Below are 47,655 nucleotides of genomic sequence, written 5' to 3'. Positions count from 1 at the left end.
ACCGCCTTGGGCTTTAGAAATTTAACCAATTACATAGCCAGGTGCTTGCTGAAGTCAGGAGGGTTTAGAAATCAGCTACACCCTTAAATGCGAAGAGCCTCTTTACGGTCAGCTCCGGCAATTCGGGCGCTCTTTCAGGCTATCTGTGCGAAGCCCAGGCGAGGCCATAAAGGCACTGTGTGTGCAGATCCCAGGTTTTGAGCGCTTCCTGTCCAACGCAAAGTCGCGCGGGATCGAGTTTGCAGTTTTCCGAGGGTCGAAAAATCTTGAGGAAAAAGAGCTCGGGTATTCCGGCGACGGTGACATCCGGATTGCCCCGGTAATCACAGGCAGTAAGCGAGGTGGCGCCCTCCAAACAATCATTGGGGCTGTGCTGATTGTTGTCGGCCTGGTGATCACCGGGGGTAGCTTCGGCACCATGGCGCCCTTCGGCTCTGCCTTGATCATGATGGGTGGATCTATGATTCTGGGTGGCGTCATCCAAATGCTTAGCCCTCAAGCGGGCGGCCTAAAGACCAGCGCCGCGCCAGAGAACACCCCCGGTTACGCTTTCGGTAGCGCCAAGAACACCACTGCATCCGGCAACCCGGTACCGCTGTGCTACGGCGAACGCCGATGGGGTGGGGCGATTATCAGCGCGGCGATTTATGCTGAAGATAGAGCTTGAGGCTCTACTTGGTTTAATCATGCCGCCCGACATTCGATTCACCATCAGTGTATACCTTTGCTAATTTCTCAAGACTTGAACTTCCTGCATAGTATTTCATTCGCTCAGCTCTGAGGTTTCTCCAAGCAAGCACATAAGAGTTTGATTTTTGTTGAGCCTTCAAGAAAGTTAGGATTGCAGTTGCTACTGCAACGTAAACGCTTATGTAGTCTTTGTGCTGAATTTCAATGCTAGAAGCAACGAGTACAGCGCCTATGCTTGAGGTTATTCCAAGCGTGTAATGAACTATCGCCCAGGAAAAGAAGCAGAGGTACCAATCCTTCAATGCTTTTTCAACGTCATTGAGTGTTTCTTTTTCGCATTGCTCAATGCTTCTATTCATGCGTCCACTCCTGTTGTTCTGTTTCTTACTGTATGTCGCGGAGATTGATTACTTAAATAAAGCTCATGAAGTTAAAAAATCAATTTTAATGGAGTAAATAGTATGGCTACGACGATGAGGGTGGAGGTGGCGGGTTCAAAAGGCGGCTCGGACAAGCCCAAGACACCAACTGAGGCGCCTGACAGCCTGCGCTCTGTCGCAATTGCCAAGATGCTGATCGCTGTGGGCGAGGGTGAGTTTGAAGGCACGCCAACGGCGCGAGACATCTTCCTCGACAACACACCACTGCAAGACCCGCAGGGGAACATGAACTTCCCGAACGTGAAGTGGGAGTGGCGCACCGGTGCAGTGGATCAGACCTATATCCAGGGCATTCCATCTGTTGAGAACGAAACCACCATCAGCACCGAGCTGCGTAGCGGTACGCCGTGGGTTCGGGCAATCAGCAACACTCAGCTTTCAGCGGTGCGCGTTCGCTTTGCTTGGCCGATGCTTCAGTCCATTGACGCTGGTGGCAACATTAACGGCTATCGGATCGCCTACAAGGTCGAGGTGGCCACCGACGGCGGCGCATACCAAGAAGTCCTGAATGAGGCCGTCGATGGCAAGACCACCAGCACCTACGAGCGTACCCGGCGAATCAATCTGCCGAGGGCGACTACGGGCTGGTTGCTCCGAATCACTCGGCTGACTGCCAATCAGAACAACAACAAAATCGCCGACACCATGCAGATTGCTGGTTTCACGGAAGTGATCGACGCAAAGATTCGGTACCCGAACACTGCGCTGCTCTACATCGAATTTTCGGCCGAGCAGTTCCGCAATATTCCCGCCGTAACAGTCCGCTGTAATGGCCGCAAGATGCAGGTCCCGAGCAACTACGACCCTGTGTCGCGCTCGTACACGGGGATTTGGGACGGCACATTCAAGCAAGCTTGGACCGATAACGCGGTTTGGATGACCTACGACATCACCACCGCTGACCGCTTCGGCCTTGGCCGCCGCATCAAGCCGTGGATGGTGGACAAGTGGGAGCTATACCGCATCTCCCAGTACTGCGACCAATTGGTGCCGGATGGCAAGGGCGGGCAGGAGCCTCGTTTCATCTGCAGCTTGAACCTACAAAGCAAGGCTGATGCCTGGTCGCTGCTGCGCGATATCTCCGCGATTTACCGAGGCATGACCTACTGGGCCCAGGGCCAGGTCTTTACCCTGTCGGACATGCCGCGCGCTACCGACTTCGACTTTGCCTACACCCGTGCGAACGTCATCGATGGCAAGTTCACCTATTTCAGCGCATCGGAGCGCACCCGCTACACCAGGGCGCTGATCAGCTACGACAACCCGGCGAACAACTACGACACCGACGTCACCGCGGTTACGGATCAAAAGCTGCAGCGCCGCTACGGCGACAACCCGCTGGAGATCAGCGCGATTGGCTGTACCCGCGAATCCGAGGCGCAGCGCCGGGGCAAGTGGGCTTTGCTCACCAACGTCAAGGATCGGGGTGTGACGTTCAAGGTTGGCCTCGACGGGCGTATCCCGCTGCCTGGCTACGTCATTCCGATTGCTGATGAGCTGCTGGCTGGTCGGCCTGTGGGCGGGCGCATCTCAGCTGTGAATGGCAAGGTCATCACTCTGGACCGCGACACCCAGGCCAAGCCGGGCGACCGGCTGATCCTGAACCTGCCCGATGGCAAGTGCGAGGGGCGAACCGTGCAACTGGTCAGCGGCCGGCAGGTCACGGTTACCACGTCGTACTCCGTCGCACCGGAGCGCGAACTGGTGTGGGCGCTCGACGCCGACGACCTGGCGATCCCGCTTTATCGCGTAACCAGCGTTTCCCGACCAGAGCCTGGCGTGTTCGAAATCTCGGCCATCCAGTACGACCCGAGCAAGTTCGCGCACATCGATACTGGCGCCCGGCTTGAAGAGCGGCCAATCAGCGTTGTTCCGATCACAGTGGTTCCGGCGCCGGCGAGCGTGACCATCACCTCGGCTCATGCAGTGAATCAAGGCATTGCCATCAGCACCATGAACATCTCCTGGCCCGCTGTGAATGGCGCTGTCGCCTATGACATTGAGTGGCGCAAGGACAGCGGAAATTGGATCAAGCTGCCGCGCACCGGATCGACCAGTGTGGACGTCACTGGCATTTACTCGGGTGCCTACTTGGCCCGGGTCCGTTCGGTGAGTGCTTTCGAGATCTCGTCGATCTGGAAAAGCTCCAACCTGACCAACCTTGAAGGCAAAGTCGGCCTTCCGCCGGCGGTGGCGTTCTTGAACACCGCCAGCCTGGTTTATGGCATCGGCATTCAATGGGGTTTCCCACCAGGTGCTGAAGACACCCAGCGCACGGAACTTTGGTACAGCCAATCTCCTGACCTGACGACTGCGATCAAACTGAGCGACTTCAGCTACCCGCAAGCCAAGCACGAGATGCAGAACATCCTGGCGGGGGCGAGCTTCTACTTCTGGGCTCGCCTGGTGGATCGTACCGGCAACGTCGGGCCGTTCTATCCAATCCCTGGCGCGATCAATGGCCGGGCCAGTTCGGACCAGACCGAGTACGACAAGTACTTTGCGGACAAAATCGGGAAGGGTGCGCTGTACCAGAGCCTGCGCGAAGAGATCGACCTGATCACTGGCGACGGTCCTGGCTCGGTTAACGATCGTCTGGAGCAGGCCAAGCAGGAGCTGGAAGACCTGATCTCGGAAGTAGTCGACGCTCTGGAGTATGTGCCCACAAAGACCTACGCCAAAGGCGACATGGTGCGAGTAGGGCAGCAACTGTTCCAGGCCACCACCGCGGTACCGATCAACACCACACCGCCGAATGCCAACTATTGGTTCAACCTGGGAACCATTGCCGAAACAAACGCGGCCATGGCTCTGGAGATCAGCAAGAACAAGGCCTCTATCGAGGAAGTGGATGGCAAGGTCACGGCTACAGCTGAGAAGCTGGACGGGGTTTATGCGCTGGTGAAATCTGACTCTGCGGGTTCGGAGGAGGGCAGCGCGGGCGACAGTACTTCATCTGCAGGAGCCTGGTCTTTGATGTCTGCTATTGCAGAGCGCGACTTTGCACAGTCCGTCAGGTCCGACGGGCTGGAAGCCAAGGTAGGGCAGAACGCAGCAAGTATTCTCGATGTGTCCACGGCCTCTGCAACAGCCACCTCGGCCTTGGCTGAAAGAGTTACGACGATGGGGGCCAAGGTTGCCAGCAATGAAGCGGCCTTCAAGTCTGAAACCACTGCGCTGGCCAATGCGGATAAAGCTTTGGCTGAAAAGGTTGAAACTGTTCAGGCAACCTCAGGCCAAAACACGGCAGCGATCCAGGAGACCAACCGAGTCCTGACCGAGACCGACGGCAAGGTCTCGGCCATGAAGACGCTCAAAGTCGAAACCACTTCCGGCGGCAAGAAGGTGATGGCCGGGCTTTCTCTGGGCTCCGACGGCGACACATCGGAGATCATCGCGTTCGCTCAGCGCTTCGCGATCGTGGATGAGGTGAGCGGGCAACTGATAACGCCATTCGTGGTTAGTGGTGGCCAGGTGTTCATCAATCAGGCGGTGATCAATAAAGCGTTTATTCAGGAAGTAATCCTGGGAATGACGCTGCGGTCTGAGGCTATGGATTCAAAAGGCCGACCTCTGCTTGAGATCAACGTGAAGGCAGGCACATTCACGCTTCGCAGTGCTGGTACCGGCGGGTCGTCGCTGCTCAACAACGACGGTCTTGCCGTGTATGACGTCAATGAACTTCTACGTGTATTGGTGGGGAGGCTTTCGCCATGAGCTTTGGAGTAAGGACGTGGAGTGCCAAAGGGGCGCTCGAAATGGATACGGATAGTTTTACTTATCAGGTGATTCACAACGTGCTGTATCAGCTTGCTATGGGGTCGGTAATCACTGTTCCAATAGCCGGCTTCGATCCGTCAAAATGCAGTGCGGTGGTACTTCCTACTCAGCCGGCGGCGAATAATTATTCGATGAGTGCCATGCCCTATCAGTCTGTCGCGATGGGGTCAGTTACGATTAGATCCAAACATCCCGCACAGCCGGCGTCAGATAACTACGGCTCGACTATTCAGTTTCGACTGCTAGTTGTGAGGTATAAAAATTGACATTTGGATTAATCGTTAAGAACGATAGTTTCTATGTGCAGATTGATTCGGATACTCCACGGCTATGCTCAATTTACAATGGGAACTACCTACCCTCGGGCAGGTTTTCTTATGTGACTTTTCCGGCTCCGATTACTACGGCTGAACCACCCTGCATATTTATTCAGAACTCGCCTTCCAGGCCTGGCGATATATATGACGGCATGACAGTAAATGGCGGTCCGGGAGCTTGGACAGGCTTCACCCTGAGTTCCAATAATACGAGCTACCTTCCTACAGGGAAGTGGTTTGCGGCAGTCTTTGCCTCGAAGTCCACAGCGGATTATGGCGTGCGTATGTGGGGGGCAGACAAAAAAGTTATCTACGACTCAGGCGCCACCCCTATCATATTCACCAGGGCCAGCCACTCCTGGTCTTATCAAGGCGTGATTACGGAAGGTAGTCAAGGCCGGGGATATGCCTGGAGAAATGCTCTGACGGGGCCGCTGTTGTCAGATGAATATTTTATGATAAATCCATTGTCGCGCGGAATTCTGCAATATCATTTTAATGCGGCAACATTAGGTGTTCGGTTCAATTATTCCGGAAACTATTTGCAGGTTTATTCCTTTTCTGCCATTTCCCCCTGGACTGATTTGGGTTCTCCAGCAGCTATCTTTGCAAGACTCCCCGGCACTTAATTGATACTTGCTGATTGATCTACACAGCCGCCTTGAGCGGTTTTTTTTCGTCTGGAGAACAGTATGGCAAGACAAGAAATTATTCTGGGCACTCCACCGCAGGGCCTTGGTGGTGATCCGCCGCGTACGGCCAGCATGAAGATCAATGCGATGACGGCCGAGCTTTATGCCGCGACAGGGGAGCTGGTTAAAGTTGCCTCACCCACTGACATCACGGCTGGTAGGCTTGTGACACCGGGTCATGGGGGAATGGGGGGATCTAGAGCAATAGACAAACAGCCTACCGATAGCGCGGACACGCTGCCTGCAATAAACGCTCGGTTTATTTTTGGTAATGGTGGCTCAGCCCTCCCGTATCCATACGTCTACATTGACCAATTGGCTAGTGGAGATGGGGCGTGGACTCGCCAAATTGCTTACGCAGTAAACTCTGCCGGGGTGTGGGAACGCTATTTTATCGCAGGTGCTGCTGCTGGCACCCCTTGGTCCCCCGTATACAACGGAGTTAACGCACTGGAAGACCCAGCAAGCGGCGGGCTAATGTCGTCCGCTTTAGTTGGCGGGTATCTTGTAAACAAGTACGCAAATGGTGAGGTTAATATCAGAGGCGCTGCCCCGACAACTGCTGTGCTTGCAGCTAACAGTGTCAGTACGGCAGTTACCGTTAACCTGCCTATAGCCCTAGTTAACGGCGCTGTAGGATATAAGTTCTCATCCGCCACCCTTGTCCAGGCACTTGTATCTTACGATCAATATGGGGTTGTCTCTGAGACCCTTCCATCCCCGTCGGTCCTTAGCGTGCTAATTAGAAACGGGGCAACCGCACAGGCGTTTGTAATGACAATTAACGTATGGGGGCGCTGGAAATGAAAATTAAACTATTCCCATTCTTGACCGACTGGCCGCTTGAAGCTTCCGTTAACGGTGACAGCCTCACCATCAACGGCGAGGTAATCGACCTGTCCCAATTACCAGAAGGCCACCGCCTGCCGGGTTCAGCTGTAGGCAATCCGTTCTTTGTCGAGACCGAGTACGTGGAACGTAAGGACGGAGTTCTGCACCTCACCCTGCGCCTGCCCGTTGATTGGGATAGTCCAGAGGAATACCGCAATCCGCCTGAGCCAATCATCCTTGATGTGAGTTCCGGTCCAGTAGACTTCCCGGACACCACCCCGCCAGCACCACCAGCGGTTGAGTTACCTGTAATTGAAGAATCCAACCAGGAGGAACCAGAAAATGGTGGACTGGAGCAAGCTTGAACTGATCAAAACGGACCAAGATCTGGCTGGCCAAATTAGCCTAGACCAAGCCCGCGCATACCTAAAGGAAACCGACTGGCACGCCTTTGCTCTATTGGAAGACGAGACGCCCATCCCTCCGGACGTCAAGGTAGCGCGCACCGCCGCACGGGTAACTATCAACCAGTTGGCCCCGCCGCCCGCATCCTGAGTTCTTCCCGAACACCGCTACCCGCCACTGAGCGGGTTTATTTTTGCCTGGAGAAAAGCATGACTGCATTCGAAAAAGACCGGGACATTCTGGCGCGCACGCTGTGGGGCGAGGCAAGGGGTGAGGGTTTTGAAGGCCAGATCGCCGTCGCCTGGACCATCCGCAACCGTGTGTTCGACGGCAAGGCCAAGTCCTGGTGGGGCGAAGGCTATGCCGGTGTGTGCCTGAAGCCCTGGCAGTTCAGCTGCTGGAACCAGAACGATCCGAACTACGCCTACCTGAGTGGCGCCAAGCCGATCCCGGCCGCTCAGTTCGCCCAGGCCCAGCGAGCAGCTGACCAGGTGATGTCGGGCGCGGTGCCTGATCCAACTGGCGGGGCCACGCACTACTACGCGACCACGATGCCCAAGGCTCCGGCCTGGGCGGCGAAGGCCGGGCAGACACTGCGGCTGGGGCATCACGTCTTTTTCAAGGATGTGCCGTGATGACGCCCGTACAGAAGCTGGCCGGGCTGGTGGTGCTGATCCTGGTGCTGATGGCCAGTGCCGCCGGCTTCATCTGGCAGGTACAGGAATGGCGCATGGGCAAGAAACTGGCGGAGCAGGCCGGCCAGCACCAGGGAGAACTGGCCGAGGTCAGCGCGGCGGCCGCCGAGCAGATGAGCGCCGAGCAGGACAAGCGCCTGGCTCTGGAGAAGACGCTGGCCACCTCAGATCAACTACACACCCGAGAACTTTCCGATGCTCAACGCAACCAGGCTCTGCTGCGCGACCGCCTTGCTACTGCTGATGTGCGGCTGTCAGTCCTTCTCGACGCCACGGATTCAGCCAGTGGCTGCGACGTGCCTGCCACCCCCGGCGCCGTCGGCGTGGTTCATGCAGCCCGTAGAGCCCGACTTGACCCGGCGCATGCTCAAAGAATTGTCTCTATCACCGATGAGGGAGACAACGGACTGATCGCGTTGCGGGCGTGCCAGGCGTACGTCAGGGTTATTTCGCGTAGGTAGCACGCCATACGGGAGGGTGATAAAAGTAGGAAAAATCTCCGGAAGGCTCAGAAAAGTCCTATATGCATAAATTCTTTTGCTGGTTAAAAGGAACTTCCTGAAAACCACAATGGTATTTGTCGGTGCGTTTTTTTATTTGGTGTGGCGTGATCGTGTCACCGCTATTCATGGGTTTGGCTGCCGAAGCTGGTAGCCAGTACTTTGATATCCCGGTTTGGCCCGGTGACGAAGAGTCATGCCCGTCCCCTAGAAGCATACAAAACACCCGGGGGGTATTTAGCTCGCCAGCCAAATCGGAAGGTGTTGATTGGGTCGGTGTGCTACCCGGTGACGGGATCGCTAGTGTCGTGGCATTTGATAAAGCGGTTTTTGTGTTGACTGAAGAAAACTCAGAAACTCGCGGATTTTTAATCAGCTGCATCTACACCACATCGGAGGGAAGATATCTGAGAATGAGGCCAAATACTGGAAATAAGCATGATGAGATCATGTGGATTGACAGGTCTTCTTCATGGAAGAGATCTGGTGATTTTTCATCAAAAACAATTTTGGAGTGTTCGGACAAGGGCGAGCGCGCATGTGGATTTTTTTTAAAGTGACGACATCGGAGTGATCAGCTCGGGCCCCTTGTTCCGCACATTGCCCACGGCAGTGTCGATCTTGAACCATTCGAAGACCTCGGCCGGCTCATCCTGGTGCAACACCATCTGCTCGGCACGCTCCTTGGGCAAGCAGCCCAGGCAGAGAGCTGCTTAACCTGGTAGTAGGGGCGTCAGGGGCGAGATAGCAGAATCACTCGGGCGCCATGAGGACAGCCAGGGTCAGCTTGATGAACTCTTCGTTCCGGTCGATGCCTTCCAATGCGCCACGCACGTTCTCGGCCACCTCGGCGCCGCCGTGCTGCTCCACCCAATTGGTCAGCTCCATGATGGAGGCTTCAAGGGATAGCTGGTTTTCGTAGAGCTTGGACAGCAGGGAAGGGAGCAGATCTGAGTTCGGCATCGGTGTTCCTCCGTGGAGTGAACAGCGTAGCAGTTTAATTGCGTGAGCCAAGCCAGCGCTTGAGTGTCTGCTTTCGACCCTAAGCAGTCATTCGGTTTATGGACTTTTGAACAAAATGCGCCAAAGTTGATCCGGCCCGCCACAACTACTCCCACTGTCTATTTCACCGTGAGCCCATTCTCCGGATTTCCTCCATGCGACTGAATTCCATCTAGGGTACCTACCGCTAAACCTTGCGCATACTCGGGCGAAACACCAAACATCTCTACGATTAAGGGGCTGGCTTTAGCCGGTCTCGAATGAGCGAAGCGAGCGACTTGAACTAGTTGTTAGCCCTCACCTACGGCGGTCAATACGTGGCCGTGAGGTACATCAACGGCGTACCAAGCAGAGCAATCTACAGGCTCTGGGTAAGAATTGGATGCCACTATGAAGTGCAACGACGTTATCCGACACGCAGGAACCAGTGGCAACAAAATGTCAAAACCATCGTTGCAGTAGTTAACCGGGTAAGGCGCGTTTAAGAGGCCATGCTCTGTTAAACGAATGCTAAGACTATCGAGGTCCTCTGTGCCAATGAGAACAAGTTTTTCACCAAGCACCCAAGATTGTGCATCCAAGCATTCTCCAGATGGTCGATCATCCCAAGGACCTGGAATCTTAACCCACTTGCAAGAAATCGTAACGGTGTTGATTGGTAGTTGGGGTTTAAGTACGACTAGTACTGCTTCAAGTAAATCGACGCTCATCCCAGGAGGAAGACGAGGTTCTAGTTGCGTATGTTTAAAGATAGCTTCGTCGGTAGCCAGTGCCCGGCCTTTCGCGTAAGCAGAGAAGAACAGTGCGCCGATAGTTGTTTGGATAACCATTATTCTGCCGTGAGTGCTAACGTTTAGGTTAAGGGGCTGCGGCGCGCAGTCCCAGAAAGCGAGGCCAGGAGGAAAAGCGACATGACGTGGGCACACATTACTGGCGTATGAGCAGTGTGTCCATGGTCTGCTTTTGGCCGAAAGCCGCCCCCTCAATAAAGGCGGCCCTTCACCCCATCCCTCAGATCCGTGCCAGTGCCTGAGTCAAGTCCGCCTGCAAATCCTCAACCGCTTCCACGCCCACCGACAACCGCACCAACCCATCGCCGATGCCCAACTGCGCCCTGGTTTCGGCCGGGATGCTGGCATGGGTCATGATCGCCGGATGTTCGATCAAGCTTTCCACGCCGCCCAGGCTCTCGGCCAAGGCGAAGATTTTGACGTTTTCGAGGAAGCGCCGGACCCCGGCCAGGTCGCTGTTCAGGTCCACCGAAATCATCCCGCCGAAGCCGCGCATCTGCCGGCGAGCCAGTTCGTGCTGCGGGTGCGAAGGCAGGCCCGGATAGTAGACGCGTGCCACCTGCGGCTGCTGCTCCAGCCATTGCGCCAGTTCCAGGGCGTTGCTGCAGTGGCGCTCCATGCGCAGCGCCAGGGTCTTGACCCCGCGCAGGGTGAGGAACGCGTCGAAGGGGCCGGCGATGGCGCCCACCGAGTTTTGCAGGAAGCCCAGGCGCTCGGCCAGTTCCGGGTTTTGCCCGACTATCGCGATGCCGCCGATGACGTCGGAGTGGCCGTTAAGGTACTTGGTGGTCGAGTGCACCACGATGTCGAAGCCTAGCTCCAGCGGGCGCTGAATCCACGGGCTGGCGAAAGTGTTATCGGCGACACAGAGGATACCCCGGTCGCGGCAGATGCGTGAGATGGCGCCAAGGTCGGTGAGGCTCAGCAGGGGATTGCTCGGTGTTTCGACCCAGACCATGCGCGTGTCGGCCTGCAATGACGCTTCGAAAACCGCCAGGTTCGTCAGGTCGACGAAGCTGAAGCGATGCCCGGCGCTGCGCTGGCGCACCTTGTCGAACAGGCGGAAGGTGCCGCCGTACAGGTCATTGCCGGAGACGATATGCGCGCCTGCATCAAGCAGCTCAAGCACGGTGGAAATCGCCGCCAGCCCGGAAGCAAAGGCGAAGGCCTGGGTGCCGCCCTCAAGGTCGGCCACGCAACGTTCCAGGGCAAAGCGCGTGGGGTTGTGGGAGCGCCCGTAGTCGAAACCCTTGTGTACGCCGGGGCTCTCTTGCAAATAGGTGGAGTTGGCGTAGATCGGCGGCATCAGCGCGCCGGTGGTGGGGTCTGGCGTTTGCCCTGCGTGGATGACGCGGGTGGCGAAGGCGCTTTTATCGTGCTGACTCATGTAAGGGATCTCCGTAAATGATTGAGCAGGTCGACGCGGGTAATCAGGCCATGGAAGCCTGTGGCGTCGGCGATGATTGCCACCAGGCCGCGGTCCAGTTCTGCCTGCAGTTGCGCCAGGCTGGCGCTGGGGGCCAGGGTTTGCAGGGTGTTGGTCATGGCGCTGGCCACGGTCATGTGAAAGTGCGAGGCGTCGTGGTGGATGCCGAGCAAGATGTCTGACTCGTCGATCACGCCTACCAGCCGCTGGCCGTCCACCAGCACTGGCAGTTGCGAAACATCCGCCAGGCGCATGCGCTGAAAGGCGGTGAGCAGCGTGTCGTCCGGGCCTACGCTGATCACCCGGCCATCCTCGAAGCGCCGGGCGATCAGGTCGCGCAAGTCGCCATAGTGCTTGTATTGCAACAGCCCCTGATCGTTCATCCATTGGTCGTTGTAGACCTTGGACAGGTAGCGAGTGCCGGTGTCGCAGACGAAGGTCACGACACGCTTGGGCTCGGTTTGCTCGCGGCAGTAGCGCAGCGCGGCGGCGAGGAGGGTGCCTGTGGAGGAACCGCCGAGAATACCTTCGGCGCGCAGCAGTTGGCGGGCATGGTCGAAGCTTTCTTCGTCGCTGATGGAGTAGGCCTGGCGCACACTGGACAGGTCGGCAATCGATGGAATGAAGTCTTCGCCGATGCCTTCTACTGCCCACGAACCTGGCGTGCCGAGGGTGGCGCTGCGACTGTATTCGGCAACCACCGAACCCACCGGATCGGCCAGTACCATGGCCAGGTTCGGTTGCACGCGTTTGAAGAAGCGGGTCAGCCCGGTTAGCGTGCCGGCCGAGCCGACACCGACGACGATAGCGTCCAGGTCATGCTGAGTCTGCGCCCAGATCTCCGGCGCGGTGCTGGTCTCGTGGGCCAGCGGGTTGGCCGGGTTATTGAACTGGTCGGCGAAGAACGCATCGGGAATGCCCAGCGCCATCCGCGCCGCCACGTCCTGGTAGTACTCGGGATGGCCCTTGCCGACGTCGGAACGGGTGATGTGCACCTCGGCGCCCATGGCCTTGAGGTGCAGGACTTTTTCCGTGGACATTTTGTCCGGTACCACCAGCACCACTCGATAGCCCTTGGCCCGTCCCACCAGGGCCAGGCCCAGCCCGGTGTTGCCAGCGGTGGCCTCGACGATGGTGCCGCCGGGTCGCAGCCGACCATCACGCTCGGCGGCATCGATCATCGCCAGGCCGATACGATCCTTGATCGAGCCGCCGGGGTTCTGGGATTCGAGCTTGAGGAACAGGGTGCACGGGCCAGTATCGAAACGGCTGACACGCACCAGCGGCGTATTACCGATCAGTTCGAGCACAGCGGGGCGGGAATCGTTCGGCATGTCTTCACCTCACTACGGGGTAATCGTATTGGATCGACAGCAGCCTGCGGGTGGTGGTTGCAGACAATGCACTGTCTGGAACATAGGCCGGTATCGCGCCACCTGCAACCGTATGGGTTCTCCATGCGGCACCGAAAGCAGGCCTCACTGCGTCATTCGGGAGCATTTTCCTGAGCGGTCAACGCTCTTGAACTCCACCAAAACCTTGTCTTAATTGGCTCGAGTGCGTGAAACAAGAATGGTCGGACTAATCCGGACTGCCGACTCATTTACGGGGATAAGAAAAGTTACGCACGCCGGTGAGAATGTAGACTTTAATGTCTGGGCAACTCCCCCGTGCACAGCGTCTCTATGCACTTTTCTGTTCAAGGAAGATAACAACATTGAAAACATCTTTCGGCGCCCTGCTTTTAATCTGCCTGTCTGCCAATGCACTGGCTGACGATAATCCTGTCGGTTTCCAATCCTCCACACTGGCGGACACGCACAATGAGCGTCCGTTGGAGTTGGTTGTCTGGTACCCCAGTACGACGACTGCCACCGCTCAGTTGATCGCCGACACAGTGGTGTTTGTCGGTGCTTCTGCTGTTCGCGACGCGCCGCCGGCGGCTGGCGAGCATCCATTGGTGGTGCTCTCCCACGGTTTCAGAGGCAACTGGGGCAATCAGACCTGGCTGGCGAGTGCGTTGGCCCATAAGGGTTACATCGTCGCGGCGGTCAACCATCCCGGCAGTACGACCCATGACCGCAGCCCTCAAGCGGCAGCGCAGTTGTGGCAGCGGCCCGTCGACTTGCGCCGAGCCATTGAGGCGGTCACGACTCAACCTGAAAAATTTGGCGTGGTCGCTCAGCGCCAAATTGCCGTGGTGGGCCATTCACTCGGCGGCTGGACCGCCATGGAGATCGCCGGTGCCCGTTTCGACCCAGACCTGTTTGCCCGTGACTGCAAAGTCCACTCACAGTTAACCAGCTGCACCACCTATCAACAGATGAACCCCGCGAGCACTCCAGCACTGAAGGCTAAGTTGGCCGGCGATTTGCGCGATAAACGCGTCACTGCCGTGGTTGCATTGGACCTGGGACTTTCACGCGGGATGACCGATGAAAGCCTTGCGGCACTCTCGGTTCCGGTGCTGGTAATCGCCGCTGGCGTACCGTCGCATGAGCTACCCGCTCAGTTGGAGTCCGCCGATCTGGCCAAACGTCTGCCCCGGACGTCAAGCCGTTACGTCGAGATCAGCGATGCCAGCCACTTCAGCTTCCTGTCATTGTGCAAACCTGGCGCGGTGGCATTACTCGAAGAAGATGTACCAGGCGATGGCATCATTTGCGGGGATGGGGAGGGGGAGGGCGCCCGCCCGCGTGAGGGGATCCAGCAGCAGGTTACATCGCTGATCATCGAATTTCTGGCGCAGTCCTGGGCACTAAAAATGACGTTGTAAGCCGTTGACAACAGGCCTGTAAAAGCAAGAAAAAAGCTGTTTATCATTGCCCAAGACATGCAGAGGCGTTAGCGGACAGCGATGAAGTAATTATCGATGCGCTGGATGATTTGAAAGACGAGTCGTAAGGCCAGACCAGAGCAGAAGACCGGGCTGATTTTCGTCTGTCATGACCGGCTCAGGGTGCTGCCCGGACGGCTACACCACTTCTAAGCTAGACAAGCACTGACAGGGCGACAAGGAGCGTTATACGACAAGCCATTGCAACAAGAAACGTGACATGGCATGTCGCCTAATTAGTAGTTAGACCTCAGGAGAGATCCCCGATGCCCAGAGAATTAGAGCTTATTACGCCCGTGCCAGTCCCCTCGAGGTCCGGCATCTACCACCTTTACAAGTCGATGAACCTAGCGGACGCTTTTGCGATTCGGCTCCCTGCGGGCACATCTAGCAATCCAGATTTGTTAGCTCGATTTATCCTTTCCCACCAGCCATTCTGGATCGGATGGCTCACGAAAGTCCGAGACACTATCGTTGCCTGTTTTGGTCTCAAGACAGCCAAACACTTGGCATCACTTGCTAATCGGATTGGACCCTTCAAGGTCTACAGCACGAACCAGACTGAAATCGTGTTGGGAGAGGACGACAAGCACCTCGACTTCCGGATATCGGTTCTATGTTCTGGAGAGGCAGAGCCAGAAGGCAGTCACCAACTCGTTTTTTCAACCGTGGTCCAGTGCCACAACCGTCTAGGCCGGGCCTACATCTTCATCATTGCCCCATTTCACCGCTTGGTTGTTAAGGCCAGTCTCATCCGTGCAGCGCGCATCGGTTGGCCTCTGGCTACCTGCCCCTGATGCGCGAGCTTGAAATCGTGAGTAAACAGCCAGGGTCATATGCTTACAAACGAGCAACGGTTGAACGACTGGATATCCCGAACATCTTGAATCGGGAGTTCGATGTCCCGGCACCCAACCAGGTGTGGTGCGGTGACATCACCTACAGTTGGGCCCAGGGGAAATGGCATTACCTGGCGGTCGTACTGGATCTTTGCGCGCGCCGGGTGGTGGGCTGGGCGTTGTCGGAAAAGCCGGACGCCGAGCTGGTTATCAAGGCGCTGAATATGGCCTACGAACAACGTGGAAGACCTCAGGGCCTGCTGTTTCACTCGGATCAAGGGTCGGTTTATGGGACGACCTGCAGGCTGGATGCAGAAGCTGACGGGGCGAGGAGCGAAGCGATGCGTTCGCCAGGTGCGCTGGAGTTCGCAGCGTCCAGCAACCGAAGAGAGCGACGTTGACTGCATTGTTCAGCCGCGTTCTTGCGGTACGTGCCATCGGAATACCTAGATCAGCTCTCAGAGGAAATGATTGAGTCGTGACTGGGTTCAGCAGCGAGTTTCAATTGGTCAGCTTTACTAATGTATTTAGACTTGCTTGCCGGTGCCAATTTGGCACTAGCCTTTTTGGCGTGAGCCTTTAAGAGCTGCTTTATTTTTTTACGACGATTCATGTTTTTCTACTCGGTTTGTAAGGTGATTCCCCCATTTCTAATACACATCAGAAATAGAGGTCAGGCCACCAGGGCCAACTTCTGTTTAGGGGCAATGCCGCCAAGGGCCATATTCGGGCGCTCGTGATTATATGTCCAGATCCAGTTCGTACCATAGTTCTGAACTTCAGCTATCGACTCAAACAAGTAATGGCCCAGCCAATCGTAACGTACCGTGCGGTTATAGCGTTCGACGTAGGCGTTCTGCTGTGGATTGCCTGCGGTTTTCCGCGCCATTCAATGACCTGATCCAGCGCCCGCACCACGCGTTCAGCCGCAAGCGACAAATCAATTTCCATGCTCAGGGCTTCACGGTTGAAGTCATCAATCAGATGGAACACCCGAAAACTGCGTCCGTCCACTAATTGATCGTGCATGAAGTCCATTGACCAGCACTGGTTAGTGGCCTCAGGAACGGCCAGCGGCTCAGGCTTCTCGCGCACGATGCGCTTGCGTGGTTTGATGCGCAGATTGAGCTCAAGCTCGCGGTAAATTCGATACACCCGCTTGTGGTTCCAGCGATAACCCTTAACGTTGCGCAGATACAGAAAACACAAGCCAAATCCCCAGTTACGCTGGTTGTAGGTGAGTTGGATCAGTTTGTCGGCGATCTCGGTGTTTTCAGGCGCCAAGCGGGCCATCAGCGAGGCGTCCATACCGCCGAACTTGGTACGCCACTTGTAGAACGTAGCCGAACTGATGCCATGCTCGCGGCACAGCTCTGGCGCAGGAGTTCCAGCCTCGGCTTGCTTGAGGCTAGCCATGATTTGACTGTCTGAAAAACGCAATGTCTTCACGCAAAATTTTCTTGATCCGGTCAGGAGAAAATTCCACTTCTGATGAGTGCTTTTTTCAGGGGGATTAGCCAGCCAGCAACTTTAATGTTCTTGCCCCCCCTGAGTCCTCAGCAACTCGAGCGATTGGGAGCACGCCAGCCTTTCAAGCAACGCATGAAAAATTGGAACTCACCATACCTATCTGTTCACTCACTGATCCAGACGTCGATGCATTCCATCGCAAGTCTGTAAGATAAAAACAATGTGGAAGGTGGCTAACATTATGAAAAAAGTTTCCAATGCGACATCCCTCTCGGACGGCCTGAGTAACAATATAAGCGAGGGTGCTTCTAAATTTAATTCTATACAGTCGTTAGGCGTAAAGCTTGGAACCGGAAGTCAGAAAGATGTTTACCATTCTCAGCAGGATGCTAGGCAGTGTGTCTGCCTGATCCGCGCCGGCACCACGGGCAATATTCCAGCGAGTGATTTCGCAGAAAAAGAGATGCAACTGACCAAGCAGCTTAAAGACCTAGGTTTTCCGGTGGTCGATGCGCATGCGTTGGTTGACTACAATGGCCAAGTTGGCCTTTCAAAAGACTACATTCACAACGCGCTGGATTCTGAAGACGTGATTCATAACCGCAAGAGCCTGCCTAGCAACGTAACCTTTAATACAAACGTCCAAAAGGACTGCGACGCTATCATTGCCAAGCTGAAAACCCATCACGTGCACATCGAGGACTTACAGTTCATTATCGATGGTTACGGACGGGTGCTTATCAATGACCCCCGGGATGTGGTGAAATCTTCGCCGGAAAAAAGTATTAATAAGGTTCGCGAATTGCGGGCCATTGCGTTGAACAACTTGCTCGACGACAGCGACTGACGGTTTGGGCGGATTTTCCACCCAAAAAGCATGCGTTCGCTACCGGGCCTACTACGCTGAGCGCTAATTAACCGACGGAGCGGGAGCAATGCAGATGCATGAAGTAGGCGAGCTCGAAGAGGTGCTGTATGTGAGCGAAGGCAACCAGTTGCTCGCGGTATTGCCGCGAGTGGCACTGTCCCGGTATGTGCCCTGCGTTCCCTGAGGGAGCCGAAGACTGAGTATTAATAACGCTGCTTATGTTCAAAAGGCCCCCACACTGACGCCAGGTGTGGGGGCCCTTTTATGTGCCGGCGCAAACCATACCCCCTGGTATGCCACCATCCCCTACAGTGGTGGCAGTCGGGCTTATCGGCTGCCAGCCGCAGATTTCAAGGCGTTACTGGTGTTGCGGCCAACGATCCTGGATTTCGTACCACGAGGCTTTGGATGTTACCTCTATGTGCTTTTGTTTGTCGGCGATGAACTCCGTGTCCAGGGTCCCCAGCGCTATCGAAATCCAGTCAGCGTATTCGCCTTGGCTTGTTGACCAGAACAGCGACGAACCGCACTGGGAGCAGAACTTGCGCAGTACTGATTCAGAGGACGGGTAGGACCGGATGCTATCGCCGCCGCAGACAATATTCAGATCGCCACGCAGTACGCTGCCATAGCTGGCGAAAGCCGCACCGTGGCTTTTGCGGCATTGGCTGCAATGGCAATGGGAAAGCGCCTTGGGTCGCGACCGGATCTCGTATTTAACGGCGCCGCAAAGGCAGCTTCCCTGAAGGGCGTCAGTCATTGGATTTCTCAGCAACCGCCCAACGCCAATTGCCGACGCTCGGCCCCAAAGAAAAACGGCCGCAGACGCACGCCCACGCTATTACCGATAAACGCAGCCACTAACCATAGCCAACCATGCAGGCTGCCCGAGGCGATGCCACTGAAGTACGCGCCGATGTTGCAACCGTACGCCAGGCGCGAACCATAACCGAGCAGCAGGCCACCAATGACCGCCGCGAACAGCGAACGGGCCGGAATTTTCAGGTTGGGTGCAAAACGCCCGGCCAAGCCTGCGGCCAATAGCGCACCGAGGATGATGCCGATGTCCATGACGCTGGTGATGTCTTCCCACACCGGCGCGGCCAGGGCTTTGGCATTACTCGGGATCTGCCAGAACACCCAACTGCCGACATCGACGCCCAACCCGCTCGCAACCTTGGCGCCCCACAGCGCGAACGCCGAAGTAATGCCCCACGGCCGCCCGGCCAGCGCCAGAGTGGCGTAGTTGAGCAGGGCCAATCCAATTGCACCCCATACCAATGGCCACGGCCCGCGCAAGAAGCGGCGCAGACCTTGGTGCTCGCTGGTCACACCCTTTTCAAGCTGCCCATGACGGCCCTTTTCCAGCCGTACGGTCACAGCCGCAATCATCCCGAACACGGCCAGACTCACGAGCAATGCCGGAACCACGCCGAAACTTTTGACGATGGAAGTCGCCGGGAACGAGGGCAGCGAAAACCACCAGTCAACGTGGTGAGTGGCGATCAACGAACCGCAGATAAAGAAGAACAAGGTCACCAGCATGCGCGCATTACCGCCGCCCACGGTGAACAAGGTGCCTGACGCACATCCGCCGCCCAACTGCATGCCGATGCCGAAAATGAACGCACCGAACACCACCGAAATCCCGGCCGGCGCCACCAACCCGACCACTGGCTGACCGAACAGAGTGCCCGCACCCAGTGCAGGGAAGAACAGCAGCACCGCCACCGCCAGCATCACCATTTGCGCACGCAAACCCGCGCCACGCCGATCATTGATGAACACCCGCCAGGCCGACGTAAAACCGAAGGCTGCGTGATAAAGCGTCAAACCCAACGCCGCGCCGACCACCAGCAACAGCACTTGGCGCGAGCCGACGCTGTTTTGCAGGAACGCGGCGCCAACTAACAGGAATACAAAAGCCACCAGCGGCGCGACCAGCTTGCGCTCAGGTGTCATAGAGAGAGAACGGCTCATGAGGTATCTCAGTTCATTTGAGTTTGGTTAATTTCGATGGCGCCGAGTATAAACCCAGGAGGGTGTCTGATCTTTGTGTAAATGGTCATTAGGTGCCCATTGCCTTTCCCAAGGAGTCTCAACGACCTGACCCAAGTACACCAAACGAGTTAAACCCGATCCTGATACCAGGGGAACCATGCGTTTGGAGCAACCGCGTCCCGAACGCGTGCACGGAACACCACGGCATTCGGTTCGACCCAGTTGGCCTCGGCGTTCACTTCAATGCGGGCAGGCTGCTTTCGGCCAAAAGTAATCAGTCGCCTATCAGAAACTGATTGTTGGAACGATTTGGGATAGGCCCCTTGTCTGCCAACGAGCCCGAATTCGATTCAGTCAGCGTCGCAAGCCGATCTGCATTTCAGGGTGGCTATCACGGTCACTTCAGTCACCATAACTCTAGACCGGGCCGGAACGTTCTGCGCCAACTGAACCTTGAGCGGCTGGCAGAGTTTGACTTTGGTCACTCGGTATATTTCTGATGCGAAGGACATCTTCAAGTACCTCCTTGAAAATCGGTGCTGCAATCGCTCCCCCGAAGTAACCCTTAGCGGTGGGCTCATCCACCAATACAGCCATAATGAACTCAGGTGCGTTGGCCGGAGCGATACCCACGAACATGGCTCTATATTTATTGCTTTGATATCCGCCACTGGATGCCTTGCGTGAGGTTCCGCTTTTACCCGCTATTACATAACCTTTGATTGCTGCGCGCTTTCCGCCTGCTCCAGGTCCATCGACTGCATGCACGAGCATGTCCAGAATACTGTTGGCGACCTCCGGGCTTATGACATTGCGGGGTGGCGGTGCCTCACCTTTGATTATCGATAATGGAACCAGGTTTCCATTATTTGCAAAGACGGTATAAGCCTGAGCCAGTTGAGCCAAGTTGACCGACAAACTGTATCCGTATGAAAGGCTAGCTGTGGCGATATCTGACCATACCCTCTTGGTTGGAACAGTCCCAACACTTTCCCCTGGAAAGTAGACTGAGGTGTTATTTCCGAATCCCAGCTCAATCAGCAATTGAGAAATGACTGCTCCACCTGTCGGAATCGCGACCTTGCTCATGCCGACATTTGACGAGCGGCGGATGATGCCCGGCAGGTCTAACTGATTGTCCCTACCCACATCTCGAATCGTATACCCATTAATTTTTACGAAGCCTGGTGCTATTTGAATGATGGCATTTTTGTCAACTATGCCAGCGGTCAGAACGGCGGCCATACTGAATGGCTTTATCACGGATCCCGGTTCATATACGTCAGTAAATACGCGGTTTCGAATGACGTCCGCACTAAAGCTTTTACGTGCATTGGGGTTGAATGAGGGCATCGTGGATAATGCTAATACCTCTCCTGTTTTGGCGTGTATAAGAATTGCACTTGCCGACCGGGCTGCATTGTTCTTAAGTCCTTTCAATAGTGCTTTTTCAACGTAGTACTGAAGGGTGGAGTCAATTGTTAAATATAGATCCTCTCCAGGGGTGATGGGCTTGTGCACAAGGATTTCGCTAGTGACTCGCTTGCGTAAATTCAAGGTGAGTTCTTCTAGGCCAGACATGCCTGAAAGTTTATGGTTATACATTAATTCGATACCTTCAATGCCCTTCTGGTCAATGTTGGTGAAGCCTAATGTCTGAGCCAGCATCGAAGACTGCGGGTAAAATCGCTTGTATTCCTGGCGCTCATAGATGCCTGGGATAGATAATTTTATTATCTTCCTTGCGACCTCTGGATCAACCCTTCTGGCTAAATAAGCGAAGGATTTGCCTTGGGTGTTCAATGCCAAATGGCTAATCAGCGAGGCGTCAATATCAAGATGCTCGTTCAATATTACTGCCTGCTGTTTAGTTGGGGTGAATTGTTTAGGATTTACCCACAAGGTGCTGACGGGTGTGGAGACCGCCAAGGGCTGTTTGAATCGATCAAATATGGTGCCGCGCACGGGAACTGTTTCAATCAGTCTCGTTGAGCGTTTGCGGCCTTCGTTATTCAAGAACTCATGAGAAAAAATTGTAAGGTGAGTAATTCTTGCCACAAGTACCATTGAAAGGAAATAAAAAATAGCTAGAATTATCGTAAATCTTGGATTTTGCGCTAGGAGACTCATACAGCTTTCCTGATTTATACGTACGACGAAAAAGCAGCCTAACTAACTTATTACTATTTTGCTTGGTATTATTAAGAAACAGTTTTTCATGAGTTATGGGAAAATAATTACGGTGAATCAAGAGTGAAATGCAGATATTTCAAACGAGTCTAGTCCCTTGCTACTTCGTAATACCGTACCAGTTCGCAGTAACGGCGCTGATCCCTGCGCTTTTCATACCCTGTTAAAAGACGGTGAGAGAAATCGATGTTTTCGAAGCTGAATGACCGGTTTTGGCCAATGGCTGCCGTTCGCGACCGACGGCTTTCGGCCGATTCTGTTGAAAAAGTCGGCTTGCCCAAAACGCTCGAATATAGATGGACGAAAACACCTCTTTTGCACGCTGCTACGTGAAATCCAACTCCTGAACCTTCTGCGCAAACTCAGATTTCAATCTCAGGCGCGTACTTTTCTGCCGTGGAATTCGAAGCCGACTTTTTCAACAGAATCGGCCAAAAGCAGTCATCCAGAATCGCTTACTAAATCAGAACATTCAGTCGACGTTGCAGGCGCAGCGGGATCAATCTCGGGCATATTGGTCAGCGTATCGGGCGGTCAAAAAGACCCGCTTAGCAATACCGATTGCTAGGCTCTGTACGAAAAGATTTATCGTGACATCGTGTCCGGCCTTCTTGCGCGGATTATATAATCATCGAGAGGAGATTTTCAGGTGACGCAGGACAGAGAGCATCCCCTAACTGAACTGATATCGATTGCGGCCAAAGCCGGTGTAGGGCTTTTGCCTGGAGGCGGACTGCTCACTGCTGGCTATGAAAGCTTGCAGCTTTTGAGTAAGCAGGCAGCGATTCAGATGGAGCGTCGAACTGAAAAGCGCTACGAAGAGTTCATCAAGAATGTCTTTGAGGGTGAGGTCACACCAGATGTGACCCAGCATCTCACTGCTGATGATTACACCGCGCTCCTTTCGGGCTGTATGAACGATATGGAGAACGAGAAAGCCAAATACTATGGCCGTTTGGCGGCTGCGATCGGTAGAGGTGAAATCAAGAGCAACAGCAGGCGATTCATGATTATTACGCTCAGCCAACTGTCTGAGCTTCAGCTCCAAATGCTGCGGAAATCTTTCATAGCCTCCCAGTTTTCGTTACGCCCTAGTCAGGGCAGCGGGCAGTTGGATGCTATTCAGATACTGCAGATCAGCGATCCGATTCAGAATCATGAGTACAATGACCTCGTCAGCAGGTCACTCTACGTCACTGACAAGCTCTCAGATTTAGCAAAAGACCTAGTTAAGGCTTGTTTCGATCCGCAAGAGCTTCAGCCTGCAGCCATCGGTCATTTGGAGTGGTATCCCAGAATAGTGGATATTATTTTCGACTCGAATCAGACAGATCTAGTCTTTTCGTTGATTGATGCTTGTTGGGCGTCAGCGATTCGTTCGTCAAACCGGGGGGTTCAAATAATTGATCGACCAGTTCTAGCCCATTTCGCTAGTCCGCGCGTCATGATCATGGGCAGCGATGCGGAACCCGATTATTTACCGTCCTTGAAGGCACGAATGAAAGATAATGACGTTCTTTTCGTGTGCTATCACAATCACGAACAACTCATTCGAGCCTATTACCCCCACAGTACAGTCATCAATGCGCGTGGTTTGTCTACGGTCGAGATCACTGAGCAGGTAATGACGCGAATCAAAACGGCGAACGGTTTGGCCATTTAACCGGTCCTTGGCTGTCGCTGGTCAACGACAGCCAATTTGCAGCTAGCCGTGTGGTCGGCTCTTCATGACTGGTCTAGTTGCGAGGAGCCAGCAATGTTTAACCGTGGTAGCGACGTGTCCTTTGCGGCCTTGCTGCAGCTGTGTAACTGTCATGTTAGCTTTGGGTCGATTGCTCACTGTCAAGAAGGGCTGCAACCGATCCGAAGCGGACGGTCAAGCCGTTACTCTCCCTATTTTATTGGGCAACGCCCTGATGAAGGTGGCGGTTAGTTTTCATGTGCGAGAGAGGGGGACAACGCCAGTGCTGAGGGGAGCACGCATTACCGCTTATACAACCAGGATGGCAGTGGCATAGAAGCGCTTATCCGGTGATCAGTGAAGCCAAGCGGAATTGAACCAGTTGCCGAGATATCACTGACCCAGTCTGATTCTTCGCGAACCATTGCCTGTGCTGGATTTGTGCCGACTTGTGGGTGGTGCAGTTTTTTACCGGTACATGGGCCAATTCGACATTGGCGTCTACAAATCCTGACCTTTAGGGCTATTGCATCCGCTTAAAAAAACGTGGACGCCATCACCAATGCGGGAGTTCGGAAGGTGTGTTGGCGGGACGCTTACTGCTAAGGTGATGGCTTTGAGGGGGCTTGAAAAATGTTAGTGTCCTCGGATTGTATGAATTTATCTTCGGTATTTATTTATTGAATATAAATATCCGTTCTTTGATCCATTTTATAAGTTCTTCTGCACCAACAGATTGGGGCTTTCTTTTTTTAACTAGAAGACGAGCATGTATGTTTTGGAATAGTGGGTGATCGATTGATCTAGTAACAAGATCTCCGCTGATCATATCGTTAAAGGCGGAAAATTCGCTCATCATCGTTACCGCATCTCCGCTCATCACATAACGTCGGAGGGCGGTGAGAGAGTTCGTTACCATGGCCGGTCGAATGGATAGATTTTCTGTATGTGTTACGAGCTGAATAATCTGTCCTAATCCGTATTGAAGCGGCATCACAGCTAACGGGTAACGCATTATCTCTTCGAATTTCAGAGGTTCACTGAGATGCGTAAGCGGATGATCTGATCGCATGAGCAATCGAACAGGTTGCAGTGATGATGCGCGGTAGGTGACTTCAGGATGCGCAGGTGGATTGTACGCGAGGCCGATATGGGCAGCGCTCTGAACTACTTCCTCCAGAACGCTCTTGACCGGAAGCACATCTAGACTGATACGAATACCAGGATAGGTGGCGGTGAAATCCCTCAAAACATTGTCGATCAGCAAGTCGATGAATCCCTCGCTGGTAACGATACGGACTTCACCCTCCCTTAACCCCTTCAATCCTCGCAAGCGGTCTTCAAGATGCTCTTGTTGTGCCTGGCAGCCACGCCAGAACTCAAGGAGAAGGTGGGCTGCTTCAGTAGGAACCACGCCACGTGCTTGCCTTTCGAACAATACAGTTTCCACTTCCTCTTCCAGAAGTTGGATTTGACGGGTAATAACTGAAGGTGCCGTGTTCAGGTTTTCGGCTGCCCCACGAATTGAACCGCTGGACAGAACCTCATAGAAATACCGCATTCGGCGTTGATTCAGATCTCTCACAAAAAATCCTCCCCTTGCATAACCGTTGCCCTCAGAGCAACGATAACATCAAAAAGTTGCTGTTGCTTGCCTTGCCATTCCGCCTGAATATCAATCGCACAATAAAAACGCCTACAGCGGAGGCAGTATGCAAAAGTGCATCAATCCATCGAGCGAGCTATCGACCATCTATCGGAAAATAGACTGGCGGTTATTACCCTTTTTGCTCCTATGTTACGTGGTGGCGTATCTGGATCGGGTAAATGTGGGATTTGCCAAGCTTCAGATGCAAAGCGATCTAAGTTTATCTGACGCTGCTTATGGACTTGGTGCCGGAATTTTTTTCATAGGCTACGCCTTGTTCGAAACCCCTAGCAATTTGCTATTGCCCAAGATCGGAGCGCGCAAGACGCTCAGCCGGGTAATGATTTTGTGGGGTATTACATCTGCATGCATGGTGTTCGTAGAAAGCGAGAGATCATTTTACGTGCTGCGTTTTCTCCTTGGAGTCTTTGAGGCGGGTTTCGCTCCCGGAATGATTTTTTACCTTACCTATTGGTATGGGCGTGAGCGGTTAGGCAGAGTGATGGCAATCGTTATGCTTGCGGGGCCTCTGGGCGGCATATTTGGGGCACCTTTGTCCGCGTGGATCATGACCACCTTCGCAGGTTTCCACGGCTTGGCTGGATGGCAGTGGATGTTTTTTCTGGAGGCATTACCGGCTGTAGTGTTAGGTCTCATAGCGTTGAAAGTTCTTAGCGATAAACCCTCGGTCGCGCCTTGGCTGAGTGCGCGTGAAAAACAAGTGCTGAATGCGCATATCGGTGAAGGGCAGGGAGCCCACCATTCATTTGTACAAGTGTTAAAAGACCCACGTGTGTATCTAATGGCGGCTGGTTATTTCTGCTTGATTTGCGGAATTTACACAATGAGCTTTTGGCTGCCATCCATTCTGAAGGACGCAGGCGTTCAAGGTGTCATGCAGATCGGCCTGTACTCAGCGATTCCATATGTGGGTGCGATGGCAGGGATGTTGATCTTTGGTCGTACATCAGATTACTTTTTTGAGCGGCGTTGGCATACCGCTGTACCGGCGTTAATTGCAGCCATTTGTTTAATGGGGTCTGTGATTTACAAGAATGAGTTTGTTTTTGCACTCACTTTCTTGACGCTTGCTACGATCATGATGTGGGTTGCTTATACAGTGTTCTGGGCAATTCCTTCGCAATACTTCAAAGGTGACACTGCTGCGGGTGGTATCGCAGTTATTAACACCATTGGGTTAACGGGCGGGTTTCTCAGTCCCACGGTGATCGGTTATGCCAAGTCCATCACTGGCAACTCTGATGCAGGTCTTCTGGTCATGGCTGCAATTCTAATAGTGGGTTCATTGATACTTGCCGCCAACAAGCCGCAACGTGTTCAGCAAAAAGCTTGCATTACACAGCCTGTCTAAAAATTTCAACGAGGCGTTTAATAGCCATGACATATCGAATTCTGATCGCTGGTTTTCAACACGAAACAAATACGTTCGCGCCCTCCAAAGCTGAATATGAGAATTTTGTCAGGGGTGAAGGTTTTCCTCAGATGGTAAGAGGCGTTGAGATGTTGGAGCTTCGGAATGTTAATATTCCGGCAGGCGGGTTTCTGATTGAAGCAGAGCGCTTGGGCTATGAAGTAGTCCCGGTGATCTGGGCTGGAGCCAGTCCATCCGCGCATGTTACTCAAGAGACCTACGACCGCATTACCGATGAAATCATAAAGGCCGCTGCAAACGAAGCAATCGACGGTATATATCTAGACTTGCATGGCGCGATGGTTGCCGAACATACGGATGACGGAGAAGGAACGCTCCTAGCTCGGCTGCGAGCTGTTGTCGGCCAGGATATTCCGATAGTCGTATCTTTGGATTTACACGCTAATGTTACTGAGTTGATGCTCAACCACGCAGATGCAATGGTTGCATTTCGTACTTATCCCCACGTGGATATGGCTGATACTGGCGCACGAGCCGCCAAATTACTTGAATTGCGGCTCCGTTCGGGAAAACTGCATTGCGAGAGCCTGCGACTCCCTTTCCTGATCCCGATAAACGGGATGTGCACGCTCATGGATCCAGCACGAAGCCTTTACGACCAATTAGAACACCTTGAGTCCGAAGGTCTTTCATTGTCATTTACTCCAGGCTTTCCGGCTGCTGATTTCGAGGAGTGTGGGCCGGTTATCTGGGGTTATGGAACAGACAGGCAAGCGATCAAGGCTGCTGTCGCTGTCCTTTATAAAAAGGTAGTGGGGGAGGAGGATCAGTGGGAAGTACCTTTCCTGCTCCCGGACGAAGCAGTGCTCCGAGCAATGACATTAGCAGAAACCGCTCAGCGTCCAATCGTCATTGCCGATACCCAAGACAACCCGGGAGCAGGCGGGGATTCGAACACAACAGGAATGCTTAAAGCACTCATTAAACACGGTGCTACTAATGCCGCCGTAGGATTGCTTTATGACCCGGCAGCAGTTCAGTCCGCCATTGCAGCCGGGGTAGGCGGTTTCATTGAAATAGCGCTGGGGGGACAGTCGGGTGCACTGGGCGATAGTCCTTTGCAGGGGCGCTTTGAAGTAATGCATCTATCCGATGGCCGCTGTCGTTTTGCAGGCCCCATGATGAATGGCATGGAGGTTGATGTGGGGCCTGTTGCATGCTTGAAAATCGGGGGAGTGAAGGTTGCTGTTAGCTCTGGTAAATGTCAGATGCTGGACAGGAATTTGTATCGGATAGCAGGTATAGAACCAGAAAAAATGAGTGTACTGGTTAACAAAAGCTCTGTTCATTTCCGGGCCGATTTCGCGCCGATTGCCGACCAAATACTCGTTGCCAAAGCGCCTGGGCCCATGACAGCGGATCCTGCGGACATTCCATGGAAAAGACTTCGTGAGGGAATCAGGCTAAAACCCAATGGGCCTTCATTCCACAGCCCTGCACTCCGCGCTTAATGACCGTTTCCAACTTAGGTATTGAACTGCATTAACGTTAAATGGCGCAAGGGGACGTTCGCCTGGATTAAAAATACTTTCTGATCTATCTGGAGTAAGAAAGTGGATTACACCAGTAGATAAGATAGAAGGCATTCCAGTTGTGCATATTAAGTCGATGCATTCGCGTTAGCGAACGCTGCGTGGGATTCGTGTGTGTTGCGTTGGCGCGGAAGATTTCCTTGTTGCTTCTGTTACTCAACAATTATAAAAAAATCGGAGCGTTATAAGTGAGCGTAAATAAAATATCTGCAACTTTGATGTTTGGTAGCATTGCCATGAGTAGCCAGGCGTTTGCTGACTTCCTAAGTGATAGCAAAGCTACGTTAGGAATGAGGAACTTCTACTTCAATAACGACAACCGTGATGGCACCGCTGCCCCATCGAAAACCGAAGAGTGGGCGCAGGGTTTCATGCTGGACGTCAAGTCGGGATATACCGATGGTACCGTTGGTTTTGGTGTCGATGCCTTGGGGTTGCTGGGTGTTACCCTGGACACAGGCAAGGGACGCCACGTCGGCAGCTCTATGATTCCCTCTGACAGTGATAACCGCGCCGTCGATGAGTGGAGTCGGTTGGGGCTGACCGGGAAAGTCAAAATATCGAAGACCGAACTGCGCTACGGCACCTTGATTCCGAAGCTTCCGATTCTGGTCGCCAACGATGGACGGGTGCTTCCACAAACCTTCGACGGCAGCCAAATCACCTCGAGCGAGTTCAAGGATCTGACCCTGACCGGTGGGCGAATTGAACATGCAACAGGTCGCGGTTCAACTGATCAGACGGGGCTGGCCGCTCTGGGAGGTACGCGTGAAAGTAACCAGTTTGACTTCGCCGGGGGCGACTGGAAAGTCACCAAGGATCTGACGGTTCAGTACTACTATGCCAATCTCGACAACTACTATGTCCAGCAGTTTTTTGGACTGATTCACACACTTGCGTTCTCGGACAACCAATCGCTTAAAACCGACCTGCGCTACTTCAAAACTGACTCGTCAGGTGCAAACAGCTCCGGAACCACTGGTTACAGAATCAGTGGCCACACCGAAAACGGCGATGGCGAGATCGATAACCGCACCTGGAGTGCTGCACTTATTTACACCGTGGGTGGGCACGCTGTTACGGCGGGGTATCAAAGCGTCTCAGATGGCAGCAATTTTACTCAACTCAATCAGGGTAGCCTTGTAGACAAGGGTGCCGGTGGGTCGAGCGTCTACTTATATACCGATCGCTTTATCCAAAGCTTCACCCGCGCAGGTGAGAATACAGCTTTCGGTCAGTATGCCTACGACTTCGCTGCTCTGGGCGTTCCTGGTCTGAAAGCATCGGTCATGTACCTTTCCGGCAACAATATCAAGACAGCAACCGGTAGTGATCAGAAAGAATGGGAAAGAGACTTTACTCTGGATTACGTCCTTCAGTCGGGAGCGCTCAAAGGTGTTGGCTTCGGCTGGCGTAACGGCAAATCCAATAGCGAAGCCGCCCGTGATCAAGATCAGAACCGGATAGTAGTAAGCTACAGCATTCCGCTTCTCTAAGGGCGCAGCATATGCGCTTGCTGAATCGCACCACTCGCGGCGTCGCGCCCGCCGAAGCAGGGTAACTGCTCTTGTAGACCCTCGCACCTGCGCTCGACGAACTGGATGCAAGCAGCCGCCCTGAGTGAGCTGGGCGGTAAGCCCGCTGGAACAATACAAATCACCTCAGTGGAGCACGCAGCCAAAACCATCCTGTGGCCGGTGCTGCGGGAGTTGATGATCACTTACCCCGCCACCCAGGCCGATATCACTTTGGACTATGGGTTGACGGACATCGTTGCCGAACGCATTGATGCCGGCGTCCGCCTTGGTGAGGACGTCGATAAAGACAATGATTGCGCTGCGCATTTCGCCAGATATTCCGATGATAATCATCGGTGCATCGTCCTACTTCGATAGGAGGATGTGCAAAGCGTCGGTAGCGAGTGACTGCTTTTGGCCCAGAGTGTGTAAAAACGCGCTGATGCTCTGTCGGCGCGCAGCGCTGACGGTTGTTAGCTGAGTAATTGCTCAGAACAAGTCCTGCGGATCATCACGAGGGCCTGGGAGCCCATAGGGCCGCTTCTACCTTGCTGGGTGGCCAAAATACAGACCTCTTCAGGCCGACAGCGCCTTCATTAAACCGCTGGTACCGAGAATTTTCATGACTCGCTTAAAGTTGTAGGCGAGGACGTTCAAGCTCATCTCCGCACTTACCCCAGCCAGCTTTCGGGTCAGGAAATGCGTGGCGCCCATCCATTGTTTGAGTGTTCCGAAGGGATGCTCGACCGTACGCTTGCGGACTCGCATCATGTCCGGCGCGTTGCTCAGCCTGTTCTGCATTTCCTCCAATACGGCTTCATGCTCCCATCGCCGAACTCGCCGTTGCTTGCTCGGTGTGCACTTCGATTTCAGCACGCATCCCTGGCAATTAGAACTCCAGTAACGGTGCAACTTCAGGCCTTTTTCAACGCTGGAAAAGCGCCAGATCAACGCCTCTCCAGCGGGACAAATGTATACGTTTTTTGCCGCGTCATAGATGAAGGCATCATTATTGAAACGCCCGTCAGCCTTGGCTCCAGAGGTCATCGGCTTGGGCACATAGGCGGTGATGCCTGCATCGTGACAAGCTAGGATTTGCTCGCTTTTGAAGTAACCTCGGTCAGCCACTACCGACAACGTATCTGACGCCATAGCCTCGCGGGCCTGCTTGGCCATCGAACTGAGTTGATCGCGGTCGGAACCGACGTTGGTAACCTCATGGGCAACGATCAAATGGTGCTGGGTATCGACCGCTGTCTGCACGTTGTAACCGACGATTCCAGTGCCGCGCGTCATCATGGAACGGGCGTCTGGATCGGTCAGAGAGACCTGTTTATCCGGTGATTCGTTGAGCTGAGTTTCAATCGCTTGAAGCTCTTTCATTTGCGTCTTCAGTTTGGCGATCTTCTCTTCCAACCGCATGGCGTTGGGCTCGGAGGCTGTGGGTTCTTGTCTATCAGCTGCATTAAGCTCGGTCAGGTAGCGGCTGATGCTCGATTCAATTTCTTCCATTCGCCGCTTTAGTTTGGCGCTAGTGAAGTTACGGTCACGATTGTTGACGGCCTTGAATTTACTGCCGTCGATGGCAACCAGGTTTTCTCCGAACAATCCGAGCTGCTGACAGAGCACGACGAACTGACGACAGACGCCTCGGATGGCCTTGCTGTTGTCTTTTCGGAAGTTGGCGATGGTCTTGAAATCAGGCATCAATCGCCCAGTCAGCCACATCAGCTCAACGTTGCGCTGGGCTTCTCGTTCCAGGCGCCGGCTCGACTGAATGCGGTTGAGATAGCCATAGATGTAGATCTTCAGCAGGATTGCGGGTTGCTAAGCAGGCTGGCCAGTATCGGCGGGGATGGCACCTTCGAAACCCAGATTGACCAAGTCAAGTTCATCGACGAAGACGTCGACTACGCGCACTGGATTGGTATCGCTGACATAGTCATCGAGGCTCTCGGGAAGTAAAGTACTTTGGCCTCGATGGTCACCTTGGATAAAGCGCTTCATAGGCGATCCTTGCGATGATTTCCGAGGAAATTATAGGCGATCACGCAGGTTCAAGAGTGCATCTTGGTGCAGCTAGCCAACAGATAGTAGGAAATCACAATGGCTGAATACCGTTACACGAACGCGGATAGATTGAGTCAGCTTAAGAAACTAGAGTCAGCACTGCCCGAACTGATACGGGTCGCTAGTTCCACTCCAGCGATGACTTACGTTGAAGATTATCGTCTGGCGCTGGCGAAGGCCGTTGATCTTCAAAAAAAGGGATTTACCCAAAATGAACTATCAGCCCTAGCGCGAGCCATCCCGGATGTTTTCGATCGACATAAAGATTGGATGCCACCCATGCACCAGATAGAGACTGGTGAATGGGTTGAGCACGAGTGGTGGACGTTACTTGATGAAAAATTACAGCCTGTCCTGAGTCTTGCCAGAACGTTGCAAATGCTTGGGTACTACTAGTTACCTGCGGCAGCAATGTTGATTTATTCGATTCCGATTCTGACGGCTTTCGTTTTTACACACTCTGGGCCGATTGCTGCCGGTCACCAATGGCTGCAATCGACCCAAAGCGAGCACTCAAGGTCGAGATGACTTGCTTAGCATGCCGTCGCTTGAGCGCCTACCTTACTAATCAATCTCAGCCAACACCTTGAGAGGCGTAACAAGAGCAGCCAAATCCTGATCGAGTGGCAGCCAGGCGGGGGTTCGATGCCATGATGGGGATGAGAAAAATCGATATCGCGGCGATCTAAGCAGCGTTGGGGCGTTAACGGAGGCTCGTTGCTACTTGCCTGGCCCTGACGCGGGATCAGGTCGGATGTGCGATGGACATGGTTATGACTTCACAGTGATCATCGGCGCGCGTTAACACAGGCTGGTTGGGCATTGCCGTTCACTGCTTGATCCGCTCTGGAATCGCAATCCGGCTCGTCGTCTTCACCTCCCGCAACGCCAAACTCGACTGAATCGACGCAATCCCCAACTGGCGCCGCAACACGCTTTCAACAAACTCACTGTAACTGTCCAGATCCTCAGCCAACACCTGCAACAAATAGTCGGCATCGCCAGTGATCTTGTGGCACGACTGCACCTGTGGCAGTTGCTTGATCACCGCTTCGAAGGCTTCGGGGGTGTGGTCGGTGTGGGTGGCAAAGCGGATATGCACGAAGGCCATGATATCCAGGCCCAGCTTGCGTCGGTCCAGGTTGGCCTGGTAGTCCTTGATCACGCCTTCTTCTTCCAAACGTTTACGCCGTCGCCAGCAAGGAGTGAGGCTCAGGGACAGGCGCTCGCTCAGTTCGGCGTTGGAGATACTGGCGTCTTCCTGCAGCAGGGCGAGGATCGCAAGGTCGGTATCGTCAAGCGCGGCACGCTTGGTTGTTTTTTTCATTATTGAATGTCTTTGGGGAAAATATTCCCGATTACGCTAGCATCACGAGAAGTAAAAGCAAAGAAAGCCCCTTGCGGCCAGAACAAAATAGACGCCTGGATCTCATTAGGCGGATATGTACCCATGCTGACTATTTTTAGCGACTCCCATCGTTTGCACCATGGCACCGAATTGAAGGACGGCGTGCTCAAGCCGTCTTTCGAGCAGCCGAGCAGGGCGGACACCGTTCGTGACCGCGTCAGGCAGGTAGAACTGGGCGATATCATCGTCCCGCGCACGTTCGACCGCTCGTGCTACGTCAATGCCCACAGCGAGCGCTATGTGTCCTTTCTGGAAACGGCCTGGGCGCAATGGACGGCCATCGGCCGCAGCCATGACGCATTGCCGCTAGTCTGGCCGGTTCGCGACCTGGCCAACGATCAGGCTCCCGACTTTATCGACGGCAAGCTCGGCTTCTTCGCCATGGATGCCGGCTCGCCGATTACCGCGACCACCTGGGAAGCGGTCAAGACCAGCGCCGACATCGCGCTCACCGGCCTGGCCTTGATCGACGAGGGTCACAACAGTGCCTTCGCCCTGTGCCGTCCGCCCGGCCACCACGCCGCGCGGGAATACATGGGCGGCTATTGCTACCTGAACAACGCGGCCATCGCGGCGCAACAGGCGATAACCCAAGGAGCCAAACGTGTCGCGGTGCTGGACGTGGATTTCCACCATGGCAATGGCACACAAAACATCTTCTTTGATCGCAGCGACGTGATGTTTGTCTCCCTGCATGGCGAGCCATCGGTGTCCTATCCCTATTTTTCCGGGTTCAGTACCGAACGCGGTGCCGGTGCGGGCGAGGGGTTCAACCTGAATTACCCGTTGCCGAAAAACACCACCTGGCCAACCTACAAAACGGCCTTGATCGACGCCTGCCAAAAGCTGCGCAACTTCGCGCCTGAAGTGCTGGTGATTTCCCTGGGCGTCGACACCTTCAAGGACGACCCCATCAGCCATTTCCTCCTGGAAAGTCATGACTTCACCGGCATGGGCGAAATTATCGCCAGCGTAGGCGTGCCCACGCTCTTTGTGATGGAGGGCGGCTACATGGTCGATGAGATTGGCATCAATGCAGTCAACGTGCTGCGAGGCTATGAAAGCAAACATGCCTGAAAGTTGACCTGCGAGCCCCAGCCCCACCCACAATAAAAATCGCCCGATATTTTTCTGCCAAAACTCAAAAACATAAGATCAAGAGGTTTTGTGATGAAAACAACTACGCCTGGGCTAATCGAAAAGCCTGCGTTGCAGCGCACCTTGAGCAATCGTCATATTCAACTCATGGCCATGGGCGGGGCGATCGGCACCGGCCTGTTCATGGGCTCCGGCAAGATCATTGCCCTGTCCGGCACCTCGATCATCCTGATCTACATGATCATCGGCCTGTTCGTGTACTTCGTCATGCGTGCCATGGGCGAGCTGCTGTTATCCAACCTGAACTTCAAAAGCTTCGCCGACTTTGCCGGCGCTTACCTCGGGCCGCGCGCGGCGTTCTTTCTCGGCTGGTCTTATTGGTTGAGTTGGAGCGTGGCAGTGGTGGGGGATGCGGTGGTGGTGGGCGGGTTTTTCCAGTACTGGTTCCCCGATGTGCCCGCCTGGATTCCCGCCATTGGCATGATGCTGACGCTGTTCGCCTTGAACGTACTGACTGTCAAACTGTTCGGCGAAGTGGAGTTCTGGTTCGCGATCATCAAGATCATTGCCGTCGTTACCTTGATCGGTGTGAGTGTGGCGCTGATCGCCAGCTCTTTTGTATCGCCTACCGGCGTTACCGCATCCCTGACAAACCTGCTGGATAAACAGGCGGCATTTCCCAACGGCTTGTTTGGCTTCTTCGCCGGTTTCCAGATGGCGATCTTTTCCTTTGCGGGTACTGAACTGATCGGCACCGCGGCCGCCGAAACCCGCTCCCCGGAAAAGACCTTGCCCAAGGCGATCAACTCCATACCGCTGCGGATCATTCTGTTTTACGTGCTGGCCCTGGCTTGCATCATCGCCGTGACGTCCTGGCAGCAGGTGTCGCCGAGCAAGAGTCCGTTTGTTGAACTGTTCCTGATCGCGGGCTTTCCGGCGGCGGCCGGTATCGTCAACTTTGTGGTGCTGACCTCGGCGGCATCGTCCGCCAACAGTGGGGTGTTCTCTGCCAGCCGCATGCTGTTTGGCCTGGCGGACCTGGGCAATGCGCCGGGGATCTTCCGCCGGCTGTCGAAAAACAGCGTGCCGTTTATCAGCCTGGCCTTCACCACCTTCCTGATGTTGCTGGGGGTGTTGCTGCTGTTTATCGTCCCGGAAGTGATGACCGCCTTTACCATCGTCTCGACGGTGTCGGCGATCCTGGTGATCTTTACCTGGTCGACCATCCTGGCGTCCTACATTGCCTACCGCAAAAAAAGACCTGACCTGCATGCACAATCGCTTTACAAAATGCCGGGCGGGGTGCCGATGGCATGGTTCTCCCTGGCGTTCCTGGCGTTTGTGCTGTGCTTACTGGCCTTGCGGCCGGATACACGATTGGCGCTGTGCGTGATGCCAGCGTGGTTTATCTGGCTGGCCATCGCCTACCAGCTCTCGAATTTGCGGAACCGGTTTGTGGCGAGCGCGGTGGCCGGGCGAGTGGGTTGACGCTGTTCAGTCAGGCCGATTGGCGCGATACACCCGGCTGGGCGCTTGCCCTGGCACATCGTCGAGTTGGTCGATGTGCTGCATGCCGATTTTTTCCAGGACACTAATCGATGCGACGTGGGCCGGGCGAACCACGCTATACACCTGCGGTTGGTTCAGCTCATCAAAGCCGTACGCCAGCGCCGCGTTCGCCAGTTCGGTCGCGTAGCCCAGGCCCCAGGCGCTTACGGCGAAGCGATAGCCGAGGTTGATCCGCTCAACCTCGTTATAGGCGTACAGCGTAATGCCGCCGAAACCGATAACGCAGTCTGGCGCGTCACGGGTAGCGATGGCCCACTGACCGAAGCCATGTTCGGCCCAGTGGTGGAGCCAGCGCTCAAGCACGTTGGTGGCTTGCTGGATATCGGTCAAAGGCCCGGACGGGTTGAACTGGTTCGTTGCCGGGTCGCCGTAGATGGCGAACACACTGGCGACATCCGCAAGGGTGGGCTTTCTCAGGATCAAACGCGATGTCATTTGTGGCTGCATTGTGTCGGTTCCTGGCTCGTCATCAGGCTTGTAATCCCGCCTTTGGGCGGGGTCAATCTGAACCTTCCGGGGTAATCAGCAAGTGTCGATAACGCTGCTTTCCAGTCTGGTACCCGCGAAAGCTTCATCCGCACGCTTTAGCAAGCGCTTTCCCGGCCCGGATCGGCTTGATTCTGCTGTTCCGTCTGCTGGCATAATGCCACAATACCATTTTGGCGCTGCATTCTGATCAGGCGGATCAAATGAATGGCCTTGGGCGTGGGCAGGACCAGGATTTTTCCATAGAGGAACAGGTGCGCACTGATCGACTGCACCAGTTGTTTCGCCAATCATTTTTTGCTGTTTTCGGCAGTTATATGGCCGCGGCCATGCTCTGTTGGTTGTGCTGGGACCGGTTTGAGCACAGCGTCATGGTCAGCTGGCTGGCGCTGCAGGCGGGGGCGACGCTGCTGCGTGTCGCGATGTTCATGGCCTATTTTCGCAGCCCGAAAAGTGAACGCACGCCCCAGCGCTGGGAGCGCCGCTACTGGAGCACCCTGGTGCTATCCGCCGGGATCTGGGGGGCCGGCGCGTTTGCGGTGATGCCCACCGACGATCGGCTGTCCCAGACGCTGGTCATGCTATTTGCCGTGGGCATGTCGGTCAGCGCGGTGTCGTGTTACTCGGCATACCGTTACATGTCGCTGGTGTCCATCGGCCTGGTGTTGTTGCCCTGCACCCTGTGGCTACTGTTTCAACCGTCATCGATGCAAGTGGGCATGGCCATGGCGGTTCTGGTTTTCTCTTCGTTTGTGGTGGGCGCCACGCGCAAATTGTCCGAGGCCTTGGAGACTGCCTTTCGCCTGACCCGGGAAATGGAGCGGGCCCACAACATTTCCACCCGTGCCGCACAGACCGATGAACTCACCGGCCTGATGAACCGCCGGGCTTTCTTCGAGCATGCCCAGCTGTTGTATAACCAGTGCAAACGCAACCAACAGCCGTTGTGTGTGTTGATGCTGGATATGGATCACTTCAAGGCCATCAACGATACCTACGGCCACCAGGCCGGCGATCAGGTGTTGCGCCAGATCGGCGGGGTGATCAGTGCGTCGTTTCGCCAGGCTGATGTTTATGGTCGCCTGGGTGGCGAGGAGTTCGCGGTGCTGCTGCCGGACACCACTGTCGAGGTGGCGCGGGACATTGCCGAGCAACTGATCCGCGCCATCGCGGGCTTGATTACCGAACCGGTACTTGGCCTGACCGCCAGCCTTGGTGTCGCCTCGACACAATCAGTGGACGATGACCTGCACGGCCTGATGAACACCGCCGACAAAGCGCTGTATCGCGCCAAGGCCCAAGGGCGCAATCAGGTGGCGGTGGCGTCGTAGAGCGTGCTCAATTCTTGCGCATCGCCTTGGCCAGCACCCGAGTGCCTGGCCGTCCATCGCGTTCCGTCACCCATTTACTGCACCCCGAACAACCCCGTCCAATAAATTCCCGCATCACTTTTCGGATCAAGTCCATAAGCAGCGCCCAATTCGCGCAACTGCGGATTCATCAGGTTGGCGCAATGGCCAGGGCTGGCGAGCCAGCCGTCGACCACCTTGCGTGGGGTGTCCAGGCCGGCGGCGATGTTTTCGCTGATTGCCTGGCCGATATAGCCCGCCAGTTCCGCTCGGTCGCCCGGCGTACGACCGTCGCGGTCAAGGTGATCGAAGAAATTGTTGTTGGCCATGTTGCGCGAGTGGCTGTCGGCGGCGCTGGCAAGTTGGGTGTTCCAGGCCAGTGGTGTGGTCGCTGCAAAGGCTTGCCCGCCACATTGGCGCGGCTGATTGCGGGCGGCGTTGATCATCTCCAGCACTTGCTGGCCGGCAGCCTGCGAGCTACCCAGGCCGCTGGTCAGTAGCGGACGGGCCAGCACGATGCGCCAGTCCTGGCCATTATTGCTCACGCCGATGTCGACGAATTGCGGGTCCAGCACCACCCGGCAGAAGCTTTCGCGAACGGCCTTCATGGCGGATTGGGCGTCCCGCGGGCCGGACAGGCTGATGGCCTGGACGTTGACCATCGGGTACGCCGCCCGCGCCAGCGCCTGTTGCAGGTCGCCGGCGTTGTTGACCGGCAGCACCAGGCGCGCATCGGTGGCCAGAGGGGGCAACTCCTGGGAACCTTGGTCGCCACAACGTTGCACCTGGCTGCGGTACTGGTTGATCGAGTCCACCAATTGGCTTTCTTCGCTCGCCGACGCCTGGGTGCAGAACACCAGACTGGCAGCCAGCGTCGTAAACCCCATCATCAATGACAGCACGCGCATGGACGTTATCCTTGAGCTTAAAAGTGCCCATGATGCGCGATGAAGGGGCATCCATGCACCCGTTGGTCAGTTTTTTGGTCAGTTCTTGAACGCCGAGTGCTTTCGGCCCTGGTCAAACAGGGCAAACACCACCACTAGCACCGAGGCGATTAATGGTCACCTGCGAAATGAATGAGCCCAGGCCGCGCGGGCAGTCAGTACGCTATCGGCCTTGAGCTGGGCAATGGCTTCGCGCACCACGGAGCGGCTGACGTTGAGCTGTTCGGCCAACTGTTGCTCGGTGGGTAGGCGTGACTCGGGCGCGAGCTGTCCGGAATTGATCTCGGTACGAATGGCGTTGACGACACGCACGACGAGCGAATCAGGGCGCTGGAGTTCAAGCATGGACGCAAAACCTTAGTGGTCAGGTTGCCAGGCAATAGCCGCTGTGATTTTCTCTTGTCAAGGCGACCTTGAAAGCTGGGTGGCTGCCGAGCGATGGCTCAAGGCAATCAGCAACGCCGCGCCGATCAACCCCAGCGCCGCGGCGAAGGTAATGCGCAGGCCGCTGCCAACCGCTTCAGGTGTGGCGGTGGTGATGTCGCCGGTGGCCAAGGCGAAGACCGCGCCCAGCGCCCAAGCCCCAGTGATCAGCCCAAGGTTGCGCGACAGGTTTAGCAGGCCTGCGATCACACCGCGTCGATCCGTCGCCACATCGCTCATCACTTTGGTGTTGTTGGCCGTCAGGAACTGGGCGTAGCCGAGGGTGAGGATGGCGAGGGCGCCGATATACCCGGTAACGCCCAGGTTCAGCGGCGTCAGCGCCAGCAACAGGCAGCCGCCAAGCATGCAAGCCAGGCCGGCGAGGGTCATGGGATGGCCACCAAAACGATCGGTCAGACGGCCCGCAGGTATTCCCACTAGCGCAACAATGCATGGCCCGACCGCCATCACCAAGCCCATTGAGGCCGGGTCAAGCCCTACGCCATGGGTCAGGTAGAACGGCCCGGCCACCAGAGTTGTCATCATGACGGCAGAGACCAGCGTACTCATGCAAAGCCCGGCTCTTAGCGGCGCGTCGCGTAACACTGACAAAAAATTGAAATCGGCTCGCGTCGAACTCTGCTCATTACAGTCGACCATCAGATAGCGGCGGGTGAGGGCAAACGTCAGCACGCCCAGCGGCACCATGAAGAAGAACAACGCCTGCCAGCCCCATCCAGCGATCAACACGCCGCCAATACCTGGCCCCAGTGCGGTGCCAATGGCAGACATCGTGCCCAGTAAACCCATGGCGTGGCCGGTCCGGTCTTTGGGTACCGTCTCGCCGACCAGGGCCATCGTCATTGCCATCATGGTTGCCGCACCGAGACCTTGCAGAGCGCGTGCGCCTATCAGCAGTCCCAGAGAAGGCGCGGCACCGCACAGTGCGCAGGCCAGGGTGAACAGTGCCAGCCCCGCCAACAACAGACGGCGGCGGCCTAGGCGATCACCCAGTCGGCCGACATTGACAATCACCGCAGTAATTGCCAGCAGGTAAGCCAGGACGACCCATTGCACCGCCTGCAATGACGCATCAAAAGCCTGGGCCAGGCTTGGCAGGCCGACATTGGCGATGCTGGTGCCCAGGGACGCCAGCAGCATGGACAGCGACAGGCTGGCGAGGGCGCCGCGAGGGGTTAGGGATGTCATGGGCGGTTCCTTGTTCTGACCACTGCCAAACGGACAGCTGTCAGAAAGTTATGCCCTCGCCTAACATGGCGGAAGACGCAGCAGTTGCACTCTATGCTTGCGCCTGACGCCTTGTGAGGATTGCCCCGTGTCGACCCCCGATTTCAATCTGCTGGTTACCCTGGACGTGTTGCTTGCCGAAGGCAGCGTCGCCCGTGCCGCACAGCGTTTACGCCTGAGCCCGTCGGCGATGAGCCGAGCCCTGGCGCGCTTGCGTGAGACCACCGGCGATCCGCTGCTGGTGCGCGCCGGTCGCGGCCTGGTGCCGACACCGCGTGCCCTTGAGCTGCGCGAACAGGTCAGCCAGTTGGTGCAGGACGCCGAGGCGGTGCTGCGTCCGGCCCAGACTCTGGACCTTAAACACTTGGTGCGCACCTTCACCCTGCGCACCAGCGAAGGCTTTGTCGAAAGTTTCGGCCCGGCACTGCTCGCCCGTGTCGCGGAACAAGCCCCCGGCGTGCGGTTGCGCTTCGTGCACAAGCCGGACAAGGACAGCACGCCCTTGCGCGACGGCAGCGTCGACCTGGAGACCGGCGTAGTCGACAGTAACGCCAGCCCCGAGGTGTTGACCCAGGCGTTGTTTCGCGACCGTTTTATCGGCGTGGTGCGCAGTGATCATCCGCTGAGCGAGGGCAAGATCACGCTGGCCCGCTATGCGGCAGGCAAGCACATCTACGTGTCCCGACGCGGGCGCGACCGGGGGCAGATTGACGATGCTCTTGAGTCTCTCGAACTGACGCGAGACATCGTCACCATCGTCTCCGGTTTCTCTACCGCACTGGCTCTGGCGCGCAGCACTGACCTGATCGCCAGCGTACCTGAGCGACACACCAGCGGCCTGCGCGATGGTCTGTATAGTTTTGCGTTGCCGGTCGAGTTGCCGGTGTTCAGTGTCGCAATGCTCTGGCACCCACGCCTGGATGCCGATTTGGCGCATCGCTGGTTGCGCGGTTGCCTGCGCGAGGTGTGTGCGCTGTGAACCAACGCCTCTACCTGACAGGCGCCTCAGGTGCTGGCGTTACCACCTTGGGCCGAGCGTTGGCTTCGGCTCTTCAACTGCCTCATATCGATGTGGATGACTATTACTGGTACCCCACCGACCCTCCTTATGTGCAATCGCGGCCACCGGCGGAGCGCGTCAACTTGCTCAAACAGGCGTTGGCGGATGGGCCTTGGGTCGTTTCCGGATCATTGGATGGCTGGGGCGACGAACTGATCCAGAGCGCTGACCTTGTGGTGTTCGTCGATACACCGACGCCCCTGCGAGTGGAACGCCTGCAATCGCGCGAGGCCCAGCGTTATGGTGCACGTATTGCGCCTGGCGGAGATATGCACGCCACCCATGCGGCTTTTCTGGTGTGGGCCGCTGGCTATGAAACTGCCATATTTGCGGGGCGCAGCCGGCCACGGCATGAAGCGTGGTTCAAGCAATTGACCCAACCTTCACTGCGGGTCGACGGCAGCCTTTGCGTCGAGGTGTTGCTGCAACAGGTACACTCTGCCCAGCCTTGATGCGACACACCAGGAAACAGGAATTCAATGTTCAGCCTTACCCACTATGAAACCCCGTGCCCCGAGCACATCAACAGCCAGATCTTGCAGATGGTGGTCGACTATCTGACCGATATCAGCATGGTTGCCATCGCGCCGAGCAATCTGCTCTACAACGTCTACCAATATACGATCGGGTACGAAGTGCACCTGTACCTGGAAGCGGTCGGCGGCTCGAAGGGGATTGCGGTTGAACTGATCGTCGCCGTGGACGAGCAGGACCCGGCACAGGTCATCGGCTTTTTGCTGTACCTGCCGGTCAAGGGCGACCCCGATGCATGCGGCGTGGCCTATATGGCGGTGCATGCCAGTCATCGGCGCCAGGGCGTGTCGCGAGCGATGATGCAGGACATGCTCGCTCGCTACCCCCATGCCGAGCTGACCTGCGCCGTGGAAAAGGTACCGGCGTTTGAATCCATGGGCTTTCAGGTCCGGGGCGTACGCGGCACTCAGGTGTTGATGAACACCCGCGACTACAGCACCGATGGCTTGATGGGGCTGTTGGATGTGGCGTCGGTCTACAGCTCGTTGGAAGTGCGGCAAATTCACACCTATCTGCTGCAAAAACACGGCAAGCGGGCAATGGTCGACGCCGAGAAACAGCGGGACCGGCACTTCGACCAAATGACGCGCAAGGCCCAGGGTTTTGTGCGCGGGCGTTTGGGCGAGGCCTGAAAAAAACGCCCCCTTAATTTTCCAGGCGTGCGCTGCGATTGACCATCGCCTTGATGTTGGCAAACAGTTCTTCCTGCGCCTCCAGCGGGCTGATTTCACCGCTGGCAGCCGCATGGGACAACGCCTCGGCCGCGCCGAGCATTGCCCGCAGGCTCGCCTGGGAAATGGCACCTGACACTGCAAAAGGGGCGAGGGTGGCGCGGCACTTCTCCATGAAAATCATCTCGTACTCGCGCTTGAGGGTTTCCAGCTCCGGCGAACTGCTCAGTGCGGCGATCACGCCCGGTATTTCCCTGCCCTGGAGCAGCACGCAGTCGACATAGGACGAAGCGATCACCCACGCGCGCTCATCAAGGGTCGGTTCGCTGGCCTCCAGGGCACAGGCCATCAACTGGTTCTGGCGTCCGTCAAAATCCTCATACAGCGCCGCCAACAGGCCGGACCGCGTGGTGAAGTGGTCATACACCACCGGTTTGGTCACGCCTGCCATTTCTGCCAGTCGACCAAGGGTCAGTGCTTCGGTGCCTTCTTCGCGAACCAGCTGCCAGGCGACGTCCAGCAACTGACGCAGGCGATCCTCCCGCGCCAGGCGACGGCGGGGGGGCGGGGTGTTCGTTTCGGTGCTTGACATGCCTATATACCAAAAGTAACTTACCAAAGGTAACTTATGTCCAGCCTATACGGTTCGCCTTCTGCTCGCAAATTGCACCGGAGTCTTCGCCATGCACGCGCTTATCGTTGTTGCTCACCACGATCCTCAGTCCCTCACCCATAGCCTCGCCACACAATTGGCCGAAGGCCTGGCCCTGTCCGGCGATACGTTCGACATCGCCGACCTGGCCGCCGAAGGCTTCGACCCACGTTTCACCCTGGCCGATCACGCCGTCCACCGCACCCAGGCAACGCCACCCGCCGATGTCCTCGCCGAACAAGCACGGATCGACCGCGCCGATGCGCTGGTACTGGTGTTCCCGGTCTACTGGTGGTCCATGCCAGCGTTGCTCAAGGGCTGGATTGACCGGGTCTTTGCCAACGGCTGGGCCTTCGATTTCAGCCTCGACGCCAAGCTGGTGAAAAAGCTCGGACACCTGCACGTGCAGTTGATCGGCGTGGGCGGTGCCGATGGCGGCACTTATGAGCGCCATGGTTATGCCGATGCCATGCGCACGCAAATTGACCATGGGATTTTTGATTATTGTGGGGCGAGGGTGGTGGGTTCGAAGTTGTTGCTGGAGTCAGAGACGGCTGAGCCGCAGGTTCATCTGGCAGCGGTTCGGGCGATGGGGCGTGACGGGGTTATGTTTTCCAGGTAATAGCCGACACATGGGTTTTGGCCTTTTTGCAGCAGATCGACCGTGCACTCCTGCAGAGTTTGATCTGCACGTCATTCTGGACAGAAACTCGACTCACAAAACGGCTGCCATCAAGCATGGCTAGAAAAACACCCGCGTTTCAAACTGCACTTCACACCAACAAGTGCCTCGTGGATGAACGCAGTGGAAGGCAGGTTCGCTCAACTGGAAAGACAGGCGCTGTATCGTGGCGTCTTCACCAGCGTGGCCGAACTAAAAGCAGCTATCCGTCAATTTATTGAGGCTCACAATTAACTTTTAGCTCAGCCTTTCCGGTGGAACAAAACAGCTGAATCAATCATCAACTCTGTAAAATCCCTTCATCTCAATCAGGAAGCGCTCGCGATGGGTCTGCTTACGTTTGCCGGTGTACTCGGCATCGGCGAAGGACATCAGTTTCATCGGGGCTCAACCGTTCAATTGGTGTGAGGCGGGTATTTCACCAGATTGGGAAGTCTTTTTCAGAGTTTTCCTGGGTGTTTTCGCCAGATATAAAGCTTGTTTCATGAGTAAATATGCCGGTCCCTCTTTATCCGTTTGCTTAACTGTGGATATAGTTGTAGACGCCCTCTTGGGTTATTTCTTGGATTTCGTTTTTTTTGATTGCATCGACTAATTCTGCTTGGACAAGGTCTCCCCGCGATTCGCTACGAGCGGGCTAAAAAATACACTTATTCAGTCCTTTGCCCTAAAAGTGCATCAACATGCTCCAGCCATAACTTTCCGCTTTTCCACTCGTGAGGGTAATAGTAACCGCAGCCAATTTCCGTGAATAAAAAATACTGTAATTCTTGCTCTGTTTTATTGGTGAGTAAAAGCGCTTTTAGCTCATGGTGTGCGTTTTTAAAGGTGTCTGTTGAACATTCGGATATAAAACTGAAGATCACATCATCCGCATTGTCGTGGTCATCAACCCAGTCCTCATCGAAGTAACCAGCGAGAAGTTGTTGTAGTTGCGAATAATCTTTATTCATGGGTTCAGGTAGCCTGTCTGAATTCTATAGCCATCTGGCATGCTCTTATCTCTACGTAGAGTTAGGTAAACTTCACGCCCTGGAGCGGTTGTCTTCGTACCTCGTGTTAAACTAGTTCCAACAGGTTGTGAAGACTTTTGAGTAATGACAATTTTTTGGTTCTTTCCTTTAATAAAGGCATTTATTTTGGTTTCATTGTCTGCTATCACTTTTGATATTGCCGACTCGGCTGTCGCACGATCAGGGAAGATAAATGCCTTGGGGAAATGAAAGTAAAGGAGGCGGATCTATTTGGTTTTTTGAAATTTCACGTTAATAAAATAGTCCCCTTTATCAGCTATTTCAACCTCGACGCCAAGCTGCTGAAAAAGCTCGGACACCTGCAAGTGCAGTTGATTGGCGTGGGCGGCGCCGATGGCGGCACTTATGAGCGCCATGGTTATGCCGAGGCCATGCGCACTCAAATTGACCATGGAATTTTTGATTATTGTGGGGCGAGGGTGGTGGGTCCTGGTTGCTATGTCGCCTCCCTTTATCAAAGGCTATGCATGTAATCGTAAATACTGCTTTTAGTTATTTCTTTTGCTTCTGTTTCATTGATTTTTGATAGCATGTTTTTTTTATGCTTGGAGTGACATATTAACTGGATGGCTCCGTAAGTCTCCCCATTGAAAAATCGAATAGACAAAGTTGCATTGTCGGACAGTATCAGCCTGAAGTCGTCCGTGGTTGATATGTAATCAAGAACACTTAGCTTTTGCCAGAGATCGGTAGTCTCACTGTTTGGTGTTTTCATCAGTCGCACTGAGCCGCGAGTGCTGCCCAGCGTTGATGGATCTACTTTTGTAGCGGGCGTATTTATGTACTTTATGTAGGAGTATATGGAGGTGGCTTCATTTTTCTTCAAGGTATCTCCGGGGCCAGCTTTTTTTGAAAAGCTCTTTAAAGCCAGATACTCCTGAGTTTTGCTGTATGGCTTTATTCCAAAAGTGCCCCAACTCACTACTATAGGCCAGGTTTTCATGAGTAACAACTCAAGCTTGCACCAAGATGGCCACACTTCTATGAGCGTGTGATTAAGTAAGGTAACTGTTATGTAATCCTTGTCGTCACTAGGGCAACCCTGATCCCAAGGATAGATGCCGTCCTCACATATAAATACTGTTTTCATTTGCTATCTCTTGAAGTAAGTGTGCGAAAGTAAATGGGGCGGATCTATTTGATTTTTTGAAATTTTACGTTAATAAATTCGTCCCCTTTATCAGATCGTACATTTCAGATGTTTCAGAACCAACGGCGCCAATATTGTTCTTGCCAGACCGTAAACTCCATTAACGATGCGTTTCGGTTACACGTTATTTTTTAGATTGTTCCGTCTAAAGCAGGAAGTTTTTCATTTTTAGTTAGTTGGATCGTCCCAATAAGGTTCGATAAATTTTGTCTGCGGAACTATTAGATCTGCTGATCTGGGGGCGTTTGTGTAGACAGATGGTCCGGAAAGTGAGGGGTGTCTAGTTTTAAACTCAAATGATGAGTTTGGGGACTCAGCATGCACCAAGAAATAGCCGTCATGCTTTTGTACAGAGATTTTCATTGTTTGACTTGTAGGTATATTTTTGATTAGAACATCGCTGAGTCCACCGCAGCTCAAACCTATCCTGCAAGTGTTAAATCCTTCTTTTATCCACTTTTTAGGAGGTGCATCAGGAAGCTCAGATATGTCAAATGCTACATGTATATGTGAGCGATTATTGTCGATTTCGATTGAAAAAAGTGTTATTTCGCCGATGGCTATAGGGCTGGTGAATACTTTGTTGAAAAAAATACTTCTATCGAAGTCATTCCAAAATTTCATCTTTTCACCTCGAAGTTGTAGTGATTCTTTACGCCATCAAGCTTTCCATTTCGTGTGTTGCTGATAGGGCGCAGGTTGAAGTGTGCACCTTGGTCGCCAACACCTCCAGACGCACCAAATTTGTGTCCTGCGCTATGCTCTTGAATAACAATTTTTGAGCCGTCCTCACGAGTGTACTCATACTCTCTGGTAAGAATCGGTTTTCCTTTAGTGTCTAGAATTTCGTTGTTTTGCAAGTCTTTCATTCTGATGTACTTGAATTGTTTTATTTGTCCGGTTTCTGCATCAAATACAGGGTTTGGATGCTGTTTTGTCGGTATTTTTGCGTCTGACTTAGCCTGCCTAAATGCACCGCTGCGAGAAGCCTCCGGTGCCTCCGGTGCCTCCGGTTCTGAAGATTTGTTGCAGTGGAGTTTGCTTTTTTCGTTTCCTGGGCAGTTGGCACTCAACCCCAACGGATCCACCCACCCCGTAGGGTTGGGCGCGTACTGGTATCCGTTCAGCCCACCCGCCAGTTTCACCGGGTCGGGCGTCAGGTAGCGGCCGTTGTCGGGATTGTAGTAGCGATGGCGGTTGTAGTGCAGCCCGCTTTCTTGGTCGAAGTACTGGCCCTGGAAGCGCAGCGGGTTGTCGACAGTATTTACATCCAGTCGAGCGATTTGACCGTAGGCGCGGTAGTGGGCGGACCAGACGATTTCGCCGTTGGGGGCGGTGAGTTCTTGCGGGGTGCCAAGGTGATCGAGTTGGTAATGGAAAGGTTTGACGTTGTCCGGGCCAAAGCCTTCAAGCATTGCCAAGGGACGAAAACTGTTGGGTTCGTAGATATAGCTTTGGTGATGATCGGCGCTGTGTTCGGCGATCAGGGTGTCGCCTTGCCAGAAGAATTCGGTGGTTTGGTCGTTGAGGGTTTTGGCTATGCGCCGACCAAAAGGGTCGTAGCGGTAGTCGGCTTGGGTGCCGTCGGGTTGGGTGACGGCGATCAGGCGGTGTTGGCAGTCGTAGCGGTATTCGGTGACCAGTTGCTGGGCGCGACCTCGGCGTTCGCG

The 47,655-nt window shown here is 54.8% G+C and carries 45 protein-coding genes and 8 pseudogenes; 28 read left to right on the top strand and 25 right to left on the bottom strand.

Features of this window, described 5'->3' with window-relative positions:
• The first annotated feature begins 70 nt into the window (after positions 1-70).
• Entirely contained in the window at positions 71-667 is a 597-nt protein-coding gene (locus tag ACZRJ6_RS25915) for a tail assembly protein (RefSeq protein ID WP_463993564.1), read from the top strand.
• A gap of 13 nt (positions 668-680) precedes the next feature.
• Here the strand turns inward: ACZRJ6_RS25915 and ACZRJ6_RS25910 are convergent, their stop codons facing one another.
• Positions 681-1,049 carry a hypothetical protein gene (locus ACZRJ6_RS25910; protein ID WP_463970565.1) on the bottom strand — a complete coding sequence of 123 codons (369 nt, stop codon included), beginning with the start codon at positions 1,047-1,049 and terminating at the stop codon, positions 681-683.
• 102 nt (positions 1,050-1,151) lie between these two features.
• Here ACZRJ6_RS25910 and ACZRJ6_RS25905 point away from each other — a divergent pair, with 102 nt between their 5' ends.
• The 7 genes from ACZRJ6_RS25905 to ACZRJ6_RS25875 all read left to right on the top strand — a co-directional run bounded on the left by ACZRJ6_RS25905 (position 1,152) and on the right by ACZRJ6_RS25875 (position 8,910).
• Positions 1,152-4,847, top strand: coding sequence for a TipJ family phage tail tip protein (locus ACZRJ6_RS25905; protein ID WP_463970566.1), 3,696 nt, complete (start codon positions 1,152-1,154; stop codon positions 4,845-4,847).
• A gap of 442 nt (positions 4,848-5,289) precedes the next feature.
• Positions 5,290-5,856 (top strand): hypothetical protein, encoded by a 567-nt coding sequence (locus tag ACZRJ6_RS25900; protein WP_463970567.1) that lies wholly within the window; start codon positions 5,290-5,292, stop codon positions 5,854-5,856.
• A gap of 63 nt (positions 5,857-5,919) precedes the next feature.
• Positions 5,920-6,726, top strand: coding sequence for a hypothetical protein (locus ACZRJ6_RS25895; RefSeq protein WP_463970568.1), 807 nt, complete (start codon positions 5,920-5,922; stop codon positions 6,724-6,726).
• Entirely contained in the window at positions 6,723-7,115 is a 393-nt protein-coding gene (locus ACZRJ6_RS25890; RefSeq protein ID WP_463970569.1) for a hypothetical protein, read from the top strand. The genes ACZRJ6_RS25895 and ACZRJ6_RS25890 overlap by 4 nt, the downstream gene beginning before the upstream one ends.
• 249 nt (positions 7,116-7,364) lie before the next feature.
• On the top strand, positions 7,365-7,790 hold the full coding sequence (locus ACZRJ6_RS25885; protein WP_463970570.1) for a cell wall hydrolase: 426 nt from the start codon (positions 7,365-7,367) through the stop codon (positions 7,788-7,790).
• Positions 7,790-8,311, top strand: coding sequence for a lysis system i-spanin subunit Rz (locus ACZRJ6_RS25880; RefSeq protein WP_463970571.1), 522 nt, complete (start codon positions 7,790-7,792; stop codon positions 8,309-8,311). Before ACZRJ6_RS25885 ends, ACZRJ6_RS25880 begins: the two co-directional genes overlap by 1 nt.
• Positions 8,312-8,433: 122 nt before the next feature.
• A complete protein-coding gene (locus ACZRJ6_RS25875; RefSeq protein WP_463970572.1) occupies positions 8,434-8,910 on the top strand; it encodes a DUF3757 domain-containing protein in 477 nt (158 codons plus the stop codon).
• Here the strand turns inward: ACZRJ6_RS25875 and ACZRJ6_RS25870 are convergent.
• The 4 genes and pseudogenes from ACZRJ6_RS25870 to ACZRJ6_RS25855 all read right to left on the bottom strand — a co-directional run.
• Positions 8,902-9,039, bottom strand: a pseudogene (locus tag ACZRJ6_RS25870) (DUF159 family protein); the annotation flags it as partial. The gene ACZRJ6_RS25875 and the pseudogene ACZRJ6_RS25870 sit on opposite strands and share 9 nt — an antisense overlap.
• A gap of 64 nt (positions 9,040-9,103) precedes the next feature.
• Positions 9,104-9,313: a hypothetical protein gene (locus ACZRJ6_RS25865; protein ID WP_463970573.1), complete on the bottom strand. Its 210-nt coding sequence runs from the start codon at positions 9,311-9,313 to the stop codon at positions 9,104-9,106.
• Positions 9,314-10,363: 1,050 nt separating this feature from the next.
• Positions 10,364-11,530 (bottom strand): cystathionine gamma-synthase, encoded by a 1,167-nt coding sequence (locus ACZRJ6_RS25860; RefSeq protein ID WP_463970574.1) that lies wholly within the window; start codon positions 11,528-11,530, stop codon positions 10,364-10,366.
• Positions 11,527-12,903 carry a pyridoxal-phosphate dependent enzyme gene (locus ACZRJ6_RS25855; protein ID WP_463970575.1) on the bottom strand — a complete coding sequence of 459 codons (1,377 nt, stop codon included), beginning with the start codon at positions 12,901-12,903 and terminating at the stop codon, positions 11,527-11,529. Before ACZRJ6_RS25855 ends, ACZRJ6_RS25860 begins: the two co-directional genes overlap by 4 nt.
• A 383-nt stretch (positions 12,904-13,286) precedes the next feature.
• Between ACZRJ6_RS25855 and ACZRJ6_RS25850 the strand changes: the two genes are divergently transcribed.
• The 3 genes and pseudogenes from ACZRJ6_RS25850 to ACZRJ6_RS25840 all read left to right on the top strand — a co-directional run.
• Positions 13,287-14,345: an alpha/beta hydrolase family protein gene (locus tag ACZRJ6_RS25850; RefSeq protein ID WP_463970576.1), complete on the top strand. Its 1,059-nt coding sequence runs from the start codon at positions 13,287-13,289 to the stop codon at positions 14,343-14,345.
• A 326-nt stretch (positions 14,346-14,671) separates the two neighbouring features.
• The gene (locus ACZRJ6_RS25845; RefSeq protein ID WP_463970577.1) at positions 14,672-15,202 is read left to right on the top strand and encodes a DUF2867 domain-containing protein; all 531 of its coding nucleotides are present in this window, start codon (positions 14,672-14,674) and stop codon (positions 15,200-15,202) included.
• Positions 15,199-15,540, top strand: a pseudogene (locus ACZRJ6_RS25840) (DDE-type integrase/transposase/recombinase); the annotation flags it as partial. The gene ACZRJ6_RS25845 and the pseudogene ACZRJ6_RS25840, both read left to right, overlap by 4 nt.
• A gap of 155 nt (positions 15,541-15,695) precedes the next feature.
• Here the strand turns inward: ACZRJ6_RS25840 and ACZRJ6_RS25835 are convergent.
• Positions 15,696-15,857 (bottom strand): DUF2986 domain-containing protein, encoded by a 162-nt coding sequence (locus ACZRJ6_RS25835; RefSeq protein ID WP_463970578.1) that lies wholly within the window; start codon positions 15,855-15,857, stop codon positions 15,696-15,698.
• Positions 15,858-15,917: 60 nt separating this feature from the next.
• Positions 15,918-16,693: pseudogene (locus ACZRJ6_RS25830) on the bottom strand (integrase core domain-containing protein).
• A 262-nt stretch (positions 16,694-16,955) separates the two neighbouring features.
• On the opposite strand from ACZRJ6_RS25830, the gene hopBF1 reads away from it, so the two are divergent.
• Entirely contained in the window at positions 16,956-17,561 is a 606-nt protein-coding gene (gene hopBF1, locus ACZRJ6_RS25825; RefSeq protein WP_463970579.1) for a T3SS effector protein kinase HopBF1, read from the top strand.
• A 379-nt stretch (positions 17,562-17,940) separates the two neighbouring features.
• Here the strand turns inward: hopBF1 and ACZRJ6_RS25820 are convergent, their stop codons facing one another.
• From ACZRJ6_RS25820 to ACZRJ6_RS25810, 3 genes are all read right to left on the bottom strand, one after another.
• Entirely contained in the window at positions 17,941-18,342 is a 402-nt protein-coding gene (locus ACZRJ6_RS25820; protein WP_463970580.1) for a GFA family protein, read from the bottom strand.
• Positions 18,343-18,350: 8 nt separating this feature from the next.
• Positions 18,351-19,562, bottom strand: a complete 1,212-nt coding sequence (locus ACZRJ6_RS25815) for a YeeE/YedE family protein (protein ID WP_463970581.1) — start codon at positions 19,560-19,562, stop codon at positions 18,351-18,353.
• Between the two features lie 438 nt (positions 19,563-20,000).
• Positions 20,001-21,713, bottom strand: coding sequence for a peptidoglycan D,D-transpeptidase FtsI family protein (locus ACZRJ6_RS25810; protein ID WP_463970582.1), 1,713 nt, complete (start codon positions 21,711-21,713; stop codon positions 20,001-20,003).
• A gap of 262 nt (positions 21,714-21,975) precedes the next feature.
• Between ACZRJ6_RS25810 and ACZRJ6_RS25805 the strand changes: the two genes are divergently transcribed.
• Positions 21,976-22,341: a hypothetical protein gene (locus ACZRJ6_RS25805; protein ID WP_463970583.1), complete on the top strand. Its 366-nt coding sequence runs from the start codon at positions 21,976-21,978 to the stop codon at positions 22,339-22,341.
• A gap of 81 nt (positions 22,342-22,422) precedes the next feature.
• On the top strand, positions 22,423-23,436 hold the full coding sequence (locus ACZRJ6_RS25800; protein ID WP_463970584.1) for a hypothetical protein: 1,014 nt from the start codon (positions 22,423-22,425) through the stop codon (positions 23,434-23,436).
• A 691-nt stretch (positions 23,437-24,127) separates the two neighbouring features.
• On the opposite strand, the gene ACZRJ6_RS25795 is transcribed toward ACZRJ6_RS25800, so the two are convergent.
• Positions 24,128-25,039: a LysR family transcriptional regulator gene (locus ACZRJ6_RS25795; protein WP_463970585.1), complete on the bottom strand. Its 912-nt coding sequence runs from the start codon at positions 25,037-25,039 to the stop codon at positions 24,128-24,130.
• A gap of 127 nt (positions 25,040-25,166) precedes the next feature.
• Between ACZRJ6_RS25795 and ACZRJ6_RS25790 the strand changes: the two genes are divergently transcribed.
• The 3 genes from ACZRJ6_RS25790 (at position 25,167) to ACZRJ6_RS25780 (ending at position 29,583) form a co-directional block, all read left to right on the top strand.
• Positions 25,167-26,474 (top strand): MFS transporter, encoded by a 1,308-nt coding sequence (locus ACZRJ6_RS25790; RefSeq protein ID WP_463970586.1) that lies wholly within the window; start codon positions 25,167-25,169, stop codon positions 26,472-26,474.
• Between the two features lie 26 nt (positions 26,475-26,500).
• On the top strand, positions 26,501-28,006 hold the full coding sequence (locus ACZRJ6_RS25785; RefSeq protein ID WP_463993562.1) for a M81 family metallopeptidase: 1,506 nt from the start codon (positions 26,501-26,503) through the stop codon (positions 28,004-28,006).
• A gap of 299 nt (positions 28,007-28,305) precedes the next feature.
• Positions 28,306-29,583, top strand: a complete 1,278-nt coding sequence (locus tag ACZRJ6_RS25780) for an OprD family porin (protein ID WP_463970643.1) — start codon at positions 28,306-28,308, stop codon at positions 29,581-29,583.
• A 165-nt stretch (positions 29,584-29,748) separates the two neighbouring features.
• Here ACZRJ6_RS25780 and ACZRJ6_RS25775 read toward each other — a convergent pair whose 3' ends face one another.
• Both ACZRJ6_RS25775 and ACZRJ6_RS25770 read right to left on the bottom strand, forming a co-directional pair.
• Positions 29,749-29,958: a hypothetical protein gene (locus ACZRJ6_RS25775; protein ID WP_463970626.1), complete on the bottom strand. Its 210-nt coding sequence runs from the start codon at positions 29,956-29,958 to the stop codon at positions 29,749-29,751.
• Between the two features lie 222 nt (positions 29,959-30,180).
• Positions 30,181-31,611: pseudogene (locus ACZRJ6_RS25770) on the bottom strand (IS1182 family transposase).
• A 99-nt stretch (positions 31,612-31,710) separates the two neighbouring features.
• On the opposite strand from ACZRJ6_RS25770, the gene ACZRJ6_RS25765 reads away from it, so the two are divergent.
• Together ACZRJ6_RS25765 and ACZRJ6_RS25760 are read left to right on the top strand one after the other, a co-directional pair.
• The gene (locus tag ACZRJ6_RS25765; RefSeq protein WP_463970627.1) at positions 31,711-32,070 is read left to right on the top strand and encodes a hypothetical protein; all 360 of its coding nucleotides are present in this window, start codon (positions 31,711-31,713) and stop codon (positions 32,068-32,070) included.
• 215 nt (positions 32,071-32,285) lie between these two features.
• Positions 32,286-32,363 (top strand): annotated as a pseudogene (locus tag ACZRJ6_RS25760) (VOC family protein); the annotation flags it as partial.
• Positions 32,364-32,503: 140 nt separating this feature from the next.
• Here ACZRJ6_RS25760 and ACZRJ6_RS25755 read toward each other — a convergent pair.
• Positions 32,504-33,001 carry an Lrp/AsnC family transcriptional regulator gene (locus ACZRJ6_RS25755; RefSeq protein ID WP_463970628.1) on the bottom strand — a complete coding sequence of 166 codons (498 nt, stop codon included), beginning with the start codon at positions 32,999-33,001 and terminating at the stop codon, positions 32,504-32,506.
• Between the two features lie 123 nt (positions 33,002-33,124).
• On the opposite strand from ACZRJ6_RS25755, the gene ACZRJ6_RS25750 reads away from it, so the two are divergent.
• Together ACZRJ6_RS25750 and ACZRJ6_RS25745 are read left to right on the top strand one after the other, a co-directional pair.
• Positions 33,125-34,159 (top strand): histone deacetylase family protein, encoded by a 1,035-nt coding sequence (locus ACZRJ6_RS25750; RefSeq protein ID WP_350616095.1) that lies wholly within the window; start codon positions 33,125-33,127, stop codon positions 34,157-34,159.
• 93 nt (positions 34,160-34,252) lie between these two features.
• Entirely contained in the window at positions 34,253-35,668 is a 1,416-nt protein-coding gene (locus ACZRJ6_RS25745; protein ID WP_463970629.1) for an amino acid permease, read from the top strand.
• A gap of 6 nt (positions 35,669-35,674) precedes the next feature.
• Here ACZRJ6_RS25745 and ACZRJ6_RS25740 read toward each other — a convergent pair whose 3' ends face one another.
• The gene (locus tag ACZRJ6_RS25740) at positions 35,675-36,196 is read right to left on the bottom strand and encodes a GNAT family N-acetyltransferase (RefSeq protein WP_463970630.1); all 522 of its coding nucleotides are present in this window, start codon (positions 36,194-36,196) and stop codon (positions 35,675-35,677) included.
• A gap of 137 nt (positions 36,197-36,333) precedes the next feature.
• On the bottom strand, positions 36,334-36,525 hold the full coding sequence (locus ACZRJ6_RS25735; RefSeq protein WP_463970645.1) for a hypothetical protein: 192 nt from the start codon (positions 36,523-36,525) through the stop codon (positions 36,334-36,336).
• Between ACZRJ6_RS25735 and ACZRJ6_RS25730 the strand changes: the two genes are divergently transcribed.
• Positions 36,439-37,566, top strand: coding sequence for a GGDEF domain-containing protein (locus tag ACZRJ6_RS25730; protein ID WP_463970631.1), 1,128 nt, complete (start codon positions 36,439-36,441; stop codon positions 37,564-37,566). The genes ACZRJ6_RS25735 and ACZRJ6_RS25730 overlap by 87 nt on opposite strands.
• A gap of 74 nt (positions 37,567-37,640) precedes the next feature.
• Here ACZRJ6_RS25730 and ACZRJ6_RS25725 read toward each other — a convergent pair whose 3' ends face one another.
• The 3 genes and pseudogenes from ACZRJ6_RS25725 to ACZRJ6_RS25715 form a co-directional block, all read right to left on the bottom strand.
• Complete coding sequence (locus ACZRJ6_RS25725; protein WP_463970632.1) at positions 37,641-38,492, bottom strand: CAP domain-containing protein; 852 nt, start codon at positions 38,490-38,492, stop codon at positions 37,641-37,643.
• 160 nt (positions 38,493-38,652) lie between these two features.
• Positions 38,653-38,876, bottom strand: a pseudogene (locus tag ACZRJ6_RS25720) (winged helix-turn-helix domain-containing protein); the annotation flags it as partial.
• Positions 38,877-38,933: 57 nt separating this feature from the next.
• A complete protein-coding gene (locus tag ACZRJ6_RS25715; RefSeq protein WP_463970633.1) occupies positions 38,934-40,163 on the bottom strand; it encodes an MFS transporter in 1,230 nt (409 codons plus the stop codon).
• A 127-nt stretch (positions 40,164-40,290) separates the two neighbouring features.
• On the opposite strand from ACZRJ6_RS25715, the gene ACZRJ6_RS25710 reads away from it, so the two are divergent.
• Genes ACZRJ6_RS25710 through ACZRJ6_RS25700 form a run of 3 tightly spaced genes read left to right on the top strand, consistent with a single transcriptional unit; the run spans position 40,291 to position 42,428 of the window.
• A complete protein-coding gene (locus ACZRJ6_RS25710; RefSeq protein WP_463970634.1) occupies positions 40,291-41,181 on the top strand; it encodes a LysR family transcriptional regulator in 891 nt (296 codons plus the stop codon).
• Positions 41,178-41,714 (top strand): P-loop NTPase family protein, encoded by a 537-nt coding sequence (locus ACZRJ6_RS25705; protein ID WP_463970635.1) that lies wholly within the window; start codon positions 41,178-41,180, stop codon positions 41,712-41,714. The genes ACZRJ6_RS25710 and ACZRJ6_RS25705 overlap by 4 nt, the downstream gene beginning before the upstream one ends.
• A gap of 27 nt (positions 41,715-41,741) precedes the next feature.
• Positions 41,742-42,428 carry a GNAT family N-acetyltransferase gene (locus ACZRJ6_RS25700; RefSeq protein WP_463970636.1) on the top strand — a complete coding sequence of 229 codons (687 nt, stop codon included), beginning with the start codon at positions 41,742-41,744 and terminating at the stop codon, positions 42,426-42,428.
• Between the two features lie 13 nt (positions 42,429-42,441).
• Here ACZRJ6_RS25700 and ACZRJ6_RS25695 read toward each other — a convergent pair whose 3' ends face one another.
• A complete protein-coding gene (locus ACZRJ6_RS25695) occupies positions 42,442-43,059 on the bottom strand; it encodes a TetR/AcrR family transcriptional regulator (protein WP_463970637.1) in 618 nt (205 codons plus the stop codon).
• A gap of 91 nt (positions 43,060-43,150) precedes the next feature.
• Between ACZRJ6_RS25695 and ACZRJ6_RS25690 the strand changes: the two genes are divergently transcribed.
• Together ACZRJ6_RS25690 and ACZRJ6_RS25685 are read left to right on the top strand one after the other, a co-directional pair.
• Positions 43,151-43,741 carry an NAD(P)H-dependent oxidoreductase gene (locus tag ACZRJ6_RS25690; protein WP_463970638.1) on the top strand — a complete coding sequence of 197 codons (591 nt, stop codon included), beginning with the start codon at positions 43,151-43,153 and terminating at the stop codon, positions 43,739-43,741.
• Positions 43,742-43,758: 17 nt separating this feature from the next.
• Positions 43,759-44,110 (top strand): annotated as a pseudogene (locus ACZRJ6_RS25685) (transposase); the annotation flags it as partial.
• Positions 44,111-44,451: 341 nt separating this feature from the next.
• Here the strand turns inward: ACZRJ6_RS25685 and ACZRJ6_RS25680 are convergent.
• Both ACZRJ6_RS25680 and ACZRJ6_RS25675 read right to left on the bottom strand, forming a co-directional pair.
• On the bottom strand, positions 44,452-44,754 hold the full coding sequence (locus tag ACZRJ6_RS25680) for a contact-dependent growth inhibition system immunity protein (protein ID WP_463970639.1): 303 nt from the start codon (positions 44,752-44,754) through the stop codon (positions 44,452-44,454).
• Positions 44,751-45,005 (bottom strand): RNase A-like domain-containing protein, encoded by a 255-nt coding sequence (locus tag ACZRJ6_RS25675; RefSeq protein WP_463993563.1) that lies wholly within the window; start codon positions 45,003-45,005, stop codon positions 44,751-44,753. The genes ACZRJ6_RS25680 and ACZRJ6_RS25675 overlap by 4 nt, the downstream gene beginning before the upstream one ends.
• A 108-nt stretch (positions 45,006-45,113) precedes the next feature.
• Between ACZRJ6_RS25675 and ACZRJ6_RS25670 the strand changes: the two are divergent.
• Positions 45,114-45,260 (top strand): annotated as a pseudogene (locus ACZRJ6_RS25670) (flavodoxin family protein); the annotation flags it as partial.
• A gap of 29 nt (positions 45,261-45,289) precedes the next feature.
• Here the strand turns inward: ACZRJ6_RS25670 and ACZRJ6_RS25665 are convergent.
• The 3 genes from ACZRJ6_RS25665 to ACZRJ6_RS25655 all read right to left on the bottom strand — a co-directional run.
• Positions 45,290-45,925 carry a hypothetical protein gene (locus ACZRJ6_RS25665; protein ID WP_463993561.1) on the bottom strand — a complete coding sequence of 212 codons (636 nt, stop codon included), beginning with the start codon at positions 45,923-45,925 and terminating at the stop codon, positions 45,290-45,292.
• 228 nt (positions 45,926-46,153) lie between these two features.
• Positions 46,154-46,609, bottom strand: coding sequence for an Imm50 family immunity protein (locus tag ACZRJ6_RS25660; RefSeq protein WP_463970641.1), 456 nt, complete (start codon positions 46,607-46,609; stop codon positions 46,154-46,156).
• Positions 46,606-47,655 (bottom strand): RHS repeat-associated core domain-containing protein (locus tag ACZRJ6_RS25655; RefSeq protein ID WP_463970642.1); only part of this gene is annotated, 1,050 nt, incomplete at its 5' end. The genes ACZRJ6_RS25660 and ACZRJ6_RS25655, both read right to left, overlap by 4 nt.

This window comes from Pseudomonas sp. C321 (assembly GCF_055407105.1).
Note: the sequence above shows the minus strand (reverse complement) of the source record. Positions and strands in the feature narration are given on the sequence as shown.

What these genes read in the sequence shown, in the direction of transcription:
- ACZRJ6_RS25910 (WP_463970565.1), bottom strand. Translation starts at nt 1,049, where the DNA reads ATGAATAGAAGCATTGAGCAATGCGAAAAAGAAACACTCAATGACGTT.
- ACZRJ6_RS25905 (WP_463970566.1), top strand. Translation starts at nt 1,152, where the DNA reads ATGGCTACGACGATGAGGGTGGAGGTGGCGGGTTCAAAAGGCGGCTCG.
- ACZRJ6_RS25895 (WP_463970568.1), top strand. Translation starts at nt 5,920, where the DNA reads ATGGCAAGACAAGAAATTATTCTGGGCACTCCACCGCAGGGCCTTGGT.
- ACZRJ6_RS25890 (WP_463970569.1), top strand. Translation starts at nt 6,723, where the DNA reads ATGAAAATTAAACTATTCCCATTCTTGACCGACTGGCCGCTTGAAGCT.
- ACZRJ6_RS25885 (WP_463970570.1), top strand. Translation starts at nt 7,365, where the DNA reads ATGACTGCATTCGAAAAAGACCGGGACATTCTGGCGCGCACGCTGTGG.
- ACZRJ6_RS25880 (WP_463970571.1), top strand. Translation starts at nt 7,790, where the DNA reads ATGACGCCCGTACAGAAGCTGGCCGGGCTGGTGGTGCTGATCCTGGTG.
- ACZRJ6_RS25865 (WP_463970573.1), bottom strand. Translation starts at nt 9,313, where the DNA reads ATGCCGAACTCAGATCTGCTCCCTTCCCTGCTGTCCAAGCTCTACGAA.
- ACZRJ6_RS25860 (WP_463970574.1), bottom strand. Translation starts at nt 11,530, where the DNA reads ATGAGTCAGCACGATAAAAGCGCCTTCGCCACCCGCGTCATCCACGCA.
- ACZRJ6_RS25855 (WP_463970575.1), bottom strand. Translation starts at nt 12,903, where the DNA reads ATGCCGAACGATTCCCGCCCCGCTGTGCTCGAACTGATCGGTAATACG.
- ACZRJ6_RS25845 (WP_463970577.1), top strand. Translation starts at nt 14,672, where the DNA reads ATGCCCAGAGAATTAGAGCTTATTACGCCCGTGCCAGTCCCCTCGAGG.
- ACZRJ6_RS25835 (WP_463970578.1), bottom strand. Translation starts at nt 15,857, where the DNA reads ATGAATCGTCGTAAAAAAATAAAGCAGCTCTTAAAGGCTCACGCCAAA.
- hopBF1 (WP_463970579.1), top strand. Translation starts at nt 16,956, where the DNA reads ATGAAAAAAGTTTCCAATGCGACATCCCTCTCGGACGGCCTGAGTAAC.
- ACZRJ6_RS25820 (WP_463970580.1), bottom strand. Translation starts at nt 18,342, where the DNA reads ATGACTGACGCCCTTCAGGGAAGCTGCCTTTGCGGCGCCGTTAAATAC.
- ACZRJ6_RS25815 (WP_463970581.1), bottom strand. Translation starts at nt 19,562, where the DNA reads ATGAGCCGTTCTCTCTCTATGACACCTGAGCGCAAGCTGGTCGCGCCG.
- ACZRJ6_RS25810 (WP_463970582.1), bottom strand. Translation starts at nt 21,713, where the DNA reads ATGAGTCTCCTAGCGCAAAATCCAAGATTTACGATAATTCTAGCTATT.
- ACZRJ6_RS25805 (WP_463970583.1), top strand. Translation starts at nt 21,976, where the DNA reads ATGACCGGTTTTGGCCAATGGCTGCCGTTCGCGACCGACGGCTTTCGG.
- ACZRJ6_RS25790 (WP_463970586.1), top strand. Translation starts at nt 25,167, where the DNA reads ATGCAAAAGTGCATCAATCCATCGAGCGAGCTATCGACCATCTATCGG.
- ACZRJ6_RS25785 (WP_463993562.1), top strand. Translation starts at nt 26,501, where the DNA reads ATGACATATCGAATTCTGATCGCTGGTTTTCAACACGAAACAAATACG.
- ACZRJ6_RS25780 (WP_463970643.1), top strand. Translation starts at nt 28,306, where the DNA reads ATGTTTGGTAGCATTGCCATGAGTAGCCAGGCGTTTGCTGACTTCCTA.
- ACZRJ6_RS25775 (WP_463970626.1), bottom strand. Translation starts at nt 29,958, where the DNA reads ATGATTATCATCGGAATATCTGGCGAAATGCGCAGCGCAATCATTGTC.
- ACZRJ6_RS25765 (WP_463970627.1), top strand. Translation starts at nt 31,711, where the DNA reads ATGGCTGAATACCGTTACACGAACGCGGATAGATTGAGTCAGCTTAAG.
- ACZRJ6_RS25755 (WP_463970628.1), bottom strand. Translation starts at nt 33,001, where the DNA reads ATGAAAAAAACAACCAAGCGTGCCGCGCTTGACGATACCGACCTTGCG.
- ACZRJ6_RS25750 (WP_350616095.1), top strand. Translation starts at nt 33,125, where the DNA reads ATGCTGACTATTTTTAGCGACTCCCATCGTTTGCACCATGGCACCGAA.
- ACZRJ6_RS25745 (WP_463970629.1), top strand. Translation starts at nt 34,253, where the DNA reads ATGAAAACAACTACGCCTGGGCTAATCGAAAAGCCTGCGTTGCAGCGC.
- ACZRJ6_RS25740 (WP_463970630.1), bottom strand. Translation starts at nt 36,196, where the DNA reads ATGCAGCCACAAATGACATCGCGTTTGATCCTGAGAAAGCCCACCCTT.
- ACZRJ6_RS25730 (WP_463970631.1), top strand. Translation starts at nt 36,439, where the DNA reads ATGAATGGCCTTGGGCGTGGGCAGGACCAGGATTTTTCCATAGAGGAA.
- ACZRJ6_RS25725 (WP_463970632.1), bottom strand. Translation starts at nt 38,492, where the DNA reads ATGCGCGTGCTGTCATTGATGATGGGGTTTACGACGCTGGCTGCCAGT.
- ACZRJ6_RS25715 (WP_463970633.1), bottom strand. Translation starts at nt 40,163, where the DNA reads ATGACATCCCTAACCCCTCGCGGCGCCCTCGCCAGCCTGTCGCTGTCC.
- ACZRJ6_RS25700 (WP_463970636.1), top strand. Translation starts at nt 41,742, where the DNA reads ATGTTCAGCCTTACCCACTATGAAACCCCGTGCCCCGAGCACATCAAC.
- ACZRJ6_RS25695 (WP_463970637.1), bottom strand. Translation starts at nt 43,059, where the DNA reads ATGTCAAGCACCGAAACGAACACCCCGCCCCCCCGCCGTCGCCTGGCG.
- ACZRJ6_RS25690 (WP_463970638.1), top strand. Translation starts at nt 43,151, where the DNA reads ATGCACGCGCTTATCGTTGTTGCTCACCACGATCCTCAGTCCCTCACC.
- ACZRJ6_RS25680 (WP_463970639.1), bottom strand. Translation starts at nt 44,754, where the DNA reads ATGAATAAAGATTATTCGCAACTACAACAACTTCTCGCTGGTTACTTC.
- ACZRJ6_RS25665 (WP_463993561.1), bottom strand. Translation starts at nt 45,925, where the DNA reads ATGAAAACAGTATTTATATGTGAGGACGGCATCTATCCTTGGGATCAG.
- ACZRJ6_RS25660 (WP_463970641.1), bottom strand. Translation starts at nt 46,609, where the DNA reads ATGAAATTTTGGAATGACTTCGATAGAAGTATTTTTTTCAACAAAGTA.